A 55643-nucleotide genomic window follows, 5' to 3' on the forward strand; every position below is an offset into this window, starting at 1 on the left:
GTCGGCCACCGTCGGCGCGTCCTCGGCGACCTGCGCGCCGCGGCGCCGGCGGCCGGCGAGGGGGCGCCACCCCGCGCGCGACGGACCGGACGCCCCGGCTTCGGGCGCGGTCGGCGCGTCGGGCGCGCGCGACGCCCGGGCGTTGGCCTCCGGCGCGTCGCTCGCCGCGGTCGAGGACCCGGCGGGTGCGTCGTCGGCGGGCGCGTCGCTCGCGGGCGCGGCGGCGTCGTCGGACGCGTCGGCCGCAGGCCCGGCGGCGGGGTCAGGCGCCTCGGCCGTGGGCCCGGCGGCGGGGTCGGGCGCGTCGCCGGGGGAGGCGACGGGTGCCTCGACACCGGTCTCGCGCGCGCCGGCGATCCCGGACGCGGGGGCCGGATCGGCCGCCGCCGGCGAGGACGCACCGGGGGCGCGGGGCGTTCCGACGTCCGTGGGCTCGTCGATCGGCCCCGCGTCACCGGCACCGCCGGCGGCGCTCCGCGCGGCGGCGGCGAGCGGCTGCCAGCCGGTGCCGGTCGGCGCCGGGCGCGCGCGCCGGGTGGTCGCGTCAGGAGCGGTGGACGCCGATGCGGGCCCGTCCTCGCCGCGGGACGCCGGCGCGGGAGGGACCGGGACGGACGGGGAGGCGGCGCCCGCGTCGCCGGGCGCCGGCGCGGGAACCACCCGGGCGGACCGGGCGGGGGCGGGCTCGTCGCGGGACGACGGGGCGGACGCGGTCCCGGCGGACGCCGGGCGCGCGGAGGAGGAGAGCGGCTGCCAGCCGGTCGGGCGCTCCCCGCCGGACGGCGCGGCGGTCGCCTCGTCGGGGTCGGGCGCCGGCGCGGCCGGTGCCCGACGGTCGGCGGCGCGCGTCGCGGGCGCGTCGGGCGGCAGCACCCACGGGTTCCCAGGTCCGGTCATGCGGCGCCGACGGTACCGGATCGCCCCGGCGCCGCCGGGGCGCGTACCCGCGACCGGGACCCCGTCCGGCCCGCTCGCGCCGGTGCGCGCGGTCGGACCGCCCGGGCCGCCGCCGCGCGCTCAGCGCCCGGTGCCCGCGGCGTACCGCGGATCCGACCGCCGGAGCAGCGCGGTGTAGCGGCGCGCGGTGCGCCGCTCGCCGCGCAGGCGCGCCACCTCCCGCAGGTCCCGCACGATCATCGGGTCCTCCGGCGCCGCGTCGCGGGCGAGCAGCAGCGCCCGTTCCGCACCGGCGAGGTCCCCGAGCGCGGCGAGCGCGTGGCCCTGGACGACGAGGGCGGCGCGCCGCGTCCCGACGCCGCCCGCGCGTCCGGCCTCGCGGACCGCGGCCGCCGCGTCGGAGGACTGCAGGCGCTGCGCGCGGTCGAGGTGACGCTGGTCGCTCGCCCAGAGCGCGACCACGACGAGCCCGACGGCCCAGGGCGCGGCGCGCAGCGCGACGGCGATCTTGGGCCCCGGACGCACGGAGGGATCCTACGCGCGCGGGCGGCCGGGCCGCCTGTCGGTCTGCGACGATGCCGCGGTGGCAACCGGCACCGAGGCGCGAGACCCCCGGACGGGGCTCGACGGTCGTCGGCTCCGCGCGCTCGCGCTCCGCGGGCGGGACCCGCTCGTCGCGGTCGCGCTCCTGGCGATCGTCGTCGCCCTCGGGCTGCGGCGCGGCGGGTACGCCCTCGCGGACGCCCTCCCGGTGGGGATCGGGCTCGTCGCCGTCGGCCTGGCGCTCGCGCTCCTGCGCCCCGCCTGGCGGTTCCGGGGCGGCGTGCGCGTCGCCGTCGCCGCGCTCGCCGGCCTCGCCGCGTGGACGGCGCTCTCGGCGGCGTGGTCGCCGGTGCCCGACGTCGCCGTCTCCGAGGCGCAGCGCACGACGCTCTACCTCGCGGCGCTCGCCGTCGGGGTGCTCGCGGCGCGCCGGGACGCGGGCCTCGGCGGTCCGCTCGGCGCCATCTGCGCCGGCCTCACGGCGATCGCCCTGCTCGGCCTGCTCTCGCGCCTCGTCCCGGACCTCGACCTGGCTCCCCTGCGCGAGCCGGCGTTCGACCTGTTCCGCCTGAGCTACCCGACGGGGTACTGGAACGCGCAGGCCACGGCCTCGGCGATGAGCCTCGCCCTGCTCTTCGGCCTCGTCGCGGACCGCGGCACGCGGGTCTCGGTCACGTGGCTCGCCGCGACCGCGATCCCGGCCGTGACGGTCGCCCTCGTGCTCTCCGTCTCGCGCGGGGGCACCGTCGCGGCCGTCCTCGGCGTGGCGACGGTCGTGGTCCTCGCGCGCCGGCCGCTGCAGGCGATCGTCCTGCTCGTGCCGCTCGCGCTCGCCGCGGCCGCCGGGATCCTGCTCGTGGTGTCCGAGCCGGCGCTCGTCGACGATCCCGCCTCCTTCCCGGGGGCGGCGGAGGCCGGCCCCGAGTACGTGCCGCTGCTGGCGCTGCTGGGCGTCGTGGCGGCCGTCGTGGTGCTGCTCCTGCGCGACCGGCTGGCCAAGGGCGAGGAGCGCGCCGCGCGGCTCGGGCGCACGGGGCGCCGGCGCCGGGCGCTCCTGCGGGAGGTCCTCGTCGGCACGGCGGCGATCGCGGTCGTCGTCGCCGCGATCGGCTTCAGCGCCGACCAGCGCGGCGTCTTCGCCGCGCGGTCGTTCGTCGAGACCCAGCGGGAGAGCTTCCTCGGCGGCGCCGCCGGGCCGGGCGACGACCTCGGGCGCCTCGACTCGCTGGCGGGCAACCGGTCCGAGCTCTACCGCGTCGCGCGCAGCACGTTCGCCGACCACCCCCTCGTCGGCATCGGCGCGGGCGGCTACCGCGTCGCGTGGCTCGAGAAGCGCCAGCGCGACGAGTTCGTCCTGAACGCGCACTCGCTGCCCTGGGAGGCCGCCGCCGAGCTCGGGATCGTCGGGTTCGCGCTGCTCATGACCCTCGCGGCGACGGTGCTCGTCGCGGTCCTGCGCAATCGCCGCCGCGCCGGTCAGCTCTCCCGCGGGCGCAACGCCGCCGTGGCCGGCGCGCTCGTCGCCGTCGCGGCGTCCTGCGTCGTGGACTGGACGTGGCAGTTCGCCGCCATCGTCGTCCCGGCGATGCTCCTGGCCGGGATCGTCCTCAGCGCGGCGTGGCAGACGGCGCACCGTCCCGAGGAGCCTCCGGGCAGAGGGCGTCGACGTCGTCGCCGTCGGCGGGGACGCAGCGGGCGCCGTCGGCGCGCCGCCGCGTAGACTCCGCCGCCGTCATGGCGCGTCCGGCGATCGTCCTCATCGGCTTCATGGGGGCGGGCAAGACGACCGGCGCCCGCATGTTCGCCTCGGCCCTGGGCACGCGCGTCGTCGACAGCGACAAGCGGATCGAGAAGCGGCTCGGCTGCTCGATCGCGGAGTACTTCGCCCGGGAGGGCGAGGCCGCGTTCCGCCGCGTCGAGGAGGAGGTCGCCGGCACGCTGCTCGAGCGCGCCGACGGCGGCGTCATCGCCCTCGGCGGCGGGACCGTCGGGTCCGAGCGGGTGCGACGCGCGCTCGAGCGCCACACCGTCGTGCTGCTGCAGGTGAGCCGCGCGACCGCGTGGAAGCGCGCGAAGCGCAGCGACCGCCCCCTGGCCCGCGACCGGCGGGCGTTCGACCGCCTCTTCGCCGAGCGGGAGACGCTGTACGAGTCGGTCGCCGACGTCCTGCTGCCCGAGGTCGACCGGCAGAAGCTCAAGCCGGCGGTCCCGGTGATCGCCCGCGCGCACGAGGCGGCGCCCGGGACGACGCTCCTCTGGTCCCACGCCGGCGACGGCGGCGCGCCGGTCTGGCTGCGCCCCGGGCTCCTGCGCGAGCTGCCGCCCTGGCCGCTGCCGGAGGCATCGCGCCGGATCGCCATCACCGACGAGACCGTCGCCGAGCACCACGCCGGCCGCGTCCCCGGCCTCGCCGGGATGATCGAGATCCCGCCGGGGGAGCGCCACAAGACGCTCGCGACCTGCGAGCGGGTCTGGGGCGCGCTGGCCGCGCAGGGCGTCACCCGCAGCGACCACCTCGTGGCGATCGGCGGCGGCGTCGTCGGCGACCTCGCGGGATTCGTCGCCGCGACGTACCAGCGCGGCGTGCCCGTCGTGCAGGTGCCCACGACGCTCGTCGCCCAGGTGGACAGCGCCTACGGCGGCAAGACCGGCGTCGACCTGCCGAGCGCGAAGAACTACGTGGGCGCCTTCCACCAGCCGGCCGCGGTGATGGTCGACCCCGACGTGCTTACGACCCTGCCGCCCGAGGAGCTCGCCGCCGGCTACGCCGAAGTCGTCAAGACGGCGATCATCGCCGGCGGCGCGCTCTGGGAGCAGGTCGCCTCCGGCGCCCCCGTCGACCCGCTCATGGTCCGGCGCTGCGCGCGGACGAAGCTCCAGGTCGTCGCCGAGGACGAGCGCGACGGGGGCCGTCGCCAGGTGCTGAACCTCGGTCACACCATCGGGCACGCGATCGAGACGGTCACCGACTACCGCCGCTACCGCCACGGCGAGGCGGTCGCGCTGGGCCTGCTCGCCGCGCTGCGGCTCTCGGGGCAGGAGGCGCTGCGCGAGCAGGTCGGCGAGCTCCTGCGCAACGCCGGCCTGCCCACGACGATGGACCCGGCGATCGACGTCGACGCGGTCCAGGAGGCGACGTCGCGGGACAAGAAGCGGCTCGGCGCGGGCCCGGTCCCCTTCGTCGTGGTGCGGGCCCCGGGCGACGTCCGCTACGGGCAGCAGCTGGGCGCGAAGGACGTGCGCGCGGCGATCGCCGAGCTCGCCGGCTGAGTCCCGCCGTTCCCCGGCATCGCTCGCGCCCGGTGCGGGGCGTTCCCGTCCCGGCGGACGGACGCCGGCTCGGCACGTGCGAGGATCAGGTCCATGCGCCGCATCCGGGTCGCCGTCGTGCACGGCGTGAACCTCGACCAGCTCGGCCGCCGCAACCCCGACCACTACGGCGCCGGGTCGCTGCGCGACCTCGAGCGGCAGGTCGAGGAGTGGGGGACGGAGCTCGGCTGCGCCGTGCGGTTCTTCCAGACGAACCACGAGGGGGCCTTCGTCGAGTACCTCCACCGCGCGGAAGGGCTCGTCGACGCGCTGATCCTCAACCCCGGGGCCTGGACCCACTACTCGTGGGCGATCCACGACGCGCTGGAGCTCGCGAGCCTCCCGGCCGTCGAGGTCCACCTCTCCGACGTCGGCGCGCGCGAGGAGTGGCGTCGGCGCTCCGTCATCTCCGAGCTCTGCCTCGCGACCGTCTCCGGCCAGGGGATCGCGGGCTACCGCACGGCGCTCGAGGCGCTCTCCGGCCACCTGCTGCCGAACGAGCCGGAGGCCCCCGCCGACGGGGTGGAGGGCCCCGCGACCGCAGAGCCCACCGCGGCATCTCCTGGCGGCACCGCTCCCTCGACCGACAGCCCGACCCCGACCGACCTCCCCACGCCATGACCGTTCCCGCCGACCGGGGCGCGCGGATCGCCGCCGACCTCGCCTCCGCCGACCTCGACGCGCTCGTCGTCACCGACCTCCACGACATCCGCTGGCTGACCGGGTTCACCGGCTCGAACGCCGTCGCGATCGTCGGGCCGGGCGACGACGGCCCGGTGCTGCGCTTCCTCACCGACTTCCGCTACGTCACGCAGGCCGCCGAGCAGCTGCCCTCCGCCTGGGAGCGCATCGACGGGGGACGCGACCTGGCGGGCGCCGGCGTCGCCTCGCACCTGCCGGCGGGCGCCAAGCGGGTCGCCTTCGACGACGCCCACGTCACGGTCGCCGCCCACCGGCGGCTGCTGGACGCGATGCCCGACGGCGTGGAGCTCGTGAGCGGCGGCGATCAGGTGCGCCGCGCTCGCGCGGTGAAGGACGCCGAGGAGGTCCGGCGGATCCGCGCGGCCGCGGAGCTCGCCGACGCCGCGTTCGTCGAGGTCGTGCTCGAGGGGCCCGTCGTCGGTCGCACGGAGCGCGAGGTGGCGGTCGACCTCGAGACGGCGATGCGCCGCCTGGGGGCCAGCGGGGCGAGCTTCGACTCGATCGTCGCGTCCGGCGCGCACGGGGCGCTGCCGCACGCGTCGCCGCGCGACGTGCCGATCCCCGCCGGGGTGCTGCTCACGGTGGACTGGGGCGCGGCGCTCGACGGCTACTGCTCCGACTGCACCCGGACCATCGCGACGGGCCCGGTCGACGGGCTCGAGCACGAGATCTACGGGATCGTCCTGGACGCCCAGCGCCAGGCGCTCGCGGCCGTCCAGGCGGGTGCCGGGGCCCGGGACGTCGACGCGGTCGCGCGCGAGCTCATCGCCGCGGCCGGCCACGGCGACCACTTCGGCCACGGCCTCGGCCACGGCGTCGGGCTCGAGGTCCACGAGGCACCGACGCTCTCGCCGCGCGGCAGCGGCGTGCTGCGGGCCGGTGAGATCGTCACCGTCGAGCCCGGCATCTACCTGCCCGGGCAGCTCGGCGTGCGGATCGAGGACCTCGCGGTCGTCACGGAGGGCGGCAGCGACGTCCTCAACACGCTCGACAAGGAGCTCGTGACGCTCGACTGACCCCGACCCCAGCCCGGTCGGCGTCCGCGCCCGCGAGACGTCCCATGACACGCCGCCCCGGCGTCGGGCTCGTCCCGAACCCGCCGGTGACCGCCTGAGCCTCGGTCAGGCGGCGACCACCGGGGCCTCGGCGCCGGGGCGCGTCCGCCACGCCTCGACCGCGACGACGAGCGCGAGCACGAAGACCGCCGCGCCGAAGACCTGGAACGTCGTCACCTGGCCCCAGGAGCGGACGACGAGCCCCGCCAGCAGCGCCGGCACCGACAGCGCCGCGTAGGCGACGACGTAGAAGGCGGACATCACCTCGGCGCGGTGGTGGTCCGGGACGACGGCCATGAGCTGGCGCAGGCCGCCGAGGAACGCCACGCCGAACCCCATGCCGGCGACGACGGCGCCGACGAAGAAGAGCCAGGCGACGTCGCTGGAGATCGCCGCGACGATGACGGCCATCCCGCCCGCGAGGGCGATCGAGCCGAGCGACGCGGCCCGCCACGGCGCCGCGCGGTGGAAGAGCACCTGCGCGACGGCGCCGGACCCGGCGAGCGCGGTCATCGCGATCCCGCCGCTGAGGTGGTTGTCGGTCTCCAGCAGATGGGCGACGAGGCTCGGGCCGAGCGAGAGGAAGATCCCGCCGATCGACCACGAGGACAGCACGCCGAGGCCGGCGAGGAGGAACCGCCGCCGGATCGCGGGCGGCACGCTCGGGCGCTGGGGCTGGATCCGCAGCGGTCGGCGGTCGGCCACCGGCTCCGGCATCGCGGCCGCGCCCGCCAGCAGGACGCCGAAGAGGACGAGCAGCACGACGTAGGGCAGGCGCTCCGGCGCCGGGGCGTACTGCACCAACAGCGCCGCGATCAGTGCGCCGCTCGCCATCCCGCCGGCGCTGAAGACGCCGTTCGCCAGGCCGGCGGAGTCCGGGTCGCGGCGCGGGTGCAGCTCCAGCAGCGCCGCGCTGGCGGCGCCGAGGGCCGCGCCGGTCGCCAGGCCCTGGAGCGTGCGGGCCGCGATGAGCCAGCCGAGGCCGTCGGCCGCGAGGAACAGGCCGGTGGCGACGAGCAGCGCCGACAGGGAGGCCAGCAGGACCGGGCGGCGTCCCACCTCGTCGGAGATCCGGCCCACGAGCAGGAGCGCGGTGAGGACGCCCAGCGCGTAGAGCGCGTAGACGACCGTGAGCATGAAGGTCGAGAAGCCCCACTCCGCGCGGTAGACCTCGTACAGCGGGGAGGGGGTCGCGGACGCGAAGAGCGCGATGCCGATGACGGCGCCCGCGTGGAGGTACGCCAGGCGCGGTGGCAGCTCGCGCCGTCGGGTGGCGCGCAGCGCCGTGGCCGGTGTCGTCACGGAGACGGCGGGCGAGGCGGAACTGGGCATGGTGCTCCTCCTGGTGGGGACGGGACGCGGCGTGGGCCCTCGCGGGCGCGATCGTGGGACGCGATCGGCATCGGCGCCGCGGCCCGAGCCGGTGACGCGATACTTCCAAACCTTTCGAAGAAGAGTTGTAGCATGGGGTCGTGTCGTCCGTGCAGGCCCCTGAGCGCTTCCCCGTCCCGCCGATCGAGCAGGTCGACCTGGCCGGCGTGCTGCGCGCGCTCGGCGAGCCGATCCGCCTGACGATGGTGCGGCTGCTGGCCGACGGTCGCGAGCGGCCGTGCGGCGAGCTCTGCGACGCGCTGGGGATGCCGGCCTCGACCGGCAGCTACCACATGCGCCTGCTGCGCCAGGCCGGCCTGACGCGGGTCCGCCCGGTCGGGACGGAGCGACGGATCAGCCTCCGGCGCGAGGAGCTTGACGCGCGCTTCCCGGGGCTCGTCGACGTCCTCGTGGCCGACGCGGGCTGAGGAGGGCGTCGCGCCCGCGGCACCCAGCCCCCCACGACCGCGGCTCGCCCTCTACCCTGTCCGGCGGCCATGATCTCCACGAACCAGCTGAAGAACGGCAACCACATCGAGGTCGACGGCACCGTCTTCAAGGTCGTCGAGTTCCAGCACGTGAAGCCGGGCAAGGGCCCCGCGTTCGTGCGCACGAAGCTCCGCCGGGCCAGCGACGGGGCGGTCATCGACAAGACGTTCCGGGCCGGCGAGAAGTTCCGCGCCGTCCACACCGAGGCGCGCAAGATGCAGTACCTCTACGAGGACGGCACGGACGCGCACTTCATGGACAGCGAGTCCTTCGAGCAGCTCGCGATCCCGGTCGAGGCGGTTCAGAAGGCGCTGCGCTTCACGCGCGCCAACGACGAGGTCGACATCCTCTTCATCGACGGCAGCCCGGCCGACGTCCAGCTCCCGGCCTCGGTCGAGCTCGAGATCGCCCACACCGAGCCGGGCCTGCGCGGCGACACGGCGTCCGGGGGCGGCGACAAGCCCGCCACGCTGGAGACCGGCGCCGAGATCCGGGTGCCGCTGTTCGTCAACGTCGGGGACCGCGTGAAGGTCCAGACGGAGACGGGCGACTACATGTCGCGCGCCTGAGCGTCGGCCGGCTCCGGAACCCGCTCCCGTGTCCCGCCGCTCCGAGCAGCGCCGCGCCGCCGTCTTCGTCGTCTACCAGCACGACCTGACCGGCCGGCCGCTGCACGAGCTCTTCGATCGCCAGACGGCGATGTTCACCCGGTCGCTCGCGCACGCCGTGACCGACCACCAGGCCGAGCTCGATCCGCTCATCGGGCGGCACGCCAAGGGCTGGACGCTCGAGCGGATCGCGCCGCTCGAGCGCTCGATCATGCGCGTCGCGCTGCTGGAGATGCTCCACCCCGACGTCGTCCCGGGCGAGAGCCCGATCCCGCCGGAGGGCGCGATCTCCGAGGCCGTGGAGACCGCGAAGCGCTTCTGCGGCTCCGAGGCGCCGAAGTTCGTCAACGGGATCCTCGCCGCGATCCTGCGGGAGCGGCAGGCCGCCGGCGACGGTGCCGCGGCGCCCGCCCCTGAGCCGGGCCCGGCCGACGACGACCGCTGATCCCGGGCCTCCGCGGATCCTTCACACTGTCGTTGTGCCCGACGACGCCGAGCGCGACCTCCAGATCCAGCTCGCCCGCCTGGACCACGGGACCGGTCGGGTGCCCGAGCAGGACGACGATCCCGACGCCCAGGTGACGACGGCCGAGGGGCTGGCCGAGACGGCCGCCGGCGCCGCGGCCGCCTTCGACCGGCTCGTGCGCGAGGCGGGAGGCGCGCGGTGAGCGCGTCCGTGGACCCCGCGTCGTCCGCCACCGGCGCCACCGGCTACCCCGAGGAGCTGCGCGAGGTCGTCGAGCGCCACCTCGAGACGCTCCGGTTCCCGGCGCGCAGCGCCGGCGTGGCCGGGCTCGAGGAGGCGATGCGCTACTCGCTGCTGGCCGGCGGGAAGCGCATCCGCCCGGTGCTCGCGCTCGCGACCGCGCGCGCCACCGGCGTGCCCCACGAGCAGGTGCTGCCGCTCGCCGCCGCGATCGAGCTCATCCACACGTACTCGCTCATCCACGACGACCTGCCGGCGATGGACGACGACGACCTGCGACGCGGCCGTCCGACCTGCCACGTGGCCTACGGCGAGGACGTCGCGATCCTCGCGGGCGACGCGCTCTACGCGGAGGCGTTCCACCTGCTGCTGCGCGACGGCGCGCGCGCCGGCGTCCCCGCCGATCGCCTGCTCGCCGCCGCGACCGAGCTCGCCGACGCCACGGGCGTCGACGGGATGGTCGGGGGCCAGTACCTCGACGTGCAGGGCGTCGAGGCGGGCGGCGACGCCGCCGCCGCGCTGCGGACGCTGCACGGCCTGAAGACCGGGCGGCTCATCGGCGCCTCCGTCGGCGGCGTCCTGCGCCTCGCCGGCCTCGGCGACGACGAGGCGGCGCCGTACCGCCGGTTCGCCGACGAGCTCGGCGTCCTCTTCCAGATCGTCGACGACATCCTCGACGTCACCGGCAGCGACGCCGACCTCGGCAAGCCGCAGGGCAGCGACGAGCGCCACGGCAAGCGGACCTACGTGACCGAGTACGGTCTGGAGGGCGCGCGCGCGATGGCGGCGCGCCATCATCGTGCGGCGGTCGTCTCCCTCGACGCCGCCGGGCCCGACGCGGCCACGGACCTGCGGACCCTCACCGACTTCATCCACACGAGGACGAACTGACGCGCATGACCCGCCTCCTGGACCGGATCGATCACCCGCAGGACCTGCACGGCCTCACCGAGGCCGAGCTGCAGCAGGTGGCGCAGGAGGTGCGGGAGCACATCATCGACACGGTCGGCGAGATCGGCGGCCACTTCGGGGCGAACCTCGGGACCTGCGAGATCGCCGTCGCGCTGCACTCGCTGATGGACAGCCCGCGCGACAAGATCCTCTGGGACGTCGGCCACCAGGCGTACCCCCACAAGATCCTCACGGGCCGCCGCGACGAGCTCTCGACGATCCGCAAGTACGAGGGCCTCGCGCCGTTCTGCGCGATCCACGAGTCGCCGCACGACATCATGGGCGCCGGCCACGCGTCGACCTCGATCGGCTACGGCGTCGGCCTCCGCGAGGGGGCGCGGCTGCGCGCCGCGCACGCCGGCGGCGGGGCCGAGGAGCCGGCCCCGCGCGTCGTCGCGGTCATCGGCGACGGCGCGATGACGGGCGGGGTCGCCTTCGAGGCCGCCCACCAGGCCGGCGGCCTCGGCACGCCGCTGGTCGTGCTGCTGAACGACAACGGCATGTCGATCAGCCCGAACGTCGGGTCGCTCTCGCGCTACTTCCAGGGCGTCCGGCTGAAGCCGCGCCTGTGGCACGGCCGCGAGCGGGTCGAGGAGGCCCTCACCGACCTGCCCGGCGTCGGCGGGATCGTGGAGCGCGTCGGACCGACGCTCAAGGGCTCGATGAAGCTCCTGAACGCCGAGGGCGAGCTCTGGGAGTCGCTGGACTGGGCGTACGTCGGTCCCGTGGACGGTCACGACGTCCACGCGCTGCGCCAGGCGCTGAAGCAGGCCTTCGCCGCCGACCGCCCCGTCGTCGTCCACGCGAAGACGATCAAGGGCAAGGGCTTCGCGCCGGCCGAGGAGGGTGGCCTGGAGGGGATGGAGACCTGGCACGCCGCGAAGCCGGGCTCGATCGTCGCGCGGGCGCCCGCGCCGAAGGTCCCCGCGGACCCCGACGCGCCCGCGAAGCCGCCGCAGTACACGCAGGTCTTCGGGCGGCGGATGATCGAGGAGGTCCGGGCGGACCGGCGGGTCGTCGGCATCACGGCCGCGATGAACTCCGGCACGGGCCTGAACCTCCTGCAGGTCGCCGAGCCGGACCACTACTTCGACGTGGGCATCGCCGAGCAGCAGGCGCTGCTCTTCGCCTCCGGGCTCGCGCTCGAGGGCCTGAAGCCGGTCGCGGCGATCTACTCGACCTTCCTCCAGCGCGCCTACGACCAGATCGTCCACGACGTCTGCCTCCAGGAGCTGGACGTCGTCCTGGCCATGGACCGCGCGGGACTCGTCGGCGACGACGGGCCGACCCACCACGGCGTCTTCGACATCGCCTACCTGCGGTCGCTGCCGAGCATCGTCGTCGCGGCGCCGCGCGACGAGGCCGAGCTCGTGCACCTCCTGCACACCGGCATCGCCCACGACGGGCCGTTCGCGCTGCGCTACCCGCGCGGCGAGGCGGTCGGCGTGCCGCTGCCGGAGCGCGCGCGCCGGCTCGAGATCGGCAAGGGCGAGGTCCTGCGCCGCGGCGAGCGCGTCGCCCTCCTGGGGTACGGCTCCGGCGTCGGCGTGGCGCTCGAGGCCGCCGCGCTGCTGCGCGAGGCCGGGGTCGAGGCGACGGTCGCCGACGCCCGCTGGGCCAAGCCGCTGGACGTCGAGCTCGTCCGCGCGCTCGCGTCGAGCCACGAGCTGCTCGTGACCCTCGAGGAGGGCGTGCTCGCCGGCGGCTTCGGCACGGCGGTGCTCGAGGCGGGGGAGGAACACGGCATCCCGCTGGCGACCGCGGGCGGGGTGCCCGGGGTCACCCAGGTCCTGCGCGTCGGCATGCCGGACCGCTACGTCACCCACGGCGCGCCGAAGCTCCTCCACCAGGAGGTCGGCTTCACCGGAGCCGCGGTCGCCCGGCGCGTCGCAACGGCGCTCGGCGTGCGCGGCGGCGTCCCGGCACAGGCCTGATCCCGGAGGGCGAGCCGGGCGGCCCGCCTTCCCGGCGCCGCTCCTACGGCTCCTGGCCCTGGGCCAGGGGCTTCCGGTCGACCGCGGCGTTGAGCTTGCCCTGCCCGTCGACGGTGATCGTCACGCCGTAGGCGGTCCGCTCGTCGGCCTGCAGCTTGCAGCGGACCGACGGCGTGGTCGGCAGGGTCACCCGGTCCGGGCAGGTCAGCGCCTGCGCCTTGCGGCCGACCTGCTGCTCGAGCCGCGCCTTGGCCTCGCTGGCGATCGCGGTGCCGGGCGCGACGCCGCTGACGGCCTTCGCCTCGAACCGGACGCGGTCGCCGTCGCGGGACTTCACCGAGCCCTCGATGTTCAGCACGGTCCCCGCGGGGTTCTTGCCCTGGCAGGCGATCGACTCGCCGACCTCGGCCTTCACGTCGTCCTCGCAGGTCACGTCGGTCAGGGCGATCCCCTGGGCCTTGAACTGCTCGGTGATGGTGTCCTCCATCTCCCCGGTGTTCACCGTCTCCGTGCCGCAGCCGGCGAGCACGGCGGCGGAGAGCAGCAGGGAGACGGGCACGCCGCGACGGAGGCGCGAGGGGCTGGCTGGCTGGGGCACGGTCGTTCCTCCGGTGGCGGTGGCGAGCTGCGTCGCGCGGCCGCGGGCGGGGCCCGGCGCGCGGCGCGGCCGGGAGCCTACGCGTCCGGGTCGACGACCGAAAGGGCGTCGGGAGAAATGGAACGACCCGCACGAAGGCGGGCCGTTCCGGGGAGGAGAGTGCTGTGGGTCCAGCTATGTATGTGTTCGTGTTCTGCGGGAAGTCCGGGGGCTCAGCGTGCGCTGTACCGCGTCACGAGGCTGAGCATGAAGAGCGCGGCGGCGACGGCGAGGATGCCGACGGCGGTCGTGGCCTGGCCCGCGAGGGCGAGCACGAGGGCCGCGCCGACCCCGCCGAGGGCGATGCCCTGGTCGTAGGCCTGGTGGGCGCTGACGGCGACGGCGCCGGGCGTGCGCCCGTCCGCGCCGATCGAGGTCAGGGCGATCGCGCAGACCGTGGCGCCGAGGCCGACGCCCACCACGATCCCCGCCGGCTGCGCGCCGAGCAGGAACGGGAGGGCCATCAGGGCCACGCCGAGGACGAACTCGACGGCGCCGTGGGCGGGGTAGGAGATGAGCCGCGAAGCGCTCATGGGCAGCATCATGCGGGCCGAACAGGCGTTCCGGTGTGCCATCGATCACAGCGCCGTTGCCATCCGGTGAACGCGGGTCGGTGCGGCCACGCCCCTCCACGGCGGTACGGTGTGCGCGCGATGGCGAAGGTCCGGCTCGACACGCTCCTGCACCGCCGGGGGCTGTACCCGTCGCGCTCCGCGGCCGCCGCGGCGATCCTCGCCGGGGACGTGCGGCTCGGGGCGGGCGCGGGTCCGGGAGCGCTGAAGCCGGGCACGCAGGTCGACGAGGAGGCGGCGGTGGACGCCGCCGCGCCGCCGCCCTTCGTGTCCCGCGGCGGGATCAAGCTCGCCAACGCGCTCGACGCGCTCGGGATCGACGTGGCCGGTCGCCGGGCGCTGGACGTCGGCGCCTCGACGGGCGGGTTCACGGACTGCCTCCTGCAGCGCGGGGCCGCCCACGTGATCGCGCTCGACGTCGCCTACGGCGAGCTCGCCTGGTCCGTGCGCCAGGACGAGCGCGTGACGGTGATCGAGCGGCAGAACGCTCGGCACGTCACGCCCGAGATGCTGCCGTTCGCCCCCGACCTCGTCGTCGCCGACGTGTCGTTCATCTCCCTGCGCAAGCTCCTGCCGGCCCTCGCGTCGGTCGTGGCGCCGCGCTTCGACGCCCTGCTCATGGTGAAGCCCCAGTTCGAGGTCGGCCGCGAGCGCGTCGGCAGCGGTGGCGTCGTGCGCGACCCGGCGCTGCGGCGCGAGGCGATCGTCGCCGTCGGCGAGGCCGCGCGGGCGGCCGGGTGGTCGGTGCGGGGCGCCGCGCCGTCGGGCCTGCCGGGCCCGAAGGGCAACCGCGAGACGTTCCTGCACCTCGGCGACGCGGGGGACGGCGACCTCGTCGCGCTGGCGCGCGCGGCCGAGCCCGACCGGACGGAGGCTCCCGCATGACCCGCGCGCCCGCCCGCACCGCCGCCGTGCTCACGCACGGGCGACCCGCCCAGTCGGCCGAGGCCCTGGAGGCCCTGCGGCGGATCGCCGGGGAGCTCGGCGTCGAGCTCTGGTTCGACGCCGACGAGGCGGCCAAGCACGACCTCGACGGCGACGGGGCCGCCGTCGGCGGCGGCTGGCGCGCCGACGCGGACCTCTGCGTCGTGCTCGGCGGCGACGGGTCGATCCTCAAGGGCCTGCGGCGGCAGATCGGCACGGGCGTGCCGGTGTTCGCGGTGAACCTCGGCGAGGTCGGGTTCCTCGCGACGGTCGAGCCCGAGCACCAGGAGGCCGGGCTGCGCGCGGCGCTCGAGGGGCGCTTCGAGGTCCTGCCGCTGCCCGCGCTCGAGGTGCGGCTCCCCGACGGCTCGACCCACCAGGCGATCAACGACGTCTCCGTGCACCGCCGCTCGGGCGACCGGGTCGCCGCGCTGCGCTACGCGATCGACGGCGAGGAGGTCGGGGAGGTCCGCTGCGACGGGCTCGTCGTCGCCACGCCGGCCGGCAGCACGGGCTACAACCTCGCCAACGGGGGCCCGGTGCTCGCCTGGGGCGTCGCCGGCTACGCGGTGTCGTTCATCGCGCCGCACACCCTCTCGGCGCGGGCCCTCGTCGTGTCGCCCGACGGGACGCTCGAGCTGCACAACGACTCCGCGAGCGCGGTCGAGCTCGTCGTGGACGGCCGTCCCCGCGCGCTGCTGGAGCCGGACACGACGCTCGAGGTCCGCTTCCGCCCCGACGTCGCGCTGCTCGCCCAGACGTCGGACTCGAGCTTCTACCGCCGCCTGCGTGAGAAGTTCGGGCGCCTCGCGGGCTAGCTCCGAGCCGCCGCGCGCGCGAGCCGCGCGTCCGGTCGCGCGCCGCCTGCGCCGGGTTCGCGCCGATCGGGTGACGCCGCCGCGCGGCGACGCCGATCCGTCCTGCCGCGGTGCGACCCTGGCTGCGTGCTGCTGGAGCTGCGCGTCGAGAACCTCCTGCTGATCGAGCGGGCCGAGCTGGAGCTCGGTCCGGGGCTGAACGTCGTGACCGGCGAGACGGGCTCGGGCAAGACGGTGCTGGCGCACGCGCTCGATCTGCTGCTCGGCGCGAAGCCGCGCTCGGGCGTCGTGCGCCCCGGCGCGTCCGAGGCGTGGGTCGAGGGCGTGTTCCGGCTGCCGACGACCGGCGACCCCCTGCCGGAGGAGATCGCCGAGCGCCTTCCGGAGGGCGAGGAGGAGATCGTCCTCGCGCGTCGGGTCACCGCGGAGGGCCGCTCGCGCGCGTTCCTCGCGGGCCGGTCGGCGACGGCCGCGGACCTGCGCGAGGTCGGCCTGCGCCTGCTCGCCTTCCACGGGCAGCACGAGCAGCGGCGGCTCCTCTCGCCGGCCGCCCAGCTGCGCCTGCTCGACGACTTCTGCACGCGCCGGGACGCCGCGCACGCCGACCGGCTGGCCGAGCACGCGGCCGCGCACGCCGCGGAGCGGGCGGCCCGCGCCGAGCTCGAGCGGCTCGCCAACGCCACCGGCGAGCGGGAGCGCGAGCTCGACCTCCTGCGCTTCGAGCTCGAGGAGATCGAGGCCGTGGACCCGACGCCGGAGGAGCGCGACGAGCTGCTGGGCGCGCGCGAGCGGCTGCGCCACGCCGAGGCCCTGCGGATCGCGGCGTTCACCGCGCAGGAGGCCCTCGGGGCCGACGCCGGGGCGGCCGCGGGACTGAGCGCCGCCGAGGGCGCGCTCGACGGCGTGGCGGGCGTCGATCCCGCGCTCGACGGCCTGACCGCCCGCCTGCGCTCGCTGCGGATCGAGGCCGACGACCTGGCGCTGGACCTCGGCCGGCACCTCGACGGGCTCGAGGCCGACCCGGCCGCGCTCGAGCAGGCGGAGGAGCGCCTCGCGGCGATCGCGCGCCTCGAGCGCAAGCACGGCGGCTCGGTCGAGGCGGTGCTCGAGCACGCCGACCGCTGCCGCGCGCGCGTGACCGAGCTCGAGAGCCTCGAGGAGGACACCGCGCAGGCGGAGGCCGCGCTGGCCGAGGCGGGAGCGCGGCGGACGACGCTCGCGGACGCGCTCGCGGCCGCGCGGCGCGCTGCCGCGCCGGAGCTCGCCGCCGCTGCCGTCGAGCGCCTCGCTGCGCTCGCGATGCCGGCGGCGACCCTCGAGGTCCGGGTCGAGGCCCGGCCCGGCGGCGCGACGGCGACCGGCGAGGACGCGTGCGAGCTGCTGCTGGCGCCGAACCCGGGCGTCCCCGCGGCGCCGGTCCGCGAGGCGGCGTCGGGCGGCGAGCTCTCGCGCGTGATGCTCGCCCTGCTCGCGGTCGCCGGCGACGGCTCCGAGGCCACGCAGGTCTTCGACGAGATCGACAGCGGCGTCGGCGGGCAGACCGGCCGCGCGGTCGGCGAGCAGCTGCGCGCGCTGGCCGCCGACGGCCAGGTCCTCTGCATCACGCACCTCCCGCAGATCGCGGCGCTCGCCGATCGGCACTTCGCGATCGAGAAGGACACCGACGCCGACACCGCCCGCACGACGGTCCGGCGCCTCGACGACCGCGAGGTCGTCGGCGAGCTCGTGCGGATGCTCGGCGGCGAGGAGCGCGACAAGGGCGCCCGGCGGCACGCCGAGGAGCTGCTCCGGGCCGCCTGACCGGCGGTCGCCGCCGCTCGGGTCCGTCCCCGCCGTCGGCGAGGCGGGGGACGGACGGCGGGACGGCGCGGGCGTCAGCCGGCGGCGCGGTCCAGGTCGAGCGACGCCGAGTTGATGCACCAGCGGTTGCCGTTGGGCCCCGGGCCGTCGGGGAAGACGTGCCCGAGGTGCCCGCCGCAGGTGGCGCACTTCACCTCGATCCGGACCATCCCGTGGGACCGGTCCTCGTGGAGCGTCACCGCCTCCGCGACGACCGGGTCCGTGAAGCTCGGCCAGCCCGTCCCGGAGTCGAACTTCGTGTCGCTGGCGAAGAGCTCTGCGCCGCAGGCGGCGCAGCGGTACGTGCCGTCGTCCTTCGTGTCCCAGTACTTGCCGCTGAAGGCCGGCTCCGTGCCGCACTGGCGCAGCACGGCGTACTGCTCGGGGGTCAGCTCCTGCTGCCAGTCGGCGTCGGTCTTCGCCGGCGAGGAGGGGGAGGGGGTCGCGTTCTGATCGGTCACGGGCTGCTCCTGCGGTCGCGGGGTCAGGGTCCGGCGGGCGCCGGCGCCCGATCCGCGGCGCCGTGACGGGCGCCGGCAGGGCGGGCGGGTCGTCCTGCGATGGTCGCAGACCGGCGGGTCCGTCCCGCGCGGACGCCGGACGCGGGCGTGCGGTCGTCACGGAGGTCGTCCGCCCCGCCCGGTACCGTCCTCGACGTCCGGTGCACGACCGCGGGCTCGCCGCCCGCGGGGCGTGTCGCGTTCCTGTGCGCCGGAGGATCATCCCCGTCGTCGAGGTTCCGCCGTGTCCGATCGCAGCCAGACCAAGTTCGTGTTCGTCACCGGCGGCGTCGTCTCGTCGCTCGGGAAGGGGATCGCGGCGGCGTCGATCGGCCGCCTGCTCGTGGCCCGCGGGCTGCGCGTGGGCATCCAGAAGCTCGACCCGTACATCAACGTCGATCCCGGCACGATGTCGCCGTACCAGCACGGCGAGGTCTTCGTCACCGAGGACGGCGCCGAGACGGACCTCGACCTCGGCCACTACGAGCGGTTCACGAACACGAACACCTCGAAGGCGTCGAACGTCACGACGGGCGGCATCTACGACACGGTCATCCGGCGCGAGCGCCGGGGCGACTACCTCGGCGGCACGGTGCAGGTCGTCCCGCACATCACGAACGAGATCAAGAACCGGATCAAGCTCATCGCGGAGTCGTCGGAGGTCGACGTCGTGATCTGCGAGATCGGCGGCACCGTGGGCGACATCGAGTCCCTGCCGTTCCTCGAGTCGATCCGCCAGTTCCCGTCCGACGTCGGACGGCGCAACTGCATGTTCATCCACCTCACCCTCGTGCCGTACATCAAGCACGCGGGCGAGCTGAAGACGAAGCCCACACAGCACTCCGTCAACGAGCTGCGGCGCATCGGCATCCAGCCCGACATGCTCCTCTGCCGGTCCGAGGCGGTGCTCAGCCGCGACATCCGGTCGAAGATCGCGCTCTTCACCGCCCTGCCGGACGACATGGTGATCTCGGCCAAGGACGTCGACGACGTCTACGAGATCCCGCTCTGGTACCGGGAGGAGTCGGTCGACCAGCGCGTCCTGGACCACTTCGGCCTCGAGGCGCCGGCCCCCGACGTCAGTGACTGGGAGCAGGTCGTCCAGCGCACGCGCGCGGCCCGGAGCAAGGTCCGGATCGGCCTCGTCGGCAAGTACGTGAAGCTCGAGGACGCCTACAAGTCCGTCGCCGAGGCGCTGAAGCACGCCGGCGTGTGGGACGGGGCGAAGGTCGAGATCGACTGGGTCGACAGCGAGCACCTCGAGAGCGAGCAGGTCGCCCTGGACCGGCTCGGCGACCTCGACGGCATCCTCGTCCCCGGCGGCTTCGGCGGCCGCGGCGTCGAGGGCAAGATCCTCGCCTGCAAGGTGGCCCGCGAGCAGGGGATCCCGTTCCTCGGCATCTGCCTCGGCATGCAGATGGCCGTCGCGGAGTTCGCGCGCCACGTCGCCGGCATGCCCGGCGCGAACTCCACCGAGTTCGATCCCGAGACGGAGTGGCCGGTCATCGACCTCCTGCCCGAGCAGAAGGAGGTCCGGGACCTCGGCGGGACGATGCGGCTGGGCGCGGACCCGGTGAAGCTCGCGCCCGGCACCCGGATCCGCGAGCTCTACGGCGAGGAGACCGTCTACGAGCGGCACCGCCATCGCTACGAGGTCTCGATCACGCTGCGCAAGAAGCTCGAGGCAGCGGGCCTCGTGGTCGGCGGGACCTCGCCCGACGGGCGCCTCGTGGAGGCGATCGAGCTGCCCGACCACCCGTTCTTCGTCGCGGCCCAGGCCCATCCGGAGTTCAAGAGCCGCCCGGAGCGCCCGTCGCCGATTTTCGTCGGCTTCGTGAGCACCGCGCACCAGCGCGCCCAGGAGCGCCGCGAGATCCAGCAGCTCACCGCGACCCCCGCGGAGCGCTGAGCGACCCCACCGACCAGGGCGCGCTGCCGCTCGGCGACGGCCCGGAGGCCGTCCCGCGGCTGCCGGGCGGTCCCGACCCGCGCGAGCGGGAGCTGCTGCGGGAGCAGTTCGCGGCCCTCTGCGCGATCCCGAGCCCGTCGGGGCACGAGCGGGCCTGCGCCGACCACGTCATCGGCGTCCTCGAAGCGCTCGGCCTGTCCGTCGAGGAGGACGACGTCCACCGTCGCATCGGGGGCGACGCCGGCAACCTCCGCTGTCGGATCCCGGGCCGGGACGGGGCGGCGGATCCGCTGCTGCTCTGCGCGCACCTCGACACCGTCCCGGTCACCCCGCCGATCGTCCCGGTGCTCGGCGACGACGGCACCTGGCGCGACGAGCGCGGCGGCGTTCTGGGCGCCGACAACAAGGCGACCGTCGCCGCGCTGCTCGTCCTCGCCGATCGCTGGAGCCGGTGGCCGCCGCCGGTGCCCGTCGAGCTGCTGCTCACCGTCCAGGAGGAGCCGCAGCTGCGCGGCGTCACCGCGCTGGACCCCACGACGCTGCGCGCCCGGACCGGCTACGTCGTCGACCATCCGTCGCCGTTCGGCGGCGTCGTGCTCGGCGCGCCGGGACACCTGCGGTTCGAGGCGCGCTTCCGCGGCCGCGCCGCCCACGCCGGGATCGCGCCCGAGGCCGGTCGCAGCGCCGTGCGGGCCGCCGCACGCGCCGTCCTCGCCCTGCCGCAGGGGCGCCTGGCCGACGGCTGCACCGTGAACGTCGCGGCCGTCTCCGGCGGCCCGGCCGGCGCCGACCCCGCAGATCCCCCGACGAACGTCGTCCCCGACGCCGCGCGGCTGGTCGGGGAAGTCCGGGGTCCCGATGCGGACGCGCTGCAGCGGGCCGTCGACGCCGTCGAGGCCGCGCTGCACGACGCGGCGCATGAGCCCGACGAGCCGGTCGACCTCGAGATCGTGCTGGAGCAGCGCTTCGCGCCCTACCGCCACCGCGGCGGCGATGCGGCCGTCGAGCGGGCGAGCGCGGCCCTGCGGCGGATCGGGATCGAGCCACGGCCGTTCGCCGACGCCGGCGGCAGCGACGCGAACGTCCTGCAGCTGCGAGGCATCACGACGGTGAACCTCAGCGGGGGCAACCGGGACGCCCATCGTGCCGGCGAGTCGGTCGACGACGAGGACCTGTCGCGGACGGTGGCGCTGCTGGACGGACTCGTTCGCGGCTGAGCCCGAGGAGGAGGACGGCGAGGCTCGCGACCGCCGCAGCGGCCGCGAGCGCTCGACCGGATCAGCTGTGGCGGAAGCGCCGGACGATCGCGTTGCCCGAGAGCATCACGATCGCCAGGAGGGCGAGGCCGCCGGCGGCGATGACGCCGGTGGGCGACGAGCCGTCGCCCTTGACGAAGGAGGCCGGGGAGGCCGTGGCGGAGACCGGCACCGGCGCGTAGTCGGCCGTCTCGGGCGCCTGACGCAGGAGCAGCCGCACGAGGCGCTCGCGGCCGGCGCGGGTGTCGATGTCGTCGACGACCGGGACGCGGCGCTTCTCGAACTCGTCGATGTGCGACGGCTTCGTGTCGCGACGCTCGACGAAGACGCCGGGCACCTCCTCGCGGCGCAGGCCGACGCCGACGCCGTGAAGGAACCGCCGGTGGGCCGTCGTCTCCTTCGGGCCGTAGGCGAGGACCGCGGCGATCAGGGGCGTGATGTCGTCCGGAGCGTCGGGGAAGAGCGCCTCGCGGACCGCGTCGGCGTCCGCGCCGTCCTCGGACAGGGCCTCGGCCGTCGCGCGGCCGATGGCGCGGGGCGACTCGGAGCCGGCGATCCGGCGCGCGAGGTCGGACTCGAGGAAGGCGTCGAGCCGCTCCCGGTCGACCTCGACGAATCGGTAGAAGATCCCGCCCTCGCGGAGCGCGCGCTCGACGTCGTCGCGGACCTCCCTCGGGATGATCCCGAAGCTCGCGAAGACGATCGGCCGGGCCGCGATCGGCGCCCCGGCGGACCCGTTGGCGACGCCGGCACCGCGCGCGGTGCCGTTCCCGGTGCCCGAGCCCGTGCCGTTCCCGGTGCCGTCGCCCGTCCCGCCGTCGTCGGTGCGGCCGTCGTCGTCGCCGCCGGTGTCGCCACCGCGGTCGTCCGGCGTCGTGGGCGTCGTCGGCGTCGTCGTGATCGTCGGCGTGCCGCCGCGATCGTCGGGCGTCGTCACGGTCGTCGTGACCGTCACGGTGGGCGGCTGGTACTGCTGTCCCACCTGGGCGGCAGCGGACCCCGTGAAGGCGAGCACGCCGAGAGAGGCGGCCAGGAGGACGCCTCCGGCACGTGAGCGCAGGCGGGTGGTGCTCGACCAGAGATGCGGGGCAGATTCGGGCATGGGACTTCCCTTTCGGACACCTGCATCCTACGGCCTCTGTCAACGGTCGTGGACCGACGGTCGATATACGCCGTTGAGCAGGGACTTCCGGGGCTGCCGCAAGGGCTCGGGACGACGGGCGACGCGCCGTGCGCGCGGGGCATCGCGTCTGGGAGGATCAGCGTCATGACGGGCGGCAGCGAGCGGACCTTCGAGCGGATCGACTCCCGCACGATCTACCGGGGCCGGATCGTGCACCTCGTCGAGGATCGCTTCCGCTACGGGGACGGCGGCGAGGCCGACCGGGAGATCATCCGGACGACCGGTGCCGTCGGGGTGCTCGTGCACGACGGCACCGACCTCCTGCTCACGCGCCAGCCGCGCGAGGCGATCGGCGAGCCCGACAGCCTCGAGATCCCGGCCGGACGGCTCGACAAGCCGGGCGAGGACCCGATCGACTGCGGCCGGCGCGAGCTCACCGAGGAGATCGGCTTCGCCGCGCAGCAGTGGGCGCCGATCGCCGTCTACCGGCCCTCCGTGGGCATCCTCGACGAGGAGGTCCACCTCTACGCCGCCTGGGACCTGCGTGCCGACCGGCAGGACAGCGGGGAGGACGAGCGGATCGAGGTCGTCCGGTGGCCGATCGAGGACCTCGACGGGGCGATCGCCGCCACCCAGGACGGCAAGACGCTCGTCGCGCTGCTCTGGGCGAAGGCCAACGGCCTGCCCGGCCGCGCCTGACGGCGACGTCCGGCGGCCGACCGCCGCTCCCGGGCGGACGGGGTACCAGACGGACGGGCCGCCGCTCCCGCGCCGCCGGGCCACCGAACGGCCGGGCCGCCGCCCCCTCGCCGCCGGGCCGCCGGGCCGCTGCGCCGGAGCGCGTGGCGCACTCGCGCTTGCACCGTGCAGGGACCGGGGTGCCGGCGGGCAACGAGGCGGTCGTCCATGCAGCCCGTCGCCGCACCAGCCGACCAGCGCTCGCTCGAGGCCCTCGTCCTCGACTTCCTCGCGTACCTCGAGTTCGAACGGGGGCTGTCGCGCAACACGCTCGACGCCTATCGCTCCGACCTCCAGCAGTACGGGGCGTTCCTCGATCGCCGCGACGTCGGCGTGCTCGCCGCGACCGGTGAGGACATCACGGCGTTCCTCGACGGCCTCGCCGCGGGTGGCACGAACCCGGACGGCACCGCCCGCCGACCGGCGGCCGCCGCGACGATCCAGCGCAAGGCGGCGTGCCTGCGGAGCTTCTACCGGCACGTCCGCCGCGAGGGCCTGCTCGAGGCCGACCCGACCGCCGACGTGCGCGGCCCGCGCAAGCGCGAGCAGCTGCCGAAGGTCCTCACGCGCGCCGAGGTCGCGAAGCTCCTCGCGATGCCCACCGCCGAGCTCGAGCACGGCGACGCGTCGCTGCTGCCCGGGGCGTCCGTGGCGATCGCGCTGCGCGACCGCGCCATCCTCGAGCTCATGTACGCCTGCGGCCTGCGGGCCAGCGAGGCGACGGGCCTCGACGTCGGCGACGTCGACCTCGAGGAGGGCCTCCTGCGCACGCACGGCAAGGGAGGCAAGGAGCGGCTCGTCCCCGTCGGGCGGCGGGCCGTCGACGCCGTGACGCGGTACCTCCGCGACGTGCGCGGCGACCTCGTCGGCGGCGGCAGCGAGCGCGCGCTGTTCGTCAACGCCCGCGGCGGCCGCCTGAGCCGGCAGGGGCTCTACAAGATCGTGCAGCGCCACGCGCGCAGCGCGGGGCTCGAGGGCCGCATGAGCCCCCACACGCTGCGCCACAGCTTCGCGACGCACCTGCTCGCGGGCGGCTGCGACCTGCGGACCCTCCAGGAGATGCTCGGCCACGCCGACATCGCCACGACGCAGATGTACACGCACCTCTCCGCCCAGCGGCTGCAGGACGTGTATCGGGACGCCCACCCTCGCGCCAAGCGCGCCTGAGCGCGTGGCCGGCGCGAGCCGGTCGGGCGCGGGTGGGCGGGACGGCCCACCCTCGCGCCAAGCGCGCCTGAGCGCGTGGCCGGCGCGAGCCGGTCGGGCGCGGGTGGGCGGGACGGCCCACCCTCGCGCCAAGCGCGCCTGAGCACGTGGCCGGCGCGAGCCGGTCGGGCGCGGGTGGGCGGGACGCCCCACCCTCGCGCCAAGCGCGCCTGAGCACGTGGCCGGGCCCGCGACATCGCCACGGGTGATCCGCGAGAATCGCCGCGTGGTCGCCAGCGCTCGTCGTCTGCCGGTGCCGCCCGGGCCGCTCGTGGCCGGGGGAGTCGTGGTGCTCCTCGCCGGTCTCGCGGCGGCGGGCGCCGGCCGTGGCCCCTCGGCGCCCCAGACCCTCGACCGGCCCACCGCGCCCCGCGCCTTCAGCGAGCGCAACGTCGGCTTCGGGACGCTCGTGCGGCTGCCCGAGGGCCCGTGGGTCTCGCGCTACGCCGGCGAGCGCGACACGCGGCCGTTCCGCGCCTCGGTCTCCAGCGGGCCGGCGGTGGCGACGATCTGGATCTACGCCCGCGGCCGCCGCGGCCCGCGGACGACGGCCCAGCTGCGCCAGGCCCGCAAGCGGCTCGTCGCGGCCGCGAGGACGCGCGACGCGTCGTTCCGCGTGCTCGCGTCGGGCGTCCGGCGCTACGACCGGCTCCCGGCGATCGAGCTGCGCGGCACCGAGACGATCCTCGGGCGCCCGCGGACGGTCCGCTCGGTCCACCTCTTCGTCGGCGGGCGCGAGATCGTCGTGGACGCGTACGCACCGGCCGAGGACTTCAAGGCCGCCGACGTCGCCGTCTTCCGGCCGCTCCTGCAGTCGCTGCGGATCGCGCCGGACTGGCGGCGCCTCCGTGCGCTGGACCGCTCCGCGGCGGCGTGAGCCGGCGCGCCTTCGTCGTCGTCCTCGACGCGTGCGGCGTGGGGGCCGCCGCGGACGCCGCGCAGTACGGCGACGAGGGCACCCACACGCTCCGTCACGTCGGGGCGGCCGAGGGAGGGCTCCGACTGCCGACGCTCGAGGCCCTCGGCCTCGGCGACATCACGCCGTTGCCGGGCGTCGCGCCGGCCGGTGCGCCGGTGGTCCACGGCGCGCTCGCGCCGATCGGCCCGGGCAAGGACTCGATCGTCGGCCACTGGGGGCTCATGGGGGTCGCCGCGCCCGGCCCGCTGCCCTCGTGGCCCGACGGCGTGCCCGACGAGGACCGCGACCGCTGGGGCGCGGCGCTGGGCACCGGCCTGATCGGGGGCCGGCGCAGCGACGGCCTCGCCGCCCTGGAGCGCTGGGGCGCCGAGCACCTCGCCACCGGCCGGCCGATCCTCTACAGCTCGACCGACTCGGTGCTGCAGCTCGCGGCACACGTCGATCGCTGGCCGGAGGCGGCGCTGCACGACCTCTGCCGGGCGCTGCACGACCTGCTGGGCGCCGGCGCGCCGGCGCGCGTCATCGCGCGGCCGTTCCGCGGACGGCCGGGCGCCTTCGAGCGGACGGACGGGCGTCACGACGTCGCGATGCCGCCACCGGGGCCCTCGTACCTCGACGCGCTGCGCGATCGCGGCGTGCCCGTCCACGGCGTCGGGAAGGTCGCGGACGTCTTCGCCGGTCGCGGCTTCGACGTCGCGCATCCGGCGCCGACGAACGCGCGCGGCCTGGCGGAGACCGGGCGCCTCGTCGAGGAGCTTGCGGCGGGGCTGGCGTTCGTGAACCTCGTCGAGACCGACCAGCGCTACGGCCATCGACAGGACACGGCCGGCTTCCACGCCGCGCTGCGCGAGATCGACGCCGCGGTCGCGGACTGGCTGCCCCGGCTGGGCGCCGAGGACCTGCTCGTCCTCACCGCCGACCACGGCGTCGACCCCCGGACGGAGCACCGCGACCACACGCGCGAGCTCGTGCCGCTGCTGGCGCGGTTCGTCGGACCGGGCGGGGCCCCGGCCCGGGGACGTCACGACGGCGTGCTGGCCGACGTCGGCGCGTCCGTCCTGCGGTGGCTCACCGGCGAGACCGAGCCCGGGCTGCCCGGCACGCCGTTCGCCTGACGGCCGACGGACGCCGAGCGGGCCTCGCAGGGCGGCGCCGGCCCGCGCCCGTCAAGCTGGAGGCGATGCCGGAGCTGCCCGAGGTCGAGACGATCCGCCGTCAGCTCGCGCCGCTCGTCGTCGGCCGGCGGATCACGAGCGCGGAGATCCTCGACCCGCGGTGGTGCGTCCCGCAGTCGGTGGAGGAGGTCGAGGCGGCGCTCGTGGAGCGACGCTTCCGGGCGCTGGACCGGCGCGGCAAGCATCTCCTCTGGCGCCTGGAGGACGCCGGCGGTCCCGCGGGGACGGTCGTCGTGCACCTGCGGATGACCGGCGTCCTGCTCGTCCACGCGCTGGACGACCCCGAGCAGCCGCCGTACGAGCGCGTCGCGCTGACCCTCGACGACGGTCGCGTCGTGCGCTTCTGCGACCCGCGGCGCTTCGGGACCGGCCGGTGGTTCGCACGGGACGCGGACGCCGACGCGTGGATCGACGCGCGGCTGGGTCCCGAGCCGCTCGAGGACGGCTTCGACGGGCGCGTCCTGCACGCCGGCCTCCGCGGGCGGCGCGCCGCGATCAAGGGGCTGCTGCTCGACCAGCGGATCGTGGCCGGCGTCGGGAACATCTACGCCGACGAGGCCCTCTTCCACGCCCGCGTGCATCCGCTGCGGGCCGGTGGCGCGCTCACCGCGCGCCAGTGCGACGCGCTGGCCGACGGGATCCGCCGCGCCCTGCGCGACGGCATCGCAGCGGGCGGGGCGACGATCGACGACTTCCGGCACGTCGACGGCGTCACCGGGTGGTTCCAGCACGAGTTCCAGGTGCACCGGCGCGCCGGGCTGCCCTGCCCGTCGTGCGGGACGCCGGTGGTGAAGCGCGTCGTGGCGCAGCGGGCGACGTACAGCTGCGACGTCTGCCAGCCGCGGCCGCGCGGGGTCGCGCGACGCCGGCCCTGAGCCGGCGCCCGCAGAGGCGCTCAGGCGCCGACGAGCTCCTGGAGCTTGCCGGAGCGATCCGCGGCGGCCAGCTCGTCGAAGCCGCCGACGACCGTCTCGCCGACGAGGATCTGGGGGAACGTCATCATCCCGGTCCGCTTCGAGAGCTCGATGCGGGTCTCGGGATCGCGACCGAGGTTGATCTCCTCGTACTCCAGGCCGCGGGACTGCAGCAGCGACTTCGCCCGCGAGCAGTAGGGGCAGGCGTTCGTCGTGTAGACGGTGATCGGTGCGGAGGCGGACATGACTTCACAAAGTATAGTGGGTCGGGAATGGACGCCCGGAGGCTGAGCGTGGAGGCCGTGGTGCTGCGGTCGATGCGCTACGGCGAGGCGGACCGGATCCTCCACGCCGTCACGCCCGAGCACGGGCGGGTCAGCGCGATCGCGAAGGGCGCCCGACGCCCGCGCAGCAAGCTCGGCGGCCGCCTCGAGCCGCTCAGCGCGGTCCGTCTCGAGCTCCAGCGCGGGCGCGGGGACCTCATGACGGTCGTGGGCGCCGACACCCTCGTGGTGCACCACCGGATCCTCACGGCCCACGCGGCCCTGGAGACGGCGCAGCGGGCCGCGCTCGTCGTCGATCGGGTGTGCGTGCCCGACGAGCCCGCCGAGCGGGTCCACGGCCTGCTCCGCACGCTGCTCGCGCTGCTCGACGAGGCGCCCGACCGGGGCGGCGAGGGCATGGCGCTCGCGTTCGAGCTGAAGCTCCTCTACGCGCTGGGGCTGCAGCCGGTGCTCACCACGTGCGCCGCCTGCGGGCGGCCCGACGGCCTGGCCGGCTTCGACCCCGTCGCCGGAGGCGTCGTCTGCTCGGCGTGCCGCCGGGGCGCACCGCCGATCGGCGCGGCGGCCGTGGGGTTCATGCTCGAGGCGCTCGGCCGGCCGCTCGCCGAGGCGCCGGCGCTCGAGCGTCCCGCGGCGGGCGAGGTCGAGCGGGCGCTCACCGGCCTGGCCGCCGAGCACCTCGGCGTCGACCTGCGGCGTCGCGGCTGAGCGCGCGACCGTCCCGCCGCGGACGACCGCCCTCGCCGACGCCCCCGGACGCCGCCCGGGCGGTCCGCGGCCGGGGGTAGCATGGCGCGCCTGATGGCAGCCACCACCTGGGTCCAGGACTTCGCCGACGGCCGCCGCGAGCAGCGGGAGCTGCTGGGCGGCAAGGGCGCGAACGTCGCGGAGATGACGCGGATCCTCGGGGCCGACAAGGTCCCGGCCGGCTTCACCATCACGACGGAGGCCTGCGTCGCGTACATGCGCGGCGAGCGCACGCTGCCCGACGGCCTCGAGGAGCAGGTGGCCGCCGCCCTCGCGCGGCTGGAGGAGCGCGCCGGCCGGCGACTCGGCGACCCGCAGGACCCGCTGCTCGTGTCGGTGCGCTCGGGCGCCCGCGAATCGATGCCGGGGATGCTCGACACCGTCCTGAACCTCGGGCTGACCGACGCGTCGGTCGAGGGCCTCGCGGCGCGCACGTCCAACCCCCGCTTCGCGTGGGACTCCTACCGGCGCTTCGTGCAGATGTACGGCAACGTCGTGAAGGGCGTGCCGGGCGAGGCGATCGAGGAGGAGATCGCCCGCCTGAAGCGCGAGCAGGGCGTCGTCCTGGACACCGAGCTCGACGTCGCGGCGCTGCAGGAGCTCGTCACGCGCTTCAAGGGCCTCTACGAGCGCACGACCGGCGAGGCGTTCCCGCAGGATCCGCAGGAGCAGCTCGCCGGGGCGATCCGCGCCGTGTTCGACTCGTGGACCGGCGATCGCGCGGTCCAGTACCGCCGGATCAACCGCATCCCCGACGACTGGGGCACGGCGGTGAACGTCCAGCAGATGGTGTTCGGCAACAAGGGCGACACCTCGTGCTCGGGCGTCGCGTTCAGCCGCGACGAGGTGACCGGCGAGCCGGAGCCGTCGGGCGACTTCCTCGTCAACGCGCAGGGCGAGGACGTCGTCTCGGGCGTGCGCAACACGCAGGACCTCGCGGCGATGGCGCAGGTCATGCCCGACGCCCACGACGAGCTGCTGGAGATCCTGCGCACCCTCGAGCGCCACTACGGCGACATGCAGGACACGGAGTTCACCGTCGAGGAGGGGCGCCTGTACATGCTGCAGACGCGCAACGCCAAGCGCCCGGCCCAGGCCGCGGTGCGGTTCGCCGTCGACGCGGTCGACGAGGGCCTGCTCGACCGCTCCCAGGCGCTGCTGACGCTCGACGCCGAGGGGCTCGAGACGCTGCTGCACCCGACCTTCGACCGCTCCGCCGACTACCGGGTCCTCGGGATCGGGGTCAACGCGTCGCCCGGCGCGGCGAAGGGCGCGGCGGTCTTCACCGCGGAGGAGGCCGTCGCGGCCGCCGCGCGGGGGGAGAAGGTCATCCTCGTGCGGCCGTTCACCGAGGCCGACGACGTCGCCGGCTTCCACGCCGCGCAGGGCATCCTGACGAGCGAGGGCGGCAAGGCCAGCCACGCGGCGCTCGTGGCCCGCGGCATGGGCAAGCCGTGCGTCTGCGGCGCCACGGACCTGCAGGTCGACCTCCCCGGGCACGTCGCCCGGATCGGCGACGTCCTCATCCGGGAGGGCGACCTCGTCGCGATCAACGGCACGACGGGCGAGATCACGACGGACGACGTGCCGCTCGTGGAGCCCTCGCAGGACCCGGCGATGGCCGGCGTGCTGGAGCGCTTCGAGACGGTGCTCGGCTGGGCGGACGAGCTGCGCGTCCTCGGCGTGCGCACGAACGCCGACACGCCCGAGGACGCCGCGAAGGCCCGCGAGCTCGGCGCCGAGGGCATCGGCCTCTGCCGCACCGAGCACATGTTCATGGAGGCCGACCGCCAGCCGAAGATGCGGCGGATGATCATGGCCGGCGACGAGGCCGAGCGGCGCGCCGCGCTCGAGGAGCTGCGACCGCTGCAGCAGGCCGACTTCGAGGGGCTGTTCGAGGCCATGACCGGGCAGCCCGTGACGATCCGGCTGCTCGACCCGCCGCTGCACGAGTTCCTCCCGAAGAAGGAGGAGGTCGGCGAGGAGCTCCACGAGGCCTACGCCGCGAAGCGCTACCACCGCGTCGGCGTCCTGGCCGACGTGCTGGAGCGGATCGAGACGCTCTCGGAGGCCAACCCGATGCTCGGCACCCGGGGCGTGCGGCTCGGGCTGCTCTACCCGGAGATCTTCGAGATGCAGGCCGAGGCGATCTTCGCCGCCGCCGTCGCCGTCCGGTCGCGGACGGGCAGCGCCCCGAAGCTCGAGGTGATGATCCCGCTGGTCGGCTACGAGCGCGAGCTCGAGCTCATGCGCGGCTTCGTCGTCGCGGTCGCCGACCGCCACGGCCTGACGATCGGCGAGGACTACCTCGTCGGGACGATGATCGAGCTGCCGCGGGCGTGCTTCCTCGCCGACTCGATCGCCGATCACGCCGACTTCTTCAGCTTCGGCACGAACGACCTGACGCAGACCGGCCTGGGCTTCAGCCGCGACGACATCGAGGGCAAGATCCTCGCGCGCTACATCGAGTTCAAGGTCCTCGACCGGTCGCCGTTCGAGACGATCGACACGCCCGGGGTCGGCCAGATGCTGCGGATGGGCGCCTGGCTCGGACGCAAGACGAAGCAGGACCTGAAGCTCGGCGTCTGCGGCGAGCACGGCGGTGACCCGGACTCGATCGCGTTCTTCCACGACTCCGGGATCGACTACGTCTCCTGCTCGCCCTTCCGCGTGCCGATCGCCCGCGTCGCCGCCGCGCAGGCGGCCATTCGCATCCCGCTCGGCGAGCGCGCCGGTCGCGCGACGGACTGAGCCGATCCGATCCCCGGCCCGCGCCGGATCCGCGCGATCGCGCCTCGGGTGCGGGCCGGGCGCGGATCCGTGCGGGACTGGTGCGACAATCGCCGCGTGGCCCCGGCGATCACGGCACTCGGCGACCCGCACGCCCGTCGGCGGGCGTTCGAGGAGGACTTCCTGCAGCCCGCGGCGGCCCGCACGTGGCCGCCCCGCCGGGCCGTCGAGGAGCCGGAGTGCCCCCTGCGCACGCCGCTGCAGCGCGACCGCGACCGGATCGTCCACAGCAAGGCGTTCCGGCGGCTGAAGCACAAGACGCAGGTGTTCCTCGCGCCCGAGGGCGACCACTACCGGACGCGGCTGACCCACACCCTCGAGGTCACCGGCATCGCGCGCACCGTCGCGCGCGCCCTCGAGCTCAACGAGGACCTCGTCGAGGCGATCGCGCTCGGCCACGACCTCGGTCACGCGCCCTTCGGCCACGTCGGCGAGGAGGCGCTGGACCGCCTCCTGCAGCCGCACGGACGCCACTTCCGCCACTGGGAGCACTCCGTCCGGATCGTCACGACGCTCGAGGATCCGCCGAGCGCGGTGCGCGAGGCGGGCGGGGCGGGCCTGAACCTGTGCGCCGACGTCCTGGACGGGATCGGGGGCCACTCCGGCCGCTCGCCGATCCCGCGCACGCTCGAGGGCCGGATCGTCCGGGTCGTGGACCGGATCGGGTACCTCAACCACGACATCGACGACGCGATCCGCGCGGGCGTGCTCCGCGAGCGCGACCTGCCCGCCGGGCCGATCGCCGTCCTCGGGGCGACCGCCTCGCGGCGCATCGACCATCTCGTCCAGGACCTCGTGCGGACCTCGCGCGAGGCCGGCGACATCCGCCAGGGCGAGGAGGCGGGCACGGCGATGGACGACCTGCGCACGTGGATGTTCGAGCACGTGTACCTCGCCGCGCCCGCCCAGGCGGAGCACCGCCGGGCGCAGGGCCTGATCGCGGCGCTCTTCGAGCACCACCTCGAGCGCGGAGGGCAGGAGGACGCACCGCTCCCGGAGCGCCTCCCGCTGGCCGGGGACGGATGGGACGCCTTCCACGTCCAGCAGGCCGTCGACGCGGGTGCCGACCCGCTGCAGCGGGCCACCGACTGGGTCGCCGGCATGACCGACCGCTACGCGCTGCGCGCGTTCACCGAGCTCGTCGTGCCGCGCGTGCACGCCCGCTGACCGGCCCGGGACGCTGCCGGTGGCGCGCTACGCGAAGGAGGACATCGACCGCATCCGCGACGCGGTCGACTTCGTGGCGCTCGTCGAGGGACGCACGGAGCTGCGGCGGTCCGGCGTCGGCCGGATGGTCGGGCTCTGCCCGTTCCACGACGAGCGCACGCCGTCCTTCTCGGTGAACGTCGAGGACAAGCTCTTCCACTGCTTCGGCTGCGGCGAGGGCGGCGACCTCTTCCGCTTCGTCGAGCTGACGGAGAACGTCGACTTCCCGGAGGCCGTCGAGCTGCTCGCCGACCGGGCGGGGATCCAGCTCCGGACGGAGGACGAGGATCCCCAGGCCGCCGCTCGCCGCAAGCAGGAGGCGCGGCTGCTGGAGCTCCTGGACCGCACCTGCCGCTACTACGAGCGCCAGCTCTGGTCGGCGGCCGAGGCGGGCGGCGCGCGCGCCGAGCTGCAGCGCCGGGGCCTCGATCCCGAGCTCCTGCGCGAGTTCCGGGTCGGCTACGCGCCGAGCGCGTTCGAGCGGGTGCTGACGGCCTCGCGGCACGCGGGCTACCGGCCCGAGGAGCTCCTCGCCGCCGGGCTCGTGCAACGCAGCCGCGACCGCCGCGACCGCGTCTACGACCGGTTCCGCCGGCGGATCACGTTCCCGCTCGCGGACCGCCGCGGGCGGATCCTCGGCTTCGGGGCCCGCGCGCTGGGCGCCGACCAGAAGCCGAAGTACGTGAACTCGGCCGACGGCCCCGTCTACCACAAGGGCCAGCACCTGTTCGCGGCCCACCTGGCGCGCAAGCACGCCGCGCGCGTGGGGGAGGTCATCCTCTGCGAGGGCTACACCGACGTCATCGCCCTGCATCAGGCCGGACGGCGCAACGCGGTCGGGCTCATGGGCACGGCCCTGACGCCCGACCAGGTCGGCGAGCTGCGGCGGATGGCCTCGGTCCTCGTCCTCGCGCTCGACGCGGACGCGGCCGGGCGCAAGGCGATGCTGAAGGCCGCCGACCTGGCCGCCGGCAGCGGCCTGGAGCTCCAGGTGGCGATGCTGCCCGACGGGATGGACCCGGCGGACATGCTCGTCAAGCGCGGGGCGGCCGCGCTGGACCAGGCGTTCGGCCGCACGATCTCGATCGGGCGCTTCCGGGTCGGGCAGGCGCTCGAGGAGGCGGACCTCCAGACGGCGGAGGGGAAGGACCGCGCGATCGCCGACCTGCGACCGATCTTCGCGACGATCGATCCCGGCGTCCTGCGGATGGAGCTCGTCCAGGACGTCGCGCGCCGCCTGCGCCTGGACCCGACGGTCCTCGGACCGCTGCTCGACGGCCCCGGCGGCCCACCGGCGCGCCGTGCGCCGGACCCCGTCGGGTCGTCCCCGGGCGGCGCGGGCGCGTCGCGCGCGGCCCCGGGGAGCGCCGCGCCGCGCGGCGGGGGGCCGGCCGCCAGCGCCCCAGGTTGTCCCGCCGGCGCGTGGGAGCCGGCCCTGCCCCCGGCACCGTCCGCCTCCACCGGCACCGAGGACCCCGCGGAGGCGGAGCTGCGATTCCTCGCGTCCTGCCGGGCGGCGGGGACCGAGGCGGCGTCGCTGTTGGGCGACGACCGGCTCGCCGAGCTCTTCGCGCACGAGCCCCACCGGCAGGCGGCCGCTGCCCTGCGCGAGTGGCTGCGGGCCGGGACGCCCCCGGCGACGGACGATCCGCTGATGGCGGGGGTCCTGCGACGGCTCGTCGCGCTCGCCCAGCAGGTCGAGCACCCGTCGGTGGCCCGCGCCGAGCTGGACGGGCTGCAGCTCGAGTTCGCGGCCGTGTCCCGGCGCCTGCCGCGCGCCGGGGCGGAGTCCCCGGCGCTGCAGGTCCGCCGCCAGGCGCTGCGCGTGCGGATCGAGGAGCTCGTCGCCACGCTCGCCCGCTCGGCCCGCAAGGGCTAGCGCCTCGCACGGTCGGCCGAGCGCCCGACGCCGCACGGGACCGGGGTGGCGCGGCGCGCGCGACGCAGCGGCGCCGCCCGGCGCTGGTCGCGGTGGGAACGGGTCAGGCGGCGGCGTCGGAGGAGGCCGGGGCGGGGGAGCCCCGACGCAGGCCGACGACGCCCCAGGCGACGAGGCTCGTCGAGGCCAGGAGCGCGAGGATCAGGCCCCAGCCGACCCGCACGTCGAAGAGGCCGCCGCCCACGCCGCTGACGTCGACCGTGTCGATGATGGTGATCGCCAGCGAGACGACGGCGAGGCCGAGCGCGATCCGCGGGAACCGCCGCGCGACGATCATCCCGCCGACGAGGAGCGCGATCACGAGCGTGATGACGCCGTCGCCGTCGAGTCCGTTCTTCGTGAAGGGTCCGGCCGTGGCCCACGGCGTGACGCTGCCGAGCAGGAGGAGCGCCGACGAGGCGAGGCCCCACTGCGCGCGGCGGTCGGAGAGGATCGATGGTCCGTCGTTGCCCATGACGGACCACGGTCGCACCGGGTCGCCCGGGCGGCATCGGGGACCTCCCCAGCGTCGAGGCTCGCGCGGGCGGTCGCGGCGGATCGGCCCCGGAACGAGCGAACCGCCCGTGGAGGGCGGTTCAGGCTCCGGGGGTGGGACTCGAACCCACAACCCTTCGATTAACAGTCGAATGCTCTGCCATTGAGCTACCCCGGAACGCGGAGCGCATGGTACGGGATCGCGACGACGCCCGGCGTGCGGTGGGCGGATGATCGAGAGCCCTGCCGCGCGGCGGTGGGCGCCTTGCTCAGCGGCCGGCGGCGGCGAGCTCCTCGACGAGCTCGCTGGCCCGGCGCTCGGGGTCCTCCGCCGCGATCCAGGCGGCGATCTCGCGTGCCCGCTCGGCGAAGCCCGGAACCCGCAGCACGCGGTCCACGGCGGCGCGCAGGACGCGTCGGCCGACGAGCCGCTGGGGGATCCGCAGCCCGGCGCCCGACCAGTCCAGGCGCGCGGCGTTCTCGTGCATGTCGCCTCCGGCGGGCACGGCGATCACCGGCTTGCCGTAGCTCAGCGCCCGCACGAGCGTGCCGTGCCCGGCGTGGCAGACGACGACGTCGGCGAGCGGCATCGCCTGGCTGTAGGAGATCCACGGGACGAGCCGGGCGTTGGCGGGCGCCTCGATCCGGCCGAGCCGGGCCGTCGCCGCGGCGCTCGTCCGGTTCTCGGCGGCGAGCACCCGGACGGGGGCGTCGGCGAGCCCGGCGAGCGCGGCCCGCAGGAGCCGGCCGTCGGGGTCCTGCGAGGTCGACGGCGCGACGAGGACGAGCGGCCCGTCGCCCGTCGGCGCGGCGACCGGGTCGCTCGCGGTCTCCCAGACGAGCGGGCCGACGAGGTGCGTGGCCGGGAACGGCGCGCGCCGCGGGTAGTCGAGCTGGGGGACGCTCGCCACGAGCGCCAGCCGGCGGCTGATCCCTCCGTGGACGTGGTCCAGCGGCGGCAGCCCGACCCGGGCGCGCGTCTCGTTCAGCTCCCGCCGGCCGGCCTCCAGCGACCGGGCGACGAGGTGGTTGGGCGCGCGCCAGGCCAGGCGGCTGAGCCGTCCTCCGGGCTGCCCGCCCGACGAGTACGGCGGCCAGCCCGGCTCGCCCCGCGGGTCGACGTGGGGGATGAGGGTCGCCACCGGCACGCCGCACCGCTCGGCGGCGAGGGCGGGGCCGAGGGTCAGGATGTCGGCGACCGTCACGTGCGGATCGAGCTCCCGGACGAGCGGCACGGTGTCGGCCGCGGCGCGCGCGACGGCCTCGTAGGGCTTCAGCGGCTCCTGCCCGAGCTGCGGGAAGACCCGGTACTCGGGCGCCGGGGCGAAGCGCATGCCGGCGTCCTCGACGTCGGCGCGCCACCGCTCCCACGTCTGCACGCACACCTCGTGACCCCGGCGCGCGAGCGCGGCGCCGAGGGCCATGATCGGGAACGCGTGCCCCGGGTCGCCGAACGCGCCGAGCAGGATCCGACGGGGCACCGGCTCGGCGCCGGCGCGGTGCGGGTCCGGGATCAGATCGCGTCGCGGGCGGCCGCGAGCTCGCGCAGCTGCGCGATGCGGCCGTCCTTGGTCGGCGTGGTCGGCGTGACGATCAGCGTGTCGACGTCCGCTGCGGCGAACGCGCGCAGCCGCTCCGTGACGTGCTCGCGGGTGCCGAAGAGCGACACGGCGTCGATGAGCTCCGGCGGGACGGCCCCCATCGCCTCGAGCTTCTTGCCGTCGAGGAAGAGGTCCTGGATCTCCTTCGCCGCGTCGCCGAAGCCGTAGCGCGTGACGGCGGCGTTGTAGAAGTTCTTCTCGCGCGAGCCCATGCCGCCGACGTAGAGCGCGATGAAGCCGCGCAGGATGCCCTCGGCGGCGCCGTCGGGGTCGGGGCCGATGTGGACGCTGAGCGACGGGCAGACGGCGACGTCCTCGCGCTTGCGGCCGGCCTGCTCGATGCCCTTCCAGAGCGGGGCGAGCGCGACGTCGGCGTGCTCGGGCGAGAACATCATCGGCAGCAGGCCGTCGGCGATCTCGCCGACGAGCTCCGTGTTCTTCGGGCCGATCGCGGCGATGTAGATCGGGATCCGCTCCTGGACCGGGCCGATCGTGAGCTTCAGCGCCTTGCCGGGACCGTCGGGCAGGGGGAGGTCGATGGTCTCGCCGTGGTACTCGAGCCGCTCCCGGCGCAGCGCCTGGCGCACGACGTCGACGTACTCGCGGGTCCGCAGCAGCTGCTTGCCGAACCGCTGGCCGTGCCAGCCCTCGGCGACCTGCGGCCCCGAGGTGCCCAGGCCGAGGACGAAGCGGCCCCCGGAGAGGTTGTCGAGCGTCGCGGCGGTCATCGCCGTCATCGCCGCCGACCGCGCCGGCATCTGGAAGATCGCCGAGCCGACCTTGATCGTCGAGGTCTGGGCCGCGATCCAGCCGAGGACCGTCGCGGCGTCCGAGCCGTAGGCCTCCGCCGCCCAGACGGACTCGAAGCCGAGGCGCTCGGCCTCCTGGACGATCTCGAGCTGGTCCTCGCTGGTGAGGCCGAGGCCCCAGTAGCCGAGCTGCACGCCGAGCTTCATCTGCAATCTCCCGTTCACCAGCAGGTGTGCGCTTGTCGTGGACGACGGGGGCCCCTACCTTGCGCGGAGCCGCCGTGCCCGTCGGGCACTCTACGTCAGCGCACCTGAGATGACCGCCCTCCGCCGCCCCTCCCGCTCCACCGCGATCGCCGAGCTGCGTCGCACGATCGACTGCCTGCCGTCGCACACGAAGCGCGCGATGCTCGAGGGCGTCCGCCGCGACACGATCATCGTCGGCGCCTACACCGACCGCGACGGGGGCGTCTGCCCGATGCTCGCCGCCCACCGCCGGGGCGGCCGCACGAGCTTCCTCGCGTTCGCGCGGACGTGGGACCGGTTCACGAACGCCCCGTCGCGCGGCTCGCGCAAGGCGACGGAGCGCGAGCTGCGGATCCTCGCCCACCACCTGGAGGCGAGCATCGAGGCCGCCGACGAGACGGCGGCCGACGTGTCGCTCTCCGCCGTCGTGGCGGAGCACCGCGCGCTGCGCCGGCGCAGCGCCCGGGTGGCCGACGGCGTTCCGTCGCTGGCCGACGCGATCGCCGAGCACCGGGCGTCCCAGGGCCGGACGGCGCTGGACCAGGAGCACGTCGTCGAGGAGCTCGAGCCGATCGAGGAGGAGCCGGTCCGCCTCGCCGAGCCCGTCGCTCGCAAGGCCCGGCGCCTGCCGGAGTGGCTGCGCCCGCTCGGCTCGATCGAGGACTACGAGCGCGCGCTGGCGCAGGTCGACCGGCAGCGCGTCCGCCTCGGCCTCGTCGGGGACACCGCCGGGCCCGCCCGCGAGCGCGAGACCGCGCCGTCCGCGCGCTGAGCGCGCCCGCCGCACCGACGGCGTCGTAGGATCCGGGCGTCGCGATCGCGACGCCCGATGCCCGGTCCGCTCCAGTTCCTCCAGTTCGCCCGCAGCGCCCAGAGCCGCCTCGCCCAGGCGCGCGAGCTCGAGCGCCGGTGGAGCGCCCTGGACGAGGACGAGCGGCGCGACGCCCAGGTCGAGCTCGACCGGCTGCGGGCCGCCGGTGTCGCCGTGCGCGAGCGGATCACCGCCGGGCCGACCGGCTTCGCGCGCGAGATGCGCGCCGCCTACCACGGGGTGGAGGCCGAGCCCGTCCCCGAGCCGCCGTCCCTGCGGGAGCTCGCGCGCGAGCTCACGGGCGCCATGAGCGCGCTGACGGCGAAGCTGCGCGCCGCCGAGGAGCGGCGCGCGTCCTCGTCCGAGCGCCGCTGACCGGTCCGGCGAAGGGGACCGGTGGCATGGGCCGACCGGGACTCGAACCCGGATCGGACGGATTATGAGTCCGCGGCTCTCACCATTGAGCTACCGGCCCGTGCCGAAGGGCAAGGTAGCGGACGCCGCCACCGGGACCGAGGGAGGGGGCGGCGGGCGACCCGCTGCGAAACCCGGGAAGGAGATCGGGGAGCCACGAGGAACATCTCAGCGCCCATGAAGCGCACGGCCTCCTCCTCAACGACAGCACTCGCGCCGATCGTCGATCACCAGACGCTCACCGAGTACATCCAGTCGCGGTTCGACGAGTTCTCGCGCTCGCAGAAGGACGTGGCGCAGTACATCGTCGACCATCTCGACGAGGTGGCCTTCCAGACCGCCGAGGAGCTCGCCCGGCGCGCGAACACGTCCAGCTCGACGGTCGTCCGGTTCAGCCAGGCGCTCGGCTTCCACGGCTTCCCGGACCTCCAGGAGCAGGCGCGCGAGGAGTACCGCCGCCGCGTCGAGGCTCGCGGGACCGGCGCGACCGGCACCGAGCCGCTGTTCGGCCTGGACCAGAGCCCGGGCGAGGCGACGATCGCCGCCGATCACCAGGCCGTGGAGGAGACCGCCCGGCGGCTCTCCCGCAGCGTCCTGGACCAGGCGGTCGCCGAGATCGGCAAGGCCGACCGGGTGATCATCGTCGCCGCCGACCAGGTCGCGTACTTCGGCACCTACCTGCGCCACCTCCTGATGCTCCTCGGCATCCAGACGGACATCGTGGCCAGCCACGCCCAGGAGGCCCGGGCGCGCCTCGCGCGGCTCGACGAGAACGCCGTGCTCATCGGCATCACCGCCGGCCGGGCCCACCCGCTCGTCGTCCGCTCGCTGCAGCTGGCGCGCCACCGTCGCGCCCGCACGATCGCGATCACCGACGCGACGCTCTCCGACGCCGCGCAGCTCGCGCACCTGTCGCTCTTCTACTCCTCCAACAGCCCGGCGTTCGTGCGCTCGCACGTCGCGCTGCTGTCGCTGCTGCAGGCGCTCGCGCAGGGCGTCTACGCCAACGACGGCAGCCGCGCGGACCGGATCCGCGCGTACCGCCTGAAGTAGCGCCGCAGGACCTCGCCCGACGAGCCCCGCCCGGGGCTCGTCGGCGTTCCGCGGCGGGCGGTCCACCCGGCGTCCAGTGGCCCGGCGGCGGCCCGGTCCACGCCGGCGGCCGCCTCTAGACTCGGTCGCCTGATGCGTGACGAATCGACCCCGCGGGTGAAGACCGGCCTGGCGGAGATGCTCCGCGGCGGCGTGATCATGGACGTCGTCGACCCGGAGCAGGCGAAGATCGCCGAGCAGGCCGGCGCGTCGGCGGTGATGGCGCTCGAGCGGGTCCCGTCCGACATCCGCCGCGACGGCGGCGTGGCCCGGATGAGCGACCCGGAGATGATCCGGGGCATCCAGGAGGCCGTGAGCATCCCGGTGATGGCGAAGGCCCGGATCGGCCACTTCGTCGAGGCCCAGGTGCTGCAGGCGCTCGAGGTCGACTACATCGACGAGTCGGAGGTCCTGACGCCGGCCGACGAGGCGAACCACATCGACAAGTGGGCCTTCGACGTCCCGTTCGTCTGCGGCGCCACGAACCTCGGCGAGGCGCTGCGGCGGATCGGCGAGGGGGCGGCGATGATCCGCTCCAAGGGCGAGGCCGGCACCGGCGACGTCGTCGAGGCGGTGCGCCACATCCGCGGCATCCGCGGCGAGATCAAGCGCCTGGGCACCCTCGACGGCGGCGAGCTCATGACCGCCGCCAAGAACCTGCAGGCGCCGTTCGAGCTCGTGCAGTGGGTCGCCCGCGAGGGGCGCCTCCCGGTGCCGCTCTTCTCCGCCGGCGGCATCGCGACGCCCGCCGACGCGGCGCTCATGATGCAGCTCGGCGCGGAGTCGGTCTTCGTCGGGTCCGGGATCTTCAAGTCCTCGGACCCGGAGCGCCGCGCGCGGGCGGTCGTCGCCGCCACGACGCACTTCGAGGATCCCGCCCGGATCGCCGAGGTCTCGACGGGCCTCGGGCCGGCGATGCAGAGCCTGGAGGCCCGCAAGCTCGCCGAGGGCGAGCTGCTGGCCGGCCGCGGCTGGTGAGCCTCCCGGCGCCCGCCGAGCGCGCGTGGCCGGGGGCGGCGCTGCCGCCCCTGGCCACGCGCGCGCGCTCCGCTGCCGAGGACGAGGACGCGCCGCTGATCGGCGTGCTCGCCCTGCAGGGCGGCGTCGCCGAGCACGTCGCCGCGCTCGAGCGCTCCGGCGCCCGCACGCGGCTCGTGAAGGTCCCCGAGCAGCTCGACGGCCTCGACGGCCTCGTGCTGCCCGGCGGGGAGAGCACGACGATGACGCTCGGGATCGAGCGAGAGGGACTGGCGGAGCCGCTGCGCGGGTTCGTCGGCTCCGGGGCGCCGGTGCTGGCCACGTGCGCCGGCCTCATCCTGCTGGACCGCGCGCACCTCGACCTCCTGCCGCTGGACTGCGTCCGCAACGCGTTCGGGCGCCAGGTGCGGAGCTTCGAGGCGGACCTCGAGATCTCCGGCCTCGAGGGCGGGCCGCTGCGTGCGATCTTCATCCGCGCTCCGCAGGTGCGGCACGCCGACGACGCCGTGACGGTGACCGCCACGGTCGACGACGCGGTCGTCGGCGTCCGCCACGGCGCGGTCGAGGGCTACGCCTTCCACCCCGAGCTCACCGGCGACGACCGGCTCCACGCCGCGTTCGTCGCGCGCTGCCGCCGGGCCTGAGCCGCCGCGGCGGCCGTCCGGGGCGATGCGCCGTGGACGCCGCCGACCTACGGGAGGTCGAGCGAGGGCAGCTGGGAGGGGTCGCTGGGCACGGTCGTCGGCGTCGTGGTGGCCGGCGGCTGGCCATCGCCGTCGTCCCCGAACACCCCCGCGACGAGCAGCGCCGCCACGACCACGAGCACGAGCAGGATCGCCGGCACGCCGAGCTGGCGGACGACGACCGCGACGGTCCCGGCGGGCCGGGCCGTGATCGCGCCGCCGCCCTCGACGGTGGCCGGCGAGACCGGGGGGCTCGGCTGCCGCTCGTCCCACGCCGACGCCGCGTCGTCCTGCGCCCACGCGTGGTGCTCCTCGTCCGGGACCGGGTCGCTGAACGGCTCCTCGTCGGGCTGGACGCGCCAGGCGGTCGTCGGCGCGTCGTCGCGCGGCTCGGGCGGGATCGGATCCTCACGGCGCGCCGGGGGGACCGGCTCGGGCTCGGACGCGGGCGGCTCCTCGCGCGGCGGTGCCGGCTGCGGGGCGACCTCGCCGGCCTCCGCGCGGGCGGCGTCGACCTCGGCGGGCCGTCGTCGTCGCCGAACCGGGGGCGCCTCGGGCTCCGCGTCGCCGCGGGAGGGCACCAGCGGGCGGCCGGACGGTCCGCGGCCGCCACCGCGCCGGGAGCGCGCGGGCGTGCGACGGCGCGGTGCCGGCGGGACGGGATCGGGCTGCGGGAACCCGGGGGCGGGGACGACGTAGCCGATCGCTTCGGGGCCCAGCGGGTCCGCCGGCGACGCGATCGGGACGCCGGGGCCGCCGTCGTCCTCCGCCGGACGATCCCCGTCGACGGCCTCGAACTCGTGGGTCCAGCCGTCGTCCCAGCGACCGGCGTGCGCGACGACCTCGTCGTCGACCGGGGTCTCGGGCGGCTGCTCGGTGAACGACTCCTCCGGACCGAGGTCGTCGTCGGAGCGCTCGACGCCGCCGTAGGGCGTCGGCTCCGCGTCCTCGGGCTCGGGGTCGGTCGGCTCGCCGGCCGGTGCGGTGCCGGGCTCCAGCGGCGACGGGGACCCGCTCCCGTGCTCCTGCGCGTCGACGTCCGCGACGGGCGGATGCGCGGCCGGGTCGACCGGCTCCTCCACGGTCGGTCCGGGCTCGGTCGCGGCCGGGGCGGCCTCGTCCGCGCCGAGCCCGGACGCGACGACGTCGGTCGGCTCCTCGGGCTCGGGAGCGGCCTCCGCGACCGGGGCCGCGGTCCCGGCGGGCGGATCAGCGGGGGGCGCGACGTCCGGCTCGGGGTCGGGCGCGACGTCGGGGTGCGGCTCGGGCACGTCGAGGCCCTCGGGCGCGTCCTCGATCGCCGCCGGCGCCTCCTCGCGCGGTGGCGTCGCGTCGGCCGCCTCCGGCTCGTGGCCCTCGGCGTCGGCCATCGCCTCGTCCGCCGCCGGCGCCTCGACGGGCGCGGGGGGCTCCACCGGCTCGGGGGCGGCCTCGTCGGCCCCCTCGGGCTCCGCCACGGCCGCCACGAGCGGCGCCGCCGCCATCGTGCTGACGATGACGCTCGCCTCGGTGGCGTCGGGCGTCGCCGCCGTCGCGGTGCGGTAGCGCTCCTCGGCGCGCGCGAACGCGTCCTGCAGGGCGCGGCAGTCCGGGCAGCGGCGCAGGTGCCGGACGAGCCGCTGCTCGTCGCCGACCGACAGCCGGCTCTCGATCCACGCGACGAGCAGGCGCGGCATGAGCTCGCACGCGCTCGTGCGGTGCTCGGTCAGCTCCCGCCCGAACGGCCGGTACGGGTTCTCCGCGTGCCGGGCCGCCGCGTGGCGGGTGGCGTGCAGGAGCGTCGCCTCCGGGTCGATCTGCCCGGTGTCGTCCGCTCCGCCGACGGCGAGCCGGAAGGCGGTGAAGGCCTCGGCGGCGGCCTGCAGGGCGTGGTCGGGCGCGGCGACCTCGTCGCCGTACGCGAGGACCCGTCCTCCGCGGCGCTCGACGAGGAGCGCGAGCACGAGCGGGTCCGCGTCGCGGATGCCCTGCGGGGTCACCCCGCCGGACGAGGATGAAGACCTAGCGCTCACCGATCAGCGCAGGTTAGTGACTCGGGTGGACCATCCGTCCGCCCGCGGGGACGTCATCGCGACCCGCGCGGGCCGAGCGCGCGTACGTGGTCGACCGCCCAGCCCGCGTGGTAGCGGCGCCCCGGCGCGGCACCGGCCAGCGCGCGTCCTCCGGCCCCGGCGACGTTGCAGGCCGCGACGGCCGCCGCGCGACCCCACCCGCGGCGGCGCCCGATCCAGCGGTACGTCGCCGCGAGGGACCGGCGACGGCGCGCGTCGCCCCACGCGGCGGCCGTGGCGGCGCTCACCTCGTGGAGCACCTCGGCGTCGGGCACGTAGCGCGTCGCCCAGCCGGCTTCGCGGGCCCGCCAGCACAGGTCGAGGTCCTCGGCGTACATCCACATCCGCGGATCGAAGCCGCCGATCGCCCGCCACGTCGCTCCGCGGACGAGCAGGAGCGCGCCGTGGGCCCATGCGACGCGGCGCTCGAGCGCCGGGTCCCACGATCCCTCGAGCGTCAGCTGGCGACGCAGCCGCGGGCTCCGCTCGACCAGTCCGAGCGCGAAGGCGGCGCTGAAGCGGACGGTGGGGAAGGGGTGCACGCTGTGCTGCACGGCGCCCCCGGGCGTCACGAGCCGCGGAGCGAGGACGCCCGCGCCCGGGTCGCGCTCCGCCGCGTCGAGCAGCCGCCGGAGGGCTCCGGGGCGCACGGCCACGTCGGCGTTGGCCACGACCACCCACGGCGCGTCCGGTCGTCGCCGCGCGCCGACGTCCGCCGCGGCGCCGAAGCCGAGGTTGGCGGACGAGACGACGACGTCGGCGCCCGCGCGGCGCGCGACCGACGGCGAGTCGTCCCCCGAGGCGTTGTCCACGACCGCGACGGTCGCCAGGCCGGAGGCGACGTCGGGCGCCAGCGCCCCCAGGCACCGCTCGAGCAGCTGGGGCGTGCGGTAGGAGACGACGACGACGTGGACGGGCGGGCTCACCGCTGCGGCAGCCAGCGCTCGACGCCGTCCACGAGCCGCGGGGCGACCGCGCCGTCGGCCTCGAGCAGGTCGAGGTGGCCGACGACCTCGGAGATCACGAGGTACGCGGACTTCAGCGCGACGTCGCCCCACATCCGGCGCCCGATCTCGAACGCGGTGGCCCCCTCGGGCGGCAGCAGGCCGTGGATCTTCGCCTTCCGGCGCTCCGTGGCCCGCGCGCGCTCGGCCACGAGCGGCGCGACGTCGGTCACCGGCGGGCCATGACCGCCCACGACGACCTCGAGGCCCATCCGGGCGGTCGCCGACAGGCTCGCCTCGTAGCGCGGCAGGGTTCGCACCCGGTCGTCGGCGGTCGGCGCCTCGTCCCGCCACAGGCGCTCGGGCTCGCACGCCATGAGCGGATTGGAGGAGATCGCCTCGAGCAGGTGGTCGCCGCCGATCGCGAGCCGTCGCGCCTCGTCGACGAAGATCGTGTCGGTCATGCTGTGACCGGGACGGTGGTGGACCCGCAGCGTCCGGTCGGCGAACTCCACCGTCTCGCCGTCGGCGACGGTCCGCCCGACCGGGACCGAGGGATTGGCGAACGCCGCGTGGGCGCGCTGCATCGGCACGAGGGCCAGGACGACGTCGGTCGGGACCCCGTGGCGCTCCATGAGCGCCCCGGTGAAGCGCGTCTCCCGCCGGAAGAGCTCGTCGGCCCGCTCCATCCGGGGCGCGAGCGCGTCGAGGACGACGAGCTCGGCGCCCGAGCGGTCCAGGACGATGTCCGTGAGGCCGAGGTGGTCGGCGTGCTCGTGGGTCAGGAGCACGCGCTCGAGGTCCTCGATCCGGCGGTCGCGGGCCGCCAGCCCGCGCTCGAGCGCCACGAGCGCCGCGGCCGTGGCGGGGCCGACGTCGACGAGCGTCAGCGGATCGTCCTCGACGAGCCAGCAGTTGACGTCGCCGACGGGGAACGGCGTCGGCAGCTCGATCGGGTGGACGCCCGCCGCCGCGGCGAGGGGGTGCCCGGGGCCGTGATCGGGGGCGCTCACGAGCGGATCAGCCCGAGGACCTCGTCGCGCCGGCGCTCCATGTCCTGCGCCGAGACGAGCGACTCGAGGCAGAGCCGCAGGAGGGGCTCGGTGTTCGACTTGCGGACGTTGAAGTGCCAGTCGTCGTAGTCGATCGACACGCCGTCGACGTGCGTGATCGTCGCGTCGCCGTAGCGCGCCTCGATCTCGGCGATCTTCGCGTCGGCGTCCTGCACGGTGGAGTTGATCTCGCCGGAGATGAAGTACTTCGCCCGGTACGCGCCGACGAGCTCGGAGAGCTTCGCGCCGCGCTCGGAGAGCAGCTCGAGGATGAGCAGCGCCGGGATCGTCCCGGAGTCCGCGCAGGAGAACGCCTCGAAGTAGTAGTGGCCGGAGACCTCGCCGCCGAAGATCGCCCCCGTCTCGCGCATCCGCGTCTTGAAGAACGCGTGGCCGACGCGGTTGATGAGCGCCGTGCCCCCGGCCGCGGCGACGACGTCGGCCACCGCCCGGGACGCGCGGCAGTCGTAGAGGATCGTCGCGCCCGGCTGGCGCTCCAGGAGGGCCTCCGCGAGCAGCGCGGTGAGGAAGTCGCCGTCGACGAAGGCGCCGGTGTCGTCGATGAAGAAGCAGCGGTCCGCGTCGCCGTCCCAGGCGATGCCGAGGTCCGCGCCGGTCGCGCGCACCTTCTCGATGATGAACTCGCGGTTCTCCGGCAGGAGCGGGTTGGGCTCGTGGTCGGGGAAGTTCCCGTCCGGCGTCCAGTAGGCGGTCTCGAGGTCGAGGCCGAGACCCTCGAGCAGCGGGCCGACCATCGGACCCGCCATGCCGTTGCCGCCGTCGACGACGACCTTCAGCGGCTGGACCTTCGCCGGGTCGATGAACGCCAGCGCGGCGGCCTGGAACGCCGCGTAGACGTCCTCCTCGGTCACGGCTCCGGGCGTGGCGGCGGGGTCCTGCGCGAGGAACGCCTCGTCCTGGGCGAGCTTGCGGATGTCCTGGATGCCGCGGTCGCCGGACAGCGCCAGCGCGCCGCGCTCCACGAGCTTCGCGCCCGTGTAGGCCTTCGGGTTGTGCGAGGCGGTGCACATGAGCCCGCCGTCGAGGCCGCGCGAGCCGACGGTCCAGTAGAGCATCTCGGTGCCGACCTGGCCGACGTCCAGCACGGAGGCGCCCTCGCGGACGATGCCGTCGCGGTAGGCCCGCGCGAGCGTCGGCGCGGTGAGGCGCATGTCGCGTCCGAGTCCGACCTGGACCTCGGCGACGGGCTTCTCGGCGAGCTTCGCGATCACGTGCGCGAACGCCCGGCCGATCGCGTGGGCGACCTCCGGCGTGATCTGCTCGTCGGCGAGGCCGCGGACGTCGTAGGCCTTGAAGATCTCGGACGGGACGGACATGAGGGCCGGATCCTACGGTGCCCCGACCCGGGCCCGTCGGCGGGGGCGGGCCGGGCGCTCCGACCGCCGGTAGCAACTTCGGATACCGATCGGTATCTTGACGGCAGCCGTCCCGTCGGGACGGCACGGAGGAGGACCGATGCCCCAGCCGCAGACCACCGCCGATCGCGTCGCGCAGCTCGCGCAGCCGCTCGAGCTGCCCCGTGGCGGCGCCCTGCCCAACCGGATCGCGAAGAGCGCGCTGAGCGAGCAGCTCGGCGACCGCCGCGGCGCGCCGTCGCCGGACCTCGTGCGCCTCTACGAGCGGTGGGGTCGCGGCGGCGCGGGCCTCGTCGTCACCGGCAACGTCATGGTGGACCGCCGCCACCTCGGCGAGCCCCGCAACGTCATCGTCGAGGACGACCGCGACCTCGCCGCCCTCCGCTCGTGGGCGTCGGCCGCGAAGGCCGGCGGTGCCCGCGCGTGGGTCCAGATCAACCACCCCGGCCGCCAGGCGATGTGGTTCGCCGGCGGCACGCGGCCCGTCGCACCGAGCGCCGTCGGCGCGAGCGTCCCGGGCTACGTCCGGCCCCGCGAGCTCACCGAGGGGGAGATCGGGGAGATCGTCGCCCGCTACGCCACGACGGCGGCGGTCGTCGCCCGTGCCGGCTTCGACGGCGTCCAGCTCCACGGCGCCCACGGGTACCTCATCTCGCAGTTCCTCTCCCCGCGCTCGAACCAGCGCACCGACGGGTGGGGCGGCGACGCCGAGCGCCGCCGGCGGTTCGTGCTCGAGGTGCTGCGGGCGGTCCGCGCCGCGGTCCCGCACGACTTCCCGGTCGGGATCAAGCTGAACTCCGCCGACTTCCAGCGCGGCGGGTTCACCGAGGAGGAGTCCGCCGACGTCCTCGCCGCGCTCGCCGAGGAGGGCATCGACCTCATCGAGATCAGCGGCGGCACGTACGAGGCGCCCGCGATGATCGGGCAGGTCCAGCGCGAGAGCACGCGGCAGCGCGAGGCGTACTTCCTCGAGTACGCCGAGACCGTCCGCGACCGCGTCCCCGGCGTGCCGCTGATGGTCACCGGCGGGTTCCGCGGCCGGGCGGCGATGGAGGACGCCGTCGGATCGGGGGCCTGCGACGTCGTCGGCCTCGGCCGGCCCCTGGCGCTGACGCCCGACGGACCCGCCGGGCTGCTCGACGGCTCGCTGGAGCGGCTGCGCGACGCCCAGCCGCGGATCGGCGTGCGGACGCTCGACGGCGCGATCGACCTCTACTGGCACACGCGCCAGCTCCACCGGCTCGGCGCCGGGGGCGAGCCGCACCTCCGCGAGCCGGCCTGGCGCACGCTGCTGGCGCTCGGCGTCGACAACGGCTGGGGCGCGCTGCGGCGCAAGCGCGGCTGATCCTCGTCGGGCCGGCCGGCTCAGCCTGGATCAGCCGCGCGCGGCGCGCCGCAGCGCCGGCACGACGTCCTCGGTCAGCGGCCCGGCGTGGCCCGGCACGACGATCCGCGGGCCGAGGTCGGCGAGCTTGCCGATGCTCGCCGCCGCCTGCGCGCCGTCGTGGTTGTAGGCGGCCTCCGGCACGGCCGGGTCCTGCGGGCGGCCGAGCATGCTCGTCATGTAGAGCGCGTCGCTCACGAGCGCCACGCCGTCGGCCTCGCGCCAGAGGCCGATGAGGCCCGGGGCGTGGCCCGGCAGCTCGACGACGCGGAACCCGGCGATCTCGTCGCCCTCGCGCACCGTGCCGGCGATCCTCACCGGGCCGCCCTCCCACGAGCGCCACATGAGGAAGCGGTGCAGGACGTTGATCGGCAGCGGCAGGTCGCGGAGGTCCCAGTAGTCCCGGTGGCCCCCGGCCTCGGCCGCGGCGATCTCCAGGGGGTGGCAGAGCACGGGGACGCCGAGGTAGGGCGCCGCGCCGCGGTGGTCGTTGTCGGCGTGCCCGAGGACGACGCGCCGCAGGCCGCCGAGCCGCTCCGCGGCCGCGAGGATCGGCGCCGCCATGCCCCGCTCGCCGGCGTCGAAGAGCACGACGCCGCCGTCGGGGTCCTCGATCAGCACGACGTTCATCGCGTGCTTGAAGCCGCCGCGCAGCAGCCAGACGCCGTCGGCGACGGGCTCGAGGTCGGCGACCGGCGAGGTGCGCCGCGGCAGGGGAGGAGCGGGGGAGGCGGCGGACGGGGAGGCGGACTGCGCGGGCGTCATGCGAGCTCCTCGGAGCGGGGGCACACGGGGCTGGTACCGTCCGGTACCCGCCGGGGCGACCGTACCACGGCCCCGTTCGCCCGATGGCCCCCTCCGACACCGAGACGCCCGCCCCCGACGCCGACCCGCGGCGCCGCCTCCTGCGCGCGATCGCGGTCGTCGTCGACGAGCGCGGCTTCGCCGCCACGACGATCGCGGAGATCGTCCGCGAGGCGCGGGTCTCCAAGCGCACGTTCTACGAGCACTTCGAGGACAAGCTCGACTGCTTCCTCGCCGCCTACGAGGCCGGCAGCGCGCTGCTCCTGCGGCGCCTCGCCGCCGCGGCCCGGCAGAGCGACCCGCCGGCGCCGTGGGACGAGCGGGTCCGGCGGGCGATCCGGGGCTACCTCGACGTCCTCGCCGACACGCCGGCCGCCAGCCGGACGTTCGCGGTCGAGATCCAGGCGGCCGGGCCGCGGGCGATCGCGCTGCGGCGGGAGATGCACCGCCGGACCGCCCAGCAGCTCGTCGCCGTCGTCGAGGCGGCGCGCGAGAGCGAGCCGTCGCTGCGGCCGCTGACGCCGACGATGGCGCTCGCCGCGGTCGGCGCGATGACCGAGCTCGTCGTCCACGGCCTCGCCGACGGCGACGCGGAGGAGCTCCGCGCGCTCGACGACGAGGTGACCTTCCTCCTGCGGGCGATCCTGACAGCGCCCGCTCCCGACCGCCCGCACGACCCCGAGAGGCCCACCGCATGACCACCGACACCCCGAAGGCCGCGATCGTCACCGGTGCCAGCAGCGGCATCGGCCTGGCGATCGCCGACCTCCTCGGCGAGGAGGGCTTCGGCCTGACGCTCGCCGCCCGCCGTCCCGAGAAGCTCGAGGCGGCCGCGGACGGGCTGCGCGCCAAGGGCTACGCGGTGGAGACCGTCGCCGCGCCGCTGCAGGAGGAGGAGGCGGTGAAGGGCGTCGTGGCCGCGCACCAGGAGCGCTACGGGCGCCTCGACGTGCTCGTCAACAACGCCGGCGTCGGCATCGGCGCCAACGTCGGGGAGATCTCGACGAAGCACCTCGACCTGCAGCTGGGCGTGAACTTCCGCTCGATGGTCCTCTTCTACCGCGAGGCGGTCGGCGCGCTGCGCGAGGCGGCGAAGGAGCGCGGCTCCTCGCTCATCGTCAACACGGCGTCGATCACCGGCAAGCAGGGCGAGCCGTGGCTCTCCGTCTACGCGGCGACGAAGGCCGCGGTGGTCAACTGGACGGAGTCGATGCAGAAGGAGCTCAGCACGGAGGGCGTGAAGAGCACGGCGCTCTGCCCGGGCTTCGTCGACACGCCGATGACGGACTTCGTGAAGGAGAGCGTCGCCGCCGAGGAGATGATGACCCCCCGGGACATCGCCGAGTCCGTCCGGTTCCTCCTGCGGCTCTCCCCGGTCTGCTGCGTGCCGGAGATCCAGTTCGTGCGGCCCGGGGCGATGCTCTAGGCGACCGTCAGCGCGGGCGGGCGTGGAGCATCCGCCACGTCCGCCACGCGTCCCGCCACCGGCGCGGTCGCACCCCGGGCCGGTACGCGACGAGGTGCGAGCGCTCGTGCAGCAGGCGGTGCTCGACGAGCCCCGGGGCGGCACGGCCGAGCAGCCGCCGCAGCGGCATCGGCTGGTGGAGCTCGAGCTCGTCCCCGTCGGTGTCCAGGAGGTTCGCCACGACGAGCCCGCCGAGCCCCTCCATCCGGACGAGCACCGCCTCCGGATCCGTGGCGTGCTCGACGACGTCGAACGCGTAGACCGCGTCGAACGTCGGCAGGTCCGCCGGCAGCGCGTCGAGGTCCAGGACGTCGGCGTCGTGCCCGCGGTGGGCCAGGCGCCAGCGCAGGTAGGCCGTCGAGGGGTTGTCGAAGTCGGCGAACGTCACGGCGTAGCCGTCCTCCAGCAGCGAGAGGCCGTCGGAGCCGATCCCGCACCCGAGGTCGAGGACCCGGGCGCCGCGCGGCACGAGCGCCCGGAGCCGCTCGTGGTAGGGCGCCTTGACGCCGGTCATCGCGAACGCCGTCAGGTCGTAGAGGTAGCTCTCCGACGTGCGGTAGAAGCGCTCGGCGTCGTCGACGGCCGCCCACTCCTCCCGGACGCCGTCCTCGTGCCGCTGCAGGCGCCCGAGGTCGAAGCGCTCGCCGAGGTAGGCCTGCAGCTCGGCGAGCTCGCGGTCGGGGTCCAGGGCCACGCCGGGATCGTCGCAGGGCGCGCGCGAGGCCGCCGCGCGAGGCCCGTGGCACACTGCCGCCCGTGACCGCGCCGATCAGCGTCGTGATGCCGACCGGCGGTCGGCGCCCGCTCGCCCGCTCCCTCGCCGCCGCCCGGGCGTCCGCGGCGCCGGTGGGCGGCGAGCTCGTCGTCGCGATCGACGCCGCGGCCGGGCCGGAGGAGCGCGCCCGCGTGGCGGTCGAGGCCGACGAGGCCGGGGCGGGACTCGCGGTCGGGACGAGGCCGGGGGCGTCGGCCACGCGCAACGCGGGCTGGCGGGCCGCGAGCGCCCCGCTCGTGCTGCTCGTCGACGACGACGTCCTGCTCGACGCGGGCGCGGTCGGCGCGCACCTGCGCGCCCACGCCGACGGCGCTCCGAACCGCGCCACGATCGGCGCGCTGCGCTGGCCGTCGGACCGGCGGATCACCGCGTTCGAGCGCTGGGTCGAGCGGGCGCTGCAGTTCGGCTACCACGAGATCGGCCCGGACGGCCGGACCGGCTGGTGGCACCTCTACACCTGCGACTGCGCCGTCCGGCGCGCCGCGCTCGAGCGGGTCGGCGGGCTCGATGCCGAGCGGTTCCCCTTCGGCTACGAGGACCTCGACCTCGGTCTCCGTCTGCACGACGCGCTCGGCGGCCTCGACGTGCGCCTGCTGCCCGACGGCGGCGCCGTCCACGACACGCGGATGACGCTCGGGGAGTGGCGCAGCCGGATCCGCCGGATCGCCCGCGCCGAGCGCACGTGGGACGCGGTCCACCCCGACCACCCGCCGACCCTCGGGCCGCGGCTGCGCGCGGCGGCGGCGGACCCGACGCCGCGCGCCGGTCGCTGGGCGGCGGCGATCGCGGACCTCGTGCCGCCGCCGCTCGCGCGCCGCGACGGGTGGCTCGCGACCCGGGCGGCGATCTGGTGGGAGCACGACCTCGCGGCGCGCTTCGTGGACGAGCAGCGTCGGCTCGCCGCGGGCTGAGCCGGTCCCCCCGGGGCGGCGCGCCTACGCGTCGGGCGCGGTCGTCCCGAGGGCGCGGATCGTCCGCGCCGGGATCCCGCCGGCCATGACGTCGGCCGGCAGGTCGCGGTTGACGACGGAGTTCGCCGCGACGACCGCGCGATCGCCGATCGAGGCGGTGATCGTGCACTTCGAGAAGATCGCCGCGTCGCGCCCGATCCGGATCGGGTTGAAGAGGTACTCCTGGTCGTACCAGGCGCGCGACGTGTCGTCCCAGCCGTGGCGCCCGTCGAAGATCGCCGTGCCCTGACCGAGGCCGGCGCCGTCGCCGATCTCCAGCCGCGTGGTGATCTGCACGAGCGGGGAGTGGGTGAAGCGGACGCGCTCGCCGCAGACGATCTCGGCACCCTGCCCGAGCTCGAACAGCCCGCCGCGACGGATCTCGCCGAACGGCCCCATGACGAAGCGGCCGCCGGCCGGCGCGACGATCCGCACGCCGGGGCCGATCCGGACCGTCGGGTGGATGTCGAACTCGACGCTCGGATGGCGCAGGATGAGCCACCGCCGCCGCAGCCGCGAGAGCAGGTGCGGCAGGCGGAAGTCGGCCTCCTGGGCGAGCCGGAGGTGCAGGCGACGCAGCGGGCTCGTCATGCGGGTCGGGTCGCGGTCGCGAGGAGGTTCGCGCGCGTCAGCCGCCGCAGCGCGGGCACGCGATCCAGGGCGCCGAGCAGCCGCTGCGCGATCCGCGACGGGACGAAGGCGAAGTACACGAGCTCGCCGTGACGGACGTCGACGTCGGCGAAGCCGGCGGTCACGAGCGCCGCCTCGAGCTGGCGCGCCGAGAGCTCGCCGACGTGCATCGCGTGCTCGAACTCGTTGCGCGGGTCGGCCGGCCAGCGGCGACCGCGCGGCCAGAGCCGGCGCAGCCAGCGGTACGTCGCGTCGTAGATCAGCCGGTTCGGCATCGTGTGGACGAGGATCCGCCCGCCCGGCCGCAGGAGACGGCGGGCCTCCACGAGCGCGTCGGCCAGCTCGGGGCCCGTGAGGTGCTCGACGACGTCGAGCATCGCGGCGCGGTCGGCGATCGCGGGGTCCAGGCCGGTCGCCCGGATGTCGCCCTCGCGGAACTCGGCGCGATCGTCGAGGTCGTGGGCGCTCGCGGTGTCGTGCGCCAGGCGGACGGCGTCGGGGGAGTACTCGACCCCGATCGCACGCGGCGCGCCGCGCTTGAGGGCGGCCACGACGAGCTCGCCGCGACCGCTGCCGAGGTCCACGAGCGTCGTGCTCGCGTCGACGCCGAGCAGCTCGAGGGCGTAGGCGTAGATCCCGTCGACGTCCCGGCGCTGCTCCCACGCGTCGGCGTCGCCGCAGCACGTGCGGAAGTACTCCTCGTCGTAGACGGCGGGGTCGACGGCGGGCGGGGTGAGGGCGTCGGGATCGGTCATCGGCTCAGGCGGCCGCGCGACGCCCGAGCAGGTACCCGGCGGCCTCGCGGACGAGCGCGCGCTCCAGCAGCGCGACGGCGGCGACGACGATAGCGGCGAAGGCCGCGATGCGAGCCTCGACGGGCACGTCGAGACCCGCCAGCAGGAGGGCGCCCGCGGTCGCCAGCAGGGTCGGCCCGAGCGCCCGCAGGCTGTGGTCGGTCATCGACAGGCCGGGGAAGAGCGTCCGCGCGATCCAGGCGCGCGCGACGAGGGCCGCCGCGGCGGCGAGCGCGAGCGCCTCGCCGTAGCCGTCGACGCCGCGCCAGGCCAGCAGCGGGACGATGAAGCAGACGAACGAGCCGACCTGGACGAGCGACAGCCCGATGAGCGCCCGCGCGCGACCCCGGACGAGCAGGAACTGCCAGAGGTTCACCCCGACGTGGCCGAGGACGATCGCGATCCCGAACCAGCGGAGCACGGGGATCATCGGCGCCCAGCGCTCGCCGAGCACCGTGTGCACGAGCCACTCCGGGAACAGCGCGCAGACCGCGCCCACGGGCCCCGCCCAGAGCAGCGACAGGCGGTTCGCCTTGCCGAACGCCTCGCGCAGGAGCGGGATGTCGTCGCGCCGGCGGCTGATCGCCGGCAGCACCGCGTCGCCGACCGCGCTGTCGAGCCGCTGCGCGGCGATCGCGATCGTCGACGCGAGCGTGATCGCCCCGACCGCCGCGGTGCCGACGAGCAGCTCCGCCGCGACGATCGAGCCGAGCAGGACGGCGGCCGCCGAGCCCGTCGCCACCGCGACCGGGGCGGAGATCCGCAGCCGCGCGCGCAGGTGCGCGACGTCGCGGGTCGGGCGCAGCGGCGAGGGGCAGACGCGGACCGCGAGCAGCGCCGTGGCCCACGCGCCGACGGCCCCGCCGATGACGAGCGACCAGGCCCCGAGCCCCGCGATCGCCAGCGCGACCATCACCGCGGTGCCGAGCAGCGGCTCGATCGTCTGGAGCAGGCGCAGGCGCCCGAACTGCAGCGCCTTCATCAGCGGCCACATCCCGGACTGCAGGACGATCGCCGGCGCCATGAGGGTCGTGGAGAGCAGCAGCCAGAGCATCTCGACATCGCCGTAGACGATCGCCATCAGCGGCGCGGCGACGACGATGGCCACGGTCAGCAGCGCGTTCACGCCGAGCTCGAGGGTGAACGCCGCCCGGAAGGAGCGGTGCTCGTCGGGGTCGTCGTCGGCGAGGTAGGCCTCGACGATCCCGATCTGCTTCAGCACGCCGGCCGCGCCGATGACGGCCAGGACGCCGCCCCAGAGGCCGTACTCCTCCGGCGAGACGAGCGCGGCGATGAGGACGCCGCGAGCCATCTGCACGACGGTGGCGAACGCCTGGAAGGCGGCGTTCCACGCGACGCCGCGCGTCATCGCGGTGCGCAGCGTGCGGGGTGGGGAGGTCGGGCGCTCGGCGGTCATCGCGGTGCGGGCGCGCGGCCGGGGCGCGCCCGTGGGCGGACGGCGGTCGTCGCGACCGCCGGCGCCCGGCCCAGGCTAGCCCTGGACGGTCGAGTGGAGGACCGCGTGGGGCACGCCGAAGCGCTCCTTGCCCTTGCCGGCGTACATCGTGAAGCGCGCGGGCACGGTCGTGGCGTCGAAGCCGGCGGTCCAGTGCATCGCCTGCCACGTCTTCAGCGTCGGCATCCAGAAGACGACGGCTGAGTCGCGGTCGGCGAGGTAGCGGGCCGAGCGCCACGGCAGGAAGCGGCCGCGCTTGTCGTACTCCTCGGCGGAGATGAACGTCCCGCCGGGCTTCACGAGGTTGCGGATGCGCTCCAGGGCGAGCAGCTGATCGCGGAGGTGGATGAGCACCGAGCCGCAGAAGACGAGGTCGAAGGTGCCCAGCTCCTCCGGCGTGGCGTGGTAGATCGACCGCACGACGCGCTGCACCGTCGAGCCGCGGAGCTCCTTGGCGATCTGGAACCCGGCGCCGCGCGGCTCCTGGCTCATCTCGTGCTCGGCCGGGCGCCGACGGGGCGGCCAGTCGAGCTCGCGCTCGTCGTCGAGGTCCAGCGCGACGACCTCCGCGCCGCGGCGCTCGAGCTCGAAGGCCCAGAACCCGTCCCAGGTGCCGATGTCCAGGCAGCGCTTGCCCGTCAGGTCCTCGGGGATCCCGTAGTGGTGGATGTCGCCGCGCAGGTCGAACCACCCGTCGGTGACGACCCCGGGCGCGAGCTCCAGGGCGTGGTACCAGCGGCGGGAGTCGGCGGCGGTCCGGGCGTCCATCGGCGGGCAGTCTAGGGACCGCCCTGCCCGCCGGGACGGGCCGTGGGGCGCGGGCTCCCCGGGGCGGCCGCTCGTAGACTCGGCG

General features: G+C 75.8%; 53 protein-coding genes and 2 tRNA genes. 33 read left to right on the top strand and 22 right to left on the bottom strand.

Annotated features, from left to right (window positions below; translation table 11 throughout):
• Nucleotides 1-1017: 1017 nt before the first annotated feature.
• Nucleotides 1018-1422, bottom strand: a complete 405-nt coding sequence (locus SK069_RS00005; RefSeq protein WP_319952115.1) for a hypothetical protein — start codon at nucleotides 1420-1422, stop codon at nucleotides 1018-1020.
• 58 nt (nucleotides 1423-1480) lie between these two features.
• On the opposite strand from SK069_RS00005, the gene SK069_RS00010 reads away from it, so the two are divergent.
• The 4 genes from SK069_RS00010 (at nucleotide 1481) to SK069_RS00025 (ending at nucleotide 6467) form a co-directional block, all read left to right on the top strand.
• Entirely contained in the window at nucleotides 1481-3160 is a 1680-nt protein-coding gene (locus SK069_RS00010; RefSeq protein WP_319952116.1) for an O-antigen ligase family protein, read from the top strand.
• A 14-nt stretch (nucleotides 3161-3174) separates the two neighbouring features.
• Nucleotides 3175-4710 (top strand): 3-dehydroquinate synthase, encoded by a 1536-nt coding sequence (gene aroB, locus SK069_RS00015; protein ID WP_319952117.1) that lies wholly within the window; start codon nucleotides 3175-3177, stop codon nucleotides 4708-4710.
• A gap of 93 nt (nucleotides 4711-4803) precedes the next feature.
• Nucleotides 4804-5370, top strand: coding sequence for a type II 3-dehydroquinate dehydratase (locus tag SK069_RS00020; protein WP_319952118.1), 567 nt, complete (start codon nucleotides 4804-4806; stop codon nucleotides 5368-5370).
• The gene (locus tag SK069_RS00025; RefSeq protein ID WP_319952119.1) at nucleotides 5367-6467 is read left to right on the top strand and encodes a M24 family metallopeptidase; all 1101 of its coding nucleotides are present in this window, start codon (nucleotides 5367-5369) and stop codon (nucleotides 6465-6467) included. The genes SK069_RS00020 and SK069_RS00025 overlap by 4 nt, the downstream gene beginning before the upstream one ends.
• A 105-nt stretch (nucleotides 6468-6572) precedes the next feature.
• Here the strand turns inward: SK069_RS00025 and SK069_RS00030 are convergent, their stop codons facing one another.
• Nucleotides 6573-7838 (bottom strand): MFS transporter, encoded by a 1266-nt coding sequence (locus tag SK069_RS00030; protein WP_319952120.1) that lies wholly within the window; start codon nucleotides 7836-7838, stop codon nucleotides 6573-6575.
• Nucleotides 7839-7978: 140 nt separating this feature from the next.
• On the opposite strand from SK069_RS00030, the gene SK069_RS00035 reads away from it, so the two are divergent.
• The 6 genes from SK069_RS00035 (at nucleotide 7979) to dxs (ending at nucleotide 12565) form a co-directional block, all read left to right on the top strand.
• Nucleotides 7979-8305 carry an ArsR/SmtB family transcription factor gene (locus tag SK069_RS00035; RefSeq protein ID WP_319952121.1) on the top strand — a complete coding sequence of 109 codons (327 nt, stop codon included), beginning with the start codon at nucleotides 7979-7981 and terminating at the stop codon, nucleotides 8303-8305.
• A 69-nt stretch (nucleotides 8306-8374) separates the two neighbouring features.
• Nucleotides 8375-8935 carry an elongation factor P gene (efp, locus tag SK069_RS00040; RefSeq protein ID WP_319952122.1) on the top strand — a complete coding sequence of 187 codons (561 nt, stop codon included), beginning with the start codon at nucleotides 8375-8377 and terminating at the stop codon, nucleotides 8933-8935.
• Nucleotides 8936-8963: 28 nt separating this feature from the next.
• On the top strand, nucleotides 8964-9419 hold the full coding sequence (nusB, locus tag SK069_RS00045) for a transcription antitermination factor NusB (protein WP_319952123.1): 456 nt from the start codon (nucleotides 8964-8966) through the stop codon (nucleotides 9417-9419).
• A 34-nt stretch (nucleotides 9420-9453) separates the two neighbouring features.
• Nucleotides 9454-9642, top strand: a complete 189-nt coding sequence (locus SK069_RS00050) for a hypothetical protein (RefSeq protein WP_319952124.1) — start codon at nucleotides 9454-9456, stop codon at nucleotides 9640-9642.
• Nucleotides 9639-10571, top strand: coding sequence for a polyprenyl synthetase family protein (locus SK069_RS00055; protein WP_319952125.1), 933 nt, complete (start codon nucleotides 9639-9641; stop codon nucleotides 10569-10571). The genes SK069_RS00050 and SK069_RS00055 overlap by 4 nt, the downstream gene beginning before the upstream one ends.
• A gap of 5 nt (nucleotides 10572-10576) precedes the next feature.
• A complete protein-coding gene (gene dxs / locus SK069_RS00060) occupies nucleotides 10577-12565 on the top strand; it encodes a 1-deoxy-D-xylulose-5-phosphate synthase (RefSeq protein ID WP_319952126.1) in 1989 nt (662 codons plus the stop codon).
• Nucleotides 12566-12608: 43 nt separating this feature from the next.
• Here the strand turns inward: dxs and SK069_RS00065 are convergent, their stop codons facing one another.
• Nucleotides 12609-13163, bottom strand: a complete 555-nt coding sequence (locus tag SK069_RS00065) for a DUF4333 domain-containing protein (protein ID WP_319952127.1) — start codon at nucleotides 13161-13163, stop codon at nucleotides 12609-12611.
• Between the two features lie 212 nt (nucleotides 13164-13375).
• Nucleotides 13376-13735 carry a hypothetical protein gene (locus SK069_RS00070; RefSeq protein WP_319952128.1) on the bottom strand — a complete coding sequence of 120 codons (360 nt, stop codon included), beginning with the start codon at nucleotides 13733-13735 and terminating at the stop codon, nucleotides 13376-13378.
• A 120-nt stretch (nucleotides 13736-13855) separates the two neighbouring features.
• Between SK069_RS00070 and SK069_RS00075 the strand changes: the two genes are divergently transcribed.
• The 3 genes from SK069_RS00075 (at nucleotide 13856) to recN (ending at nucleotide 17316) form a co-directional block, all read left to right on the top strand.
• Nucleotides 13856-14659, top strand: a complete 804-nt coding sequence (locus SK069_RS00075) for a TlyA family RNA methyltransferase (RefSeq protein ID WP_319952129.1) — start codon at nucleotides 13856-13858, stop codon at nucleotides 14657-14659.
• Nucleotides 14656-15516 carry an NAD(+)/NADH kinase gene (locus SK069_RS00080; protein WP_319952130.1) on the top strand — a complete coding sequence of 287 codons (861 nt, stop codon included), beginning with the start codon at nucleotides 14656-14658 and terminating at the stop codon, nucleotides 15514-15516. Before SK069_RS00075 ends, SK069_RS00080 begins: the two co-directional genes overlap by 4 nt.
• A gap of 126 nt (nucleotides 15517-15642) precedes the next feature.
• On the top strand, nucleotides 15643-17316 hold the full coding sequence (gene recN / locus SK069_RS00085) for a DNA repair protein RecN (protein WP_319952131.1): 1674 nt from the start codon (nucleotides 15643-15645) through the stop codon (nucleotides 17314-17316).
• Between the two features lie 74 nt (nucleotides 17317-17390).
• On the opposite strand, the gene msrB is transcribed toward recN, so the two are convergent.
• Complete coding sequence (gene msrB / locus SK069_RS00090; RefSeq protein ID WP_319952132.1) at nucleotides 17391-17816, bottom strand: peptide-methionine (R)-S-oxide reductase MsrB; 426 nt, start codon at nucleotides 17814-17816, stop codon at nucleotides 17391-17393.
• Between the two features lie 283 nt (nucleotides 17817-18099).
• On the opposite strand from msrB, the gene SK069_RS00095 reads away from it, so the two are divergent.
• The gene (locus SK069_RS00095; RefSeq protein WP_319952133.1) at nucleotides 18100-19764 is read left to right on the top strand and encodes a CTP synthase; all 1665 of its coding nucleotides are present in this window, start codon (nucleotides 18100-18102) and stop codon (nucleotides 19762-19764) included.
• A 293-nt stretch (nucleotides 19765-20057) separates the two neighbouring features.
• Complete coding sequence (locus tag SK069_RS00100; protein WP_319953085.1) at nucleotides 20058-20981, top strand: M20/M25/M40 family metallo-hydrolase; 924 nt, start codon at nucleotides 20058-20060, stop codon at nucleotides 20979-20981.
• A 61-nt stretch (nucleotides 20982-21042) separates the two neighbouring features.
• On the opposite strand, the gene SK069_RS00105 is transcribed toward SK069_RS00100, so the two are convergent.
• The gene (locus SK069_RS00105) at nucleotides 21043-22122 is read right to left on the bottom strand and encodes a hypothetical protein (RefSeq protein ID WP_319952134.1); all 1080 of its coding nucleotides are present in this window, start codon (nucleotides 22120-22122) and stop codon (nucleotides 21043-21045) included.
• Nucleotides 22123-22287: 165 nt separating this feature from the next.
• Here SK069_RS00105 and SK069_RS00110 point away from each other — a divergent pair, with 165 nt between their 5' ends.
• From SK069_RS00110 to mutM, 5 genes are all read left to right on the top strand, one after another.
• Nucleotides 22288-22842, top strand: a complete 555-nt coding sequence (locus SK069_RS00110) for an NUDIX hydrolase (protein WP_319952135.1) — start codon at nucleotides 22288-22290, stop codon at nucleotides 22840-22842.
• 207 nt (nucleotides 22843-23049) lie between these two features.
• On the top strand, nucleotides 23050-24048 hold the full coding sequence (locus SK069_RS00115; RefSeq protein WP_319952136.1) for a site-specific tyrosine recombinase: 999 nt from the start codon (nucleotides 23050-23052) through the stop codon (nucleotides 24046-24048).
• A gap of 265 nt (nucleotides 24049-24313) precedes the next feature.
• Nucleotides 24314-24964: a hypothetical protein gene (locus SK069_RS00120; RefSeq protein ID WP_319952137.1), complete on the top strand. Its 651-nt coding sequence runs from the start codon at nucleotides 24314-24316 to the stop codon at nucleotides 24962-24964.
• On the top strand, nucleotides 24961-26121 hold the full coding sequence (locus SK069_RS00125; RefSeq protein ID WP_319952138.1) for a phosphopentomutase: 1161 nt from the start codon (nucleotides 24961-24963) through the stop codon (nucleotides 26119-26121). Before SK069_RS00120 ends, SK069_RS00125 begins: the two co-directional genes overlap by 4 nt.
• A gap of 65 nt (nucleotides 26122-26186) precedes the next feature.
• Nucleotides 26187-27056: a bifunctional DNA-formamidopyrimidine glycosylase/DNA-(apurinic or apyrimidinic site) lyase gene (gene mutM, locus SK069_RS00130; RefSeq protein ID WP_319952139.1), complete on the top strand. Its 870-nt coding sequence runs from the start codon at nucleotides 26187-26189 to the stop codon at nucleotides 27054-27056.
• Between the two features lie 20 nt (nucleotides 27057-27076).
• On the opposite strand, the gene grxC is transcribed toward mutM, so the two are convergent.
• Nucleotides 27077-27340: a glutaredoxin 3 gene (gene grxC / locus SK069_RS00135; protein WP_319952140.1), complete on the bottom strand. Its 264-nt coding sequence runs from the start codon at nucleotides 27338-27340 to the stop codon at nucleotides 27077-27079.
• A gap of 27 nt (nucleotides 27341-27367) precedes the next feature.
• Between grxC and recO the strand changes: the two genes are divergently transcribed.
• The 4 genes from recO to dnaG all read left to right on the top strand — a co-directional run bounded on the left by recO (nucleotide 27368) and on the right by dnaG (nucleotide 34001).
• Entirely contained in the window at nucleotides 27368-28087 is a 720-nt protein-coding gene (gene recO / locus SK069_RS00140; RefSeq protein WP_319952141.1) for a DNA repair protein RecO, read from the top strand.
• 93 nt (nucleotides 28088-28180) lie between these two features.
• Nucleotides 28181-30877 (top strand): pyruvate, phosphate dikinase, encoded by a 2697-nt coding sequence (ppdK, locus tag SK069_RS00145; protein WP_319952142.1) that lies wholly within the window; start codon nucleotides 28181-28183, stop codon nucleotides 30875-30877.
• 96 nt (nucleotides 30878-30973) lie between these two features.
• Nucleotides 30974-32083 (top strand): deoxyguanosinetriphosphate triphosphohydrolase, encoded by a 1110-nt coding sequence (locus SK069_RS00150; protein ID WP_319952143.1) that lies wholly within the window; start codon nucleotides 30974-30976, stop codon nucleotides 32081-32083.
• Between the two features lie 19 nt (nucleotides 32084-32102).
• Nucleotides 32103-34001: a DNA primase gene (gene dnaG / locus SK069_RS00155; RefSeq protein WP_319952144.1), complete on the top strand. Its 1899-nt coding sequence runs from the start codon at nucleotides 32103-32105 to the stop codon at nucleotides 33999-34001.
• A 103-nt stretch (nucleotides 34002-34104) separates the two neighbouring features.
• Here dnaG and SK069_RS00160 read toward each other — a convergent pair whose 3' ends face one another.
• The 4 genes from SK069_RS00160 to SK069_RS00175 form a co-directional block, all read right to left on the bottom strand.
• On the bottom strand, nucleotides 34105-34515 hold the full coding sequence (locus SK069_RS00160; RefSeq protein ID WP_319952145.1) for a hypothetical protein: 411 nt from the start codon (nucleotides 34513-34515) through the stop codon (nucleotides 34105-34107).
• Between the two features lie 126 nt (nucleotides 34516-34641).
• Nucleotides 34642-34713 (bottom strand) — tRNA-Asn (locus SK069_RS00165).
• A 91-nt stretch (nucleotides 34714-34804) separates the two neighbouring features.
• Entirely contained in the window at nucleotides 34805-36016 is a 1212-nt protein-coding gene (locus tag SK069_RS00170) for a glycosyltransferase (RefSeq protein ID WP_319952146.1), read from the bottom strand.
• Between the two features lie 32 nt (nucleotides 36017-36048).
• Nucleotides 36049-37092 carry an LLM class F420-dependent oxidoreductase gene (locus SK069_RS00175; protein ID WP_406628229.1) on the bottom strand — a complete coding sequence of 348 codons (1044 nt, stop codon included), beginning with the start codon at nucleotides 37090-37092 and terminating at the stop codon, nucleotides 36049-36051.
• Between the two features lie 109 nt (nucleotides 37093-37201).
• Between SK069_RS00175 and SK069_RS00180 the strand changes: the two genes are divergently transcribed.
• Complete coding sequence (locus SK069_RS00180; RefSeq protein ID WP_319952148.1) at nucleotides 37202-37903, top strand: hypothetical protein; 702 nt, start codon at nucleotides 37202-37204, stop codon at nucleotides 37901-37903.
• Between the two features lie 57 nt (nucleotides 37904-37960).
• Nucleotides 37961-38317, top strand: a complete 357-nt coding sequence (locus SK069_RS00185) for a hypothetical protein (protein WP_319952149.1) — start codon at nucleotides 37961-37963, stop codon at nucleotides 38315-38317.
• Between the two features lie 27 nt (nucleotides 38318-38344).
• Here the strand turns inward: SK069_RS00185 and SK069_RS00190 are convergent.
• A tRNA-Ile gene (locus SK069_RS00190) sits at nucleotides 38345-38417 on the bottom strand.
• Nucleotides 38418-38533: 116 nt separating this feature from the next.
• On the opposite strand from SK069_RS00190, the gene SK069_RS00195 reads away from it, so the two are divergent.
• From SK069_RS00195 to pdxT, 3 genes are all read left to right on the top strand, one after another.
• Complete coding sequence (locus SK069_RS00195) at nucleotides 38534-39409, top strand: MurR/RpiR family transcriptional regulator (RefSeq protein ID WP_319952150.1); 876 nt, start codon at nucleotides 38534-38536, stop codon at nucleotides 39407-39409.
• Between the two features lie 132 nt (nucleotides 39410-39541).
• Complete coding sequence (pdxS, locus tag SK069_RS00200) at nucleotides 39542-40426, top strand: pyridoxal 5'-phosphate synthase lyase subunit PdxS (protein WP_319952151.1); 885 nt, start codon at nucleotides 39542-39544, stop codon at nucleotides 40424-40426.
• Nucleotides 40427-40521: 95 nt separating this feature from the next.
• Nucleotides 40522-41070 (top strand): pyridoxal 5'-phosphate synthase glutaminase subunit PdxT, encoded by a 549-nt coding sequence (gene pdxT, locus SK069_RS00205; RefSeq protein WP_406628230.1) that lies wholly within the window; start codon nucleotides 40522-40524, stop codon nucleotides 41068-41070.
• Nucleotides 41071-41117: 47 nt separating this feature from the next.
• Here the strand turns inward: pdxT and SK069_RS00210 are convergent, their stop codons facing one another.
• The 4 genes from SK069_RS00210 to SK069_RS00225 all read right to left on the bottom strand — a co-directional run bounded on the left by SK069_RS00210 (nucleotide 41118) and on the right by SK069_RS00225 (nucleotide 46493).
• On the bottom strand, nucleotides 41118-43088 hold the full coding sequence (locus SK069_RS00210; RefSeq protein ID WP_319952153.1) for a hypothetical protein: 1971 nt from the start codon (nucleotides 43086-43088) through the stop codon (nucleotides 41118-41120).
• An 86-nt stretch (nucleotides 43089-43174) separates the two neighbouring features.
• Nucleotides 43175-44086: a glycosyltransferase gene (locus SK069_RS00215; protein WP_319952154.1), complete on the bottom strand. Its 912-nt coding sequence runs from the start codon at nucleotides 44084-44086 to the stop codon at nucleotides 43175-43177.
• Nucleotides 44083-45117, bottom strand: a complete 1035-nt coding sequence (locus SK069_RS00220; protein ID WP_319952155.1) for an MBL fold metallo-hydrolase — start codon at nucleotides 45115-45117, stop codon at nucleotides 44083-44085. The genes SK069_RS00215 and SK069_RS00220 overlap by 4 nt, the downstream gene beginning before the upstream one ends.
• Complete coding sequence (locus SK069_RS00225; protein WP_319952156.1) at nucleotides 45114-46493, bottom strand: phosphomannomutase/phosphoglucomutase; 1380 nt, start codon at nucleotides 46491-46493, stop codon at nucleotides 45114-45116. Before SK069_RS00225 ends, SK069_RS00220 begins: the two co-directional genes overlap by 4 nt.
• A 139-nt stretch (nucleotides 46494-46632) precedes the next feature.
• Here SK069_RS00225 and SK069_RS00230 point away from each other — a divergent pair, with 139 nt between their 5' ends.
• Nucleotides 46633-47877, top strand: coding sequence for an NADH:flavin oxidoreductase/NADH oxidase family protein (locus SK069_RS00230; protein WP_319952157.1), 1245 nt, complete (start codon nucleotides 46633-46635; stop codon nucleotides 47875-47877).
• Nucleotides 47878-47907: 30 nt separating this feature from the next.
• On the opposite strand, the gene SK069_RS00235 is transcribed toward SK069_RS00230, so the two are convergent.
• Nucleotides 47908-48681, bottom strand: a complete 774-nt coding sequence (locus SK069_RS00235) for an MBL fold metallo-hydrolase (RefSeq protein WP_319952158.1) — start codon at nucleotides 48679-48681, stop codon at nucleotides 47908-47910.
• Nucleotides 48682-48764: 83 nt separating this feature from the next.
• Between SK069_RS00235 and SK069_RS00240 the strand changes: the two genes are divergently transcribed.
• Both SK069_RS00240 and SK069_RS00245 read left to right on the top strand, forming a co-directional pair.
• Nucleotides 48765-49418 (top strand): TetR/AcrR family transcriptional regulator, encoded by a 654-nt coding sequence (locus tag SK069_RS00240; protein WP_319952159.1) that lies wholly within the window; start codon nucleotides 48765-48767, stop codon nucleotides 49416-49418.
• Nucleotides 49415-50146: an SDR family oxidoreductase gene (locus tag SK069_RS00245; protein ID WP_319952160.1), complete on the top strand. Its 732-nt coding sequence runs from the start codon at nucleotides 49415-49417 to the stop codon at nucleotides 50144-50146. Before SK069_RS00240 ends, SK069_RS00245 begins: the two co-directional genes overlap by 4 nt.
• A 7-nt stretch (nucleotides 50147-50153) precedes the next feature.
• Here SK069_RS00245 and SK069_RS00250 read toward each other — a convergent pair whose 3' ends face one another.
• Nucleotides 50154-50879: a class I SAM-dependent methyltransferase gene (locus tag SK069_RS00250; protein WP_319952161.1), complete on the bottom strand. Its 726-nt coding sequence runs from the start codon at nucleotides 50877-50879 to the stop codon at nucleotides 50154-50156.
• 62 nt (nucleotides 50880-50941) lie between these two features.
• Here SK069_RS00250 and SK069_RS00255 point away from each other — a divergent pair, with 62 nt between their 5' ends.
• The gene (locus tag SK069_RS00255; RefSeq protein ID WP_319952162.1) at nucleotides 50942-51871 is read left to right on the top strand and encodes a glycosyltransferase family 2 protein; all 930 of its coding nucleotides are present in this window, start codon (nucleotides 50942-50944) and stop codon (nucleotides 51869-51871) included.
• Nucleotides 51872-51895: 24 nt separating this feature from the next.
• Here the strand turns inward: SK069_RS00255 and SK069_RS00260 are convergent, their stop codons facing one another.
• From SK069_RS00260 to SK069_RS00275, 4 genes are all read right to left on the bottom strand, one after another.
• Nucleotides 51896-52501 (bottom strand): acyltransferase, encoded by a 606-nt coding sequence (locus tag SK069_RS00260; RefSeq protein WP_319952163.1) that lies wholly within the window; start codon nucleotides 52499-52501, stop codon nucleotides 51896-51898.
• Nucleotides 52498-53295 (bottom strand): methyltransferase domain-containing protein, encoded by a 798-nt coding sequence (locus SK069_RS00265; protein WP_319952164.1) that lies wholly within the window; start codon nucleotides 53293-53295, stop codon nucleotides 52498-52500. Before SK069_RS00265 ends, SK069_RS00260 begins: the two co-directional genes overlap by 4 nt.
• Nucleotides 53296-53299: 4 nt before the next feature.
• On the bottom strand, nucleotides 53300-54751 hold the full coding sequence (locus SK069_RS00270) for an oligosaccharide flippase family protein (RefSeq protein WP_319952165.1): 1452 nt from the start codon (nucleotides 54749-54751) through the stop codon (nucleotides 53300-53302).
• Between the two features lie 75 nt (nucleotides 54752-54826).
• Nucleotides 54827-55558 (bottom strand): class I SAM-dependent methyltransferase, encoded by a 732-nt coding sequence (locus SK069_RS00275; RefSeq protein WP_319952166.1) that lies wholly within the window; start codon nucleotides 55556-55558, stop codon nucleotides 54827-54829.
• Between the last annotated feature and the right edge of the window lie 85 nt (nucleotides 55559-55643).

It is taken from the genome of Patulibacter brassicae, assembly GCF_033949425.1.
GTDB classification, from domain to species: Bacteria; Actinomycetota; Thermoleophilia; order Solirubrobacterales; family Solirubrobacteraceae; genus Patulibacter; species Patulibacter brassicae.

Excerpts from the sequence above, each read along its gene's own strand:
- ppdK (WP_319952142.1), top strand. The coding sequence starts at position 28,181 with ATGGCAGCCACCACCTGGGTCCAGGACTTCGCCGACGGCCGCCGCGAG.
- SK069_RS00235 (WP_319952158.1), bottom strand. The coding sequence starts at position 48,681 with ATGACGCCCGCGCAGTCCGCCTCCCCGTCCGCCGCCTCCCCCGCTCCT.
- SK069_RS00020 (WP_319952118.1), top strand. The coding sequence starts at position 4,804 with ATGCGCCGCATCCGGGTCGCCGTCGTGCACGGCGTGAACCTCGACCAG.
- SK069_RS00175 (WP_406628229.1), bottom strand. The coding sequence starts at position 37,092 with ATGAAGCTCGGCGTGCAGCTCGGCTACTGGGGCCTCGGCCTCACCAGC.
- SK069_RS00230 (WP_319952157.1), top strand. The coding sequence starts at position 46,633 with ATGCCCCAGCCGCAGACCACCGCCGATCGCGTCGCGCAGCTCGCGCAG.
- SK069_RS00025 (WP_319952119.1), top strand. The coding sequence starts at position 5,367 with ATGACCGTTCCCGCCGACCGGGGCGCGCGGATCGCCGCCGACCTCGCC.
- SK069_RS00070 (WP_319952128.1), bottom strand. The coding sequence starts at position 13,735 with ATGAGCGCTTCGCGGCTCATCTCCTACCCCGCCCACGGCGCCGTCGAG.
- grxC (WP_319952140.1), bottom strand. The coding sequence starts at position 27,340 with ATGTCCGCCTCCGCACCGATCACCGTCTACACGACGAACGCCTGCCCC.
- efp (WP_319952122.1), top strand. The coding sequence starts at position 8,375 with ATGATCTCCACGAACCAGCTGAAGAACGGCAACCACATCGAGGTCGAC.
- SK069_RS00075 (WP_319952129.1), top strand. The coding sequence starts at position 13,856 with ATGGCGAAGGTCCGGCTCGACACGCTCCTGCACCGCCGGGGGCTGTAC.
- SK069_RS00270 (WP_319952165.1), bottom strand. The coding sequence starts at position 54,751 with ATGACCGCCGAGCGCCCGACCTCCCCACCCCGCACGCTGCGCACCGCG.
- SK069_RS00225 (WP_319952156.1), bottom strand. The coding sequence starts at position 46,493 with ATGTCCGTCCCGTCCGAGATCTTCAAGGCCTACGACGTCCGCGGCCTC.
- SK069_RS00115 (WP_319952136.1), top strand. The coding sequence starts at position 23,050 with ATGCAGCCCGTCGCCGCACCAGCCGACCAGCGCTCGCTCGAGGCCCTC.
- SK069_RS00265 (WP_319952164.1), bottom strand. The coding sequence starts at position 53,295 with ATGACCGATCCCGACGCCCTCACCCCGCCCGCCGTCGACCCCGCCGTC.
- SK069_RS00245 (WP_319952160.1), top strand. The coding sequence starts at position 49,415 with ATGACCACCGACACCCCGAAGGCCGCGATCGTCACCGGTGCCAGCAGC.
- SK069_RS00185 (WP_319952149.1), top strand. The coding sequence starts at position 37,961 with ATGCCCGGTCCGCTCCAGTTCCTCCAGTTCGCCCGCAGCGCCCAGAGC.
- SK069_RS00180 (WP_319952148.1), top strand. The coding sequence starts at position 37,202 with ATGACCGCCCTCCGCCGCCCCTCCCGCTCCACCGCGATCGCCGAGCTG.
- recO (WP_319952141.1), top strand. The coding sequence starts at position 27,368 with ATGGACGCCCGGAGGCTGAGCGTGGAGGCCGTGGTGCTGCGGTCGATG.
- SK069_RS00275 (WP_319952166.1), bottom strand. The coding sequence starts at position 55,558 with ATGGACGCCCGGACCGCCGCCGACTCCCGCCGCTGGTACCACGCCCTG.
- SK069_RS00195 (WP_319952150.1), top strand. The coding sequence starts at position 38,534 with ATGAAGCGCACGGCCTCCTCCTCAACGACAGCACTCGCGCCGATCGTC.
- aroB (WP_319952117.1), top strand. The coding sequence starts at position 3,175 with ATGGCGCGTCCGGCGATCGTCCTCATCGGCTTCATGGGGGCGGGCAAG.
- mutM (WP_319952139.1), top strand. The coding sequence starts at position 26,187 with ATGCCGGAGCTGCCCGAGGTCGAGACGATCCGCCGTCAGCTCGCGCCG.
- SK069_RS00030 (WP_319952120.1), bottom strand. The coding sequence starts at position 7,838 with ATGCCCAGTTCCGCCTCGCCCGCCGTCTCCGTGACGACACCGGCCACG.
- SK069_RS00105 (WP_319952134.1), bottom strand. The coding sequence starts at position 22,122 with ATGCCCGAATCTGCCCCGCATCTCTGGTCGAGCACCACCCGCCTGCGC.
- pdxS (WP_319952151.1), top strand. The coding sequence starts at position 39,542 with ATGCGTGACGAATCGACCCCGCGGGTGAAGACCGGCCTGGCGGAGATG.
- SK069_RS00110 (WP_319952135.1), top strand. The coding sequence starts at position 22,288 with ATGACGGGCGGCAGCGAGCGGACCTTCGAGCGGATCGACTCCCGCACG.
- dxs (WP_319952126.1), top strand. The coding sequence starts at position 10,577 with ATGACCCGCCTCCTGGACCGGATCGATCACCCGCAGGACCTGCACGGC.
- SK069_RS00240 (WP_319952159.1), top strand. The coding sequence starts at position 48,765 with ATGGCCCCCTCCGACACCGAGACGCCCGCCCCCGACGCCGACCCGCGG.
- SK069_RS00260 (WP_319952163.1), bottom strand. The coding sequence starts at position 52,501 with ATGACGAGCCCGCTGCGTCGCCTGCACCTCCGGCTCGCCCAGGAGGCC.
- SK069_RS00080 (WP_319952130.1), top strand. The coding sequence starts at position 14,656 with ATGACCCGCGCGCCCGCCCGCACCGCCGCCGTGCTCACGCACGGGCGA.
- SK069_RS00160 (WP_319952145.1), bottom strand. The coding sequence starts at position 34,515 with ATGGGCAACGACGGACCATCGATCCTCTCCGACCGCCGCGCGCAGTGG.